The following is a 54,980-nucleotide window of genomic DNA, read 5'->3' as shown; positions in this document are numbered from 1 at the left end:
CCGTCGGCAGCTGCTGGAACACGAGCGCCCGGTTCGAGGCGTATCCGGTGCGATCTCCGGCCCAGAACGGGCTGGAGGCGGACAGCGCCTGCAGGTGCGGCAGGTAGGCGGAGAGGGCGTTGACGATGGGCATGACCTTGTCGACGTCGTCGACGCCGATGTGCACGTGGATGCCCCAGATCATCATGTTCCGGCCCCACCACTGCGTGCGCTCGATGAGCGTGTGGTACCGCGTCTTGTCGGAGACCTGCTGGTCGAACCACTGCGCGAAGGGGTGGCTGCCGGCGCACAGCAGCTCGATGCCCGCCGGATCGGTGACGGTGCGCAGCGCCGCGATCGCGTCGGCGATGTCGTCGACCGCCGTCTCGACGGTGTCGCCGACGCCGCTGGTGACCTCGACCGTGTTGGTGAGCAGCTCGCCCGTCACGGTGAACCGCTCGGGCGCGGTCGTCTCCTCGAGCGCGGCGATCACCTCCGGGGCACGGGGCACGAGATCCCCGGTGGCACCGTCGGCGAGCATCAGCTCCCATTCGATTCCCACGGTCGAGCGGGAAGAGGTCGCGAAAGGCACGGTCACGCGGTCAGTCTGACACGACGCCGGCGCGCGTTCGCGGCGGGCGTCATCATCTGGCAAAATAGGCGGTTGGACCGCCGTCCGACCCTCTATCCGACGGCGTCCGCCCCCAGAGCTTCCGCCGGGTGTGCACCCCACGCTCCAGGCGACCGGTTCATCATCATTCACACGTTCAGGAGAATCGTGGCTGTCAAGATCCGTCTCAAGCGACTCGGCAAGATCCGTGCGCCCTACTACCGCATCGTCGTGGCCGACTCGCGCACCAAGCGCGATGGTCGTGTCATCGAGGAGATCGGCAAGTACCACCCCACCGAGCAGCCTTCGCTCATCGAGGTCGACTCGGAGCGCGCGCAGTACTGGCTCGGCGTCGGCGCCCAGCCGACCGAGCAGGTGCTCGTGCTGCTGAAGCTCACCGGCGACTGGGGTCGCTTCAAGGGCGACAAGAACGCCGTCTCGACCGTCCAGGTCGCCGAGGCCAAGCAGGCGTTCGAGGCCGACACCGACAAGAAGTCGGTCGTCAAGCCCAAGGCCGAGAAGAAGGCAGAGCCCGAGGCCGCGGCGCCCGAGGCCGAGGCGGCCGACGAGGCCGTCGAGAGCACCGAGGCGTAGTCGGTGCTGGCCGCTGCGCTCGAGCACGTCGTCAAGGGGATCGTCGATCACCCGGAAGACGTGCGCATCGCCTCCTCCACGTCGCCGCGCGGCGACGTGCTCGAGGTGCACGTGCACCCGGATGACCGGGGGCGCGTGATCGGACGTGGCGGCCGCACCGCCAAGGCCCTGCGGACCGTCGTGGGGGCGCTCGCCGCCCCCGGACGCGTCCGCGTCGACGTCGCAGACGACTGATGTCCGACGTCCCCACCTCCCCGCAGGGAGCGGGCGCCGCGCGCGCCCCCCGGCCCGGCAAGACGCAGCTGCGCGTCGGCCGGCTCGTCAAGGCCCACGGGCTCAAGGGCGCCCTCAAGCTCGAGCTGTACACGGACGACCCCGATGGCCGTTTCGTGCCCGGGGCGGTGTTCACGCTGCAGGTCCCCGACTCGTCGCCGTGGTTCGGCAAGACCGTCACCGTGCGCGAGTTCAAGTGGATGAACTCTCACCCCGTCGTCTTCCTGGAGGGCGTCGACGACCGCTCCGGCGCCGAGGGGCTCGTGCGTGCGATCCTGTGGATCGACGAGGACACCGATGCGCCCGCCGAGGACGACGCGTGGTACGACCACCAGCTGGTGGGACTCGACGTGGTCCGTGACGGCGTGAGCGTGGGCCGCGTCATCCGGGTCGAGCACCTGCCCGCCCAGGATCTGCTGATCGTCGCGCACGGCGATCGGGAGGTCCTCGTGCCGTTCGTGAAGGCGATCGTGCCCGAGGTGGATGTCGTCGCCGGCCGAGTGACCGTGACCCCGCCCACGGGCCTGTTCGAGGAGATCCCGGCCGACCCGGACGAGCCCGAGCCGCCGCGCGACGTCGAGGACTGACCGGTGCGCGTCGACGTCGTCACGATCTTCCCCGGCTTCTTCGACGTCCTCGAGGTGTCGCTCCTCGGCAGGGCCCGCGAGCGCGGTCTGCTGGAGGTGCACGTCCACGACCTGCGCGAGTTCACCTCGGACCGCCACCGGACGGTCGATGACACCCCCTACGGCGGGGGAGCGGGCATGGTCATGAAGCCCGAGCCCTGGGGGCTGGCGCTGGACGCCCTCGCGGCACAGGCGCCCACGCCCCCCACGATCGTCTTCCCCTCGCCGGCGGGCGAGCTGTTCTCGCAGGCCACCGCGCAGGAGTGGTCCGAGCGTGAGCACCTGATCATCGGGTGCGGCCGCTACGAGGGCATCGACGAGCGGGTCTTCGCCTACGCCGCGACGCTCGGCGAGGTGCGGCTCGTGAGCCTCGGCGACTACGTCCTCAACGGCGGCGAGGTCGCGGCCATGGCGATGATCGAGGCCGTCGGGCGCCTCGTGCCCGGTGTCGTGGGAAACCCCGCCTCCCTCGTCGAGGAGTCCCACTCCGACGGTCTGCTGGAGTACCCCTCATACACGAAGCCCGCCTCCTGGCGCGGGCTCGACGTGCCCGATGTGCTGCTGAGCGGACATCACGGCAGGGTCGCCGAGTGGCGACATGAGCAGCAGCTCGAGCGCACGCGCACGCGTCGCCCCGACCTCCTGCCCTGACGCCCCGCCCTCGGGCTCGCGCCTCAGTCGACGCCGAGGAACGAGCGGTCGGTCAGCACGACGGGCCCGTCGGCGGTGACCGCGATCGTGTGCTCGCTGTGCGCGCCGCGGGAGCCGTCGGCGCTGCGCAGGGTCCAGCCGTCGGGGTCCGTGATCAGCTCGTCCGTCGTGGCGAGCAGCCACGGCTCGATCGCCACGACCAGCCCGGGCCGCAGCGGATACCCGCGGCCCGGCTTGCCGTCGTTGGGGACGTGTGGGTCGCCGTGCATCTCGCGGCCGACGCCGTGCCCGCCGAAGTCGGTGTTGATCGAGTAGCCCTCGGCGTGCGCCACGTCGGCGATCGTGGCCGAGAGGTCGCCGACGCGGTGATCCACGGTCGCCGCCGAGATCGCGGCATCCAGCGCGCGCCGGGTCGTGTCGATGAGGCGGAGGTCCTCGTCGCGCGGCGTTCCCACCACGAACGACACGGCCGAGTCCGCGACCCAGCCGTCGACGGATGCCGCGAAGTCGAGCGTGACCAGGTCGCCGTCGCGCAGCGTGTAGTCGAAGGGGAGCCCGTGCAGCACGGCGTCGTTGACGGAGGTGCACAGCACCTTGCCGAAGGGCATCGCGCCGAAGGAGGGGTGGTAGTCGATGTAGCAGGAGGTCGCGCCGGCCTTGCGGATCATCTCGTGCGCGCGACGGTCGAGCGAGAGCAGGTTGGATCCGACCCGGGTCTCGTCGCGAAGCGTCGCGAGGACCTCCGCGACGAACCGGCCCGCGGGCCGCATCTGCTCGATCTCGGCCGGGGTGCGCAGCTCGATCATGGTGCTCCTTCTTTTCTCCTCCATTGTGCCGCCCCGGCTGTGGGGATGCGGTGAGAACGCGCGCGGTCCGCCCCGTGACCGCCGCTCGCGCGTACCATCTGAGGCATGTGGATCCGGAAGGCGTTCTTCCGCTGGCTCATCCCCGCGGCGTTCCTGCTTCCGCTCTGGCTCTTCGTCGGCTGGGGCCTGTTCAGCGCGGGCGGCTGGGCCTTCGTCTGGATGTTCTTCCTCGCGATCCCCTCCGTGTTCCTCGGCCAGCTGGCGCTGGCGCTCCTGGTCCGCGCTCGCGCCAGCGTCCGCGCCGAGCGCGCCGTCTCCTGGTGGGATGTCGCCGGCTTCGGCGTCTGGAACGCGCTCACGATCGCGCTCGGCTTCTACGGGCAGACGTGGTGGGCGCCGATGTTCGTGCTCACGGTCATCGTCGGTGTCGGCCTCTTCTGGCTGACGCTCTGGCAGCTGTGGCGCGAGGCGCGCCCCTCCGCCGTGCTGCTGCGGGCGACCGACGGCACGGCCTACATCCCGCCGCGCGCCGAGGCGCCCCCGCGCACCGGGCCCGAGGTCATCGTGGTGAAGGAGAGCCCGCGTCCGTAGTTTGGTCGCGCGGCCCGGGCGTGGCAGAATAGTTGTTTGTGCCCCGGCCCGGCTCTGCCACAGGGGAGCCCGTCGCCCGCCAATCGCGGTCGGCCACCGGCACATCACATCCCCATACCTATATCCGCCGTCCGACCTGTGGCGGCGGCAGAGAGACAAGACCATGCAGATCCTCGACGCCCTCGATGCGGCCTCGCTCCGCTCGGACATCCCCGACTTCGCCCCCGGCGACACCGTCAAGGTGCACGTGAACATCACCGAGGGCAACCGCTCGCGTATCCAGGTCTTCCAGGGCGTGGTCATCGGCCGTTCGGGCGATGGCGTCCGCGAGACCTTCACGGTCCGCAAGATCAGCTTCCAGGTCGGCGTCGAGCGCACCTTCCCGGTCCACTCGCCGGTGATCGACCACATCGAGGTCGTCACCCGCGGCGACGTGCGCCGCGCCAAGCTGTACTACCTGCGCAACCTTCGCGGCAAGAAGGCCAAGATCAAGGAGAAGCGCGACAACTGATCTCGCGCGAAGGGCCCCGGGAGACCGGGGCCCTTTCCGTTGCGCCGTGCACGAGAGCGCCCGTCGGGTGTGCGACGCTAGGTGATGCGGCCGCAGGAGCCGCACGAAGGACGTCACATGAGCACCGACGAGACGGCACCCGCGCCCTCCCGATCCCGTAACCGATCGCGTGGAACGCTCCGTTTCCTCCGCGACGTCGCGATCATCATCGTCATCGCGCTCGTCGTCTCGTTCGCCGTCAAGACCTTCCTCGTCCGCTCGTTCTACATCCCGTCGGCGTCGATGGAGACCACGCTGATGGTGCAGGACCGCATCCTCGTCGACGAGATCACGCCGCGCTTCGGCGGCTATTCGCGCGGCGACGTGGTCGTGTTCCGCGACCCGGGGGGCTGGCTCGACCCGAAGCCGGCGACCGCGCCGCAGAATCCGCTCGCGGCCGCCGGGGACTGGCTGCTCTCGCTCGTGGGACTCAGCGCCTCGGACAGCGACGACCACCTCATCAAGCGCATCATCGGTCTTCCGGGCGACCACGTCGTGTGCTGCAATCAGCTCGGTCAGATCACGGTCAACGGCACGGCGATCGACGAGACCTCGTACATCAACGTCTCCGCGGGAGAGCCGGCATCCGCGCTCGCCTTCGACGTGACGGTGCCGGCGAACTCGCTGTGGGTGCTGGGCGACAACCGGAACCGTTCCAAGGACTCCCGCTACAACCAGGACCAGCCGGGCAAGGGCTTCGTCCCGATGGACAACGTCGTGGGCCGTGCCTTCGTCATCACCTGGCCCTTCAGCAGGTTCGGACCGATCGACTTCCACCACGCCGTGTTCGCCGGCGTGCCGAGCCCCGCCGGCGGGTCCGGATGACGGTGGCCGTCCCCACGCTCGGCCTCGAGCGGCGGCTGCTGCGGGAGCACCCGCTCGTGGTGGCCTGCGACGAGGTCGGTCGCGGCGCGCTCGCCGGCCCCGTCGCGGTCGGCGCAGCAGCCGTGGGCGTGCGACACGCACGGCGACGGATGCCGGACGGCCTGCGCGACTCCAAGCTGATCCCCGAGTCGCGACGCGCGGCCGTGGCCGAGCGCGCCGCCGCCTGGGTGGAGGCGAGCGCGGTCGGCTGGGCGAGCTCGCAGGAGGTCGACGAGGTCGGGATCATCCGTGCGCTCGGGATCGCGGCGCACCGGGCGATCGCGGGCCTCGGGCTGGACCTGGCGGACGCCGTCCTGATCCTCGACGGGAACCACGACTACATCAGCCTCGCCGGCCCTGCTCCGTGCGCGGTCACCACGGTCGTGAAGGCCGACCGCGACTGCGCGAGCGCGGCGGCGGCCTCGGTCGTCGCGAAGGTGGCGCGCGACGGCCACATGGTCGCGCTGCACGAGACCGCGCCCGCATACGGATGGCTGCGCAACAAGGGATACGCGAGCCTCGAGCACCGCGCCGCGATCCGCGAGCACGGGCTGAGCGTCCACCACCGCACGAGCTGGGCGATCTCCGATGCCCCGACGCTGTTCTAGGCTGGACACACCATGGATGACGACGTCTTCGAGGACTACGACCGCGAGCTGGAGCTCGCGCTCTACAAGGAGTACCGCGACGTCGTGTCGCAGTTCCAGTACGTGATCGAGACGGAGCGCAGGTTCTATCTCGCGAACGAGGTGAACGTCGTGCGCCGCGACACGGAGCACGACTTCTACTTCGAGATCTCGATGACGGATGTGTGGGTGTGGGACATCTACCGCGCCGACCGCTTCGTGAAGTCCGTGCGGGTGCTGACCTTCAAGGACGTGAACGTCGAGGAGCTGACACGGCGCGACTTCCAGCTTCCCGAGGAGCTCTCGCTCGACAGCTGAGCGCGTCATCCTCTCCTCCCCAGGCGGCGCGGCGATGCCGCTCCTCCACGGATCCTGCGGGAGGACCTCCGCGGGGCGCTGCCGGCGGCCAGCCTGGTCCGCATGGCGGAGAAAGACGAACTGGGACGCCGCGGCGAACAGGCGGCAGCCGACTACCTGATCGGATGCGGGTGGCGCATCCTGCAGCGGAACTGGCGGTGTCCCGCGGGCGAGCTCGACATCGTGGCGCATGACGGCACGGAGATCGTCGTCGTCGAGGTGAAGACGCGTCGCAGCGACCTGTTCGGCCATCCCTTCGAGGCGGTGGACGCGCGCAAGCGTGCGCGTCTGTGGCGACTCGCGCTCGCCTGGTGCACGGCACATCCCGTCCTGGCGCGCGGCACCCGGATCCGGGTCGACGCGATCGCCCTGCTCGGCACGGGCCCGTTCCGCATCGAGCACCTGCGAGACCTCCGGTGAGCGTCGTGCGCACGTGGGCGGTCGCTCTCGTCGGTCTGGAGGGCACACCCGTCGAGGTCGAGGCCGACCTCAGCAAGCAGACGCCGGAGTTCCGCATCATCGGGTTGGGCGACAGGGCGCTCGGCGAGGCGGTCCAGCGGGTCACCAACGCCTGCGCCAACTCGGGGCTGGAGCTCTCCCGGCGGCGTCTCACGGTCAACCTGTCGCCGGCGAGCCTGCCCAAGCACGGCTCCGGCTTCGACCTCGCGATCGCGGTCGCGGCCATCGCGGAGGAGTTCCGCCTCGAGGAGCGCTCTCTGGCACGCACGGTCCATCTGGCGGAGCTGGGTCTGGACGGGCGCCTGCGGCCGGTGTCCGGTGTCCTGCCGGCGGTCGCCGCGGCGGCGCGCGCGGGCTTCTCGCGCATCGTCGTGCCGCACGCCGCTGCCGCCGAGGCCGGGCTCGTTCCCGGCATCGAGGTCGTCGGAGCCGTGTCGCTCGCCGAGGTGGCGCGGCTCCACGGCGCCGAGGTCGCGGTGCCGGACTGCGCGCCGGTCGCGGTGCCCGTGCCCGACGTGTCCGAGCCGGAGGTCCCCGACCTGGCCGATGTGGTGGGGCAACCCGACGCCGTCGCCGCCCTCGTGACGGCCGCGGCGGGCGGGCATCATCTGCTCCTCAGCGGACCGCCCGGGGCGGGCAAGACCATGCTGGCGCAGCGACTGCCCGGAATCCTGCCGCCGCTGGACGAGCAGGCGGCGCTCGTCGCGGCGTGCGTACGGTCGTTGTCCGGGACCCCGGTGACGACGCTCTCCCGGGTGCCTCCGCTCGAGGCTCCGCACCACAGTGCGACGATGGCCGCGCTCGTCGGGGGCGGCTCGCGCGTGATCCGGCCGGGCGCCATCGCGCGCGCCAGCGAGGGCGTCCTCTTCCTCGACGAGGCCGGCGAGTTCGCCGCGAGCGTGCTCGACGCGCTGCGGCAGCCGCTGGAGCGCGGATGGATCGACATCCATCGTTCCGGCGTCTCCGCACGCTATCCCGCGCGCTTCCAGCTGGTGCTCGCGACGAACCCGTGTCCGTGTGGCAACTACGGCGTGAGAGGCGCCTCGTGCGAATGCCCGCCCATGGCGATCCGCCGTTACCTGGGGCGGCTCTCGGGTCCCCTGCGCGACCGCATCGACATCGAGCTGCAGGTGCGTCCGGTCTCGCGTGCGGGAGGACACGACCCCGCCGAGCGGATGTCGTCGGCCGCCGCCCGTGCGCAGGTCGGTGCCGCACGCGATCGAGCGGCGGAGCGCCTGCGGGGGACGCCGTGGCAGCGCAACGCCGAGGTCCCCGGCTCGTGGCTCCGAGACGGGCCGCATGCGCCGCCGCTGCCGGTGCGACGGCCGTTGGACGCGGCGCTGGAGCGCGGAGCGCTGACGCTGCGGGGCTACGACCGGGTCCTGCGGCTGGCGTGGACGCTCGCCGATCTGGCTCGGCATGATCGGCTCGAGGCATCGGACATCGGGCGGGCACTGTTCCTGAAGAAGGGGATCGCCCCGTGACGGCCCCGCCGCTCGACGCGCTGCTCACCGCGGCGGGGGAGGCCTCCGCGGTCGCGGGGGCGCCGGACGACCCCGCGACGCCCGAGCGGGCGGCCCGGGCGCTGTGGGCGACCCTCGCCGAGCCGGGCGACGGCGTGGCGGGTGCGCTCGTCGCCGCGTTGGGCGCCGCCGAGTCCTACCGTCGGGTCTTCGTGGCCCAGGACGGCCGCGCGGCCTCGGATGCCGGGATCGCGCCGGCCGAGCTGCGCGCGGGCACGGCGCGATGGATCCCGAGGCTGGGGGAGCACGCCCTCGCGCGGACGCTCGTGGGCGCATCCCGCTGCCACGCGCGACTGCTGACGCCCGACTCCGAGCACTGGCCGGCGGGCGCCGACGACCTGGGCGCCCATGCGCCCCTGTGCGTGTGGGTACGCGGCCGTGTGCCGCGGTTCGACGCCGCGCAGGGAGCCGTCGCGGTCGTCGGGGCGCGCGCGGCCACCGCCTACGGCGAGCACGTGGCGGGCGAGCTCGCCGCGGGCATCGCCGAAAGCGGAGCGCTCGTCGTCTCCGGCGGTGCGTACGGCATCGACGGTGCGGCGCACCGGGGCGCGCTCGCGGTGCGCGGGAGCACCGTGGCGGTGCTCGCCGGCGGCGCCGACACGCTCTACCCACGCGGTCACACCGACCTGCTCGAGCGCATCCTCCGCGACGGCGGCGCCCTCGTCTCCGAGGTCCCGTGCGGCACGGCTCCCACGCGCTGGCGTTTTCTCGCGCGCAACCGGCTGATCGCCGCGTTCTCCGCTGCCACCGTCGTCGTGGAGGCGGGGGCGCGCAGCGGCTCGCTGAACACCGCGGGGCATGCGGCGTCGATCGGTCGCCCACTGGGCGCCGTGCCAGGTCCGGTGACGAGTGCGGCGTCCATCGGCTGTCATCGGCTGCTGCGGGACTACGACGCGCGCTGCGTCACCTCGGCCGCCGAGGCGTTGGAGCTGATCGGCCGCGGCGAGCCGGAACCGCTCGACCTGGGCGAGTGGACCGGCGACCGCACGCGGCTGCGTGACGCCCTGAGCCGCACGACGTTCCGTGAGCCGGGTCAGGTGGCCGCACGCAGCGGCATGGCGATCTCGGAGGTCGAGGCGCTGCTGGGGGCATTGCTCCTCGAGGGCGCCGTCGAGCACGGCGCCGCGGGGTGGCGACTCCGAAGCGGGTGAGCGCGCCCTGAGCGCAGCGTGCCGGGATGGGGGCATCCTGGGTGCATGCGACTGTCCGAGGCGATCGAACCCTGGTGCGAGCACCTCGCCCGGGTACGGCGTCTCTCGCCCGCCACGGTTCGCGCCTATCGCGGTGATCTGCGCGACCTCGCCGCGACGATCGGTGAGGACGCCGACCTCGTGCGGGTGGATCTCGAGGAGCTCCGGCAATGGCTGTGGCAGGCCACCGGGCGCGGCGACAGCCGCGCGACGCTCGCCCGGCGCACGGCCGCCGTGCGCGGCTTCTTCGCCTGGGCGACCGAGTCCGGACTCGTGGACGTCGATCCGTCCCTGCGACTCGTGAGCGCCAAGCGAGGGCGGAGCCTCCCCGTCGTCGGAACCGTCGACGCCGTCGCAGGAGTGCTCGAGAAGGCCGCCGAGCGCGGGGAGGGGGGCGACCCCGTCGCGCTGCGGGACGGAGCGCTGCTGGAGCTGCTCTACGGGTCCGCCCTCCGCGTCTCCGAGCTCTGCGGCATCCGTGGGGATGATCTCGACGAGGAACGCCGTACGGTCCGGGTCGTCGGAAAGGGCGACAAGGAACGCGTCGTGCCCTTCGGCGGGTCCGCCGCGCGGGCGCTCGCCGAGTACCTCGCGCGCGGCCGGCCGGCGCTGGCGAGCCGCGCTTCGCAGCATGGCCGTCCGCCCGCGGACCGCGTCTTCCTGGGCGCGCGGGGCGGCGCGCTCGGACCGCGCGCGGTCTACGACGTGGTCAACCGCGCGCTCGGGCCGGCGCTCGGCGCCCCCGCCGTGGGGCCGCACGTCCTGCGCCACTCCGCCGCGACCCACCTGCTCGACGGCGGCGCGGACCTGCGAGCGGTGCAGGAGATCCTGGGCCATGCGAGCCTCGGCACGACCCAGATCTACACGCACGTCTCCAGCGAGCGGCTCGCCGCCGTGTACCGCCAGGCCCACCCGCGCGCCTGACCGCGCGTGCTGCGGGGCAGAGCGCGCGGTGGGGGTGGCGACGCACGGGGATGCGCCGGGGAGACGAGGGACGTACCGTGGGGACGTGGAACCTCGCTCCCTCGTCCGACGTGCAGGGCTGGTCGCCGTCGCCGCGCTCGCCGCCGCGGCGCTCGCCGCGTGCACGCCGCTGGTGAGCCCGCGTCCGACCGTGCTCCCCACCCGCGGGGCCACCAGCGTTCCCTCGCCCACGCCGACGCCCACCGCGAGCGGCCAGGTGCTCCCCACCCCGTCGCCGAGTGCGACGGACTCCCGCGACTGCGGGGGAGCGCCCGTGACCGTCTCCGACACCGCCGGGGCAACCGTGCTCACCGGCGACTGCCCCACGGTCACGATCGCCGGAGCCGGGATCGAGGTCGACCTCACCGCGGCGCGTGCCGGAACCGTCGCGATCAACGGCGACAGAAACCGCGTCGAGGCCGCGAGCGTGGCGGCGCTCACGATCGGCGGACAGAGCAACGAGGCGGATGTCGCGACCCTCGGCGCGATCACGATCAACGGCGACCGCAACCAGGTCGACGCATCGGGCGCGGCAGGTGCGGTCACGGTCTCGGGCAACGACAACCGCGTCACGGCCGCCTCGCTCGGCGCCGTGTCGGACGCCGGTTCGCGCAACACCGTCGCGACCCGCTGACCGCCTCAGCAGCAGGGCAGGAGCACGGCGCGCGGAACACCGCCCAGCAGCAGCAGCGGATTCACGTACTCGCCGTCCCGGCGCGCGCCCAGGTGCAGGACGCCCGGTGCTCCGTGCCCGCTCGCCGTGATCTCCCCCACCTGCTGGCCGCGAAGCACGGCCGTCCCCGGCCGCATCGCGGTCGCCACGGGCTCGAACGAGCTCACCCACCCGTCCCCGTGGTCGATGGTCAGCACCGGGCGCCCGGCGACATCGCCCGCGAAGGCCACCACCCCGTCGGCCGGCGCCCGCACGACATCATCCGTACCGGTCAGGTCGATGCCGCGGTGGCCCGCGCCGTAGGGATGCGGCGGTCGCACGTAGCCGCGGACGATCCGTGGTGCCCGGAGCGGCCAGTCCCAGGCGGGGGAGGCGCCGTCGGCCGCGGCCGACGCATCCGCCGCCCCCGCGCCCGGCGCGACGGCGAGCGGAGCGAGCAGCGCGAGCACCCCCAGCAGGGCGAGGACGGCGGCACGCGACATGCGCCGATCCTCCGCCGCCGACCGCCCCCGAGGGGACGCCGCCGCTCGTTCTGTGGAGAGGCCGCTCCGCCCGCCCGGGTGGGGAGGAGCGCCTGCGCTGCTGCTAGACTGAGAGCCGCATCCCGCATGTCGGGATGACTACGCGTGCCCACAGCACGATCCCCGACCTCGTTCGTGGCTCTCGTGCGGCATCCCACCCACCGGTCTCCTCTCACAGGGAGCGGGTGTGTGCCGGGCACCAGGCTCGCCGGCGTCCTGCCGCGCGGAGAAAACCCAGAGAACAGGAGAACGGCCATGGCCGTCGTCACCATTCGCCAGCTGCTCGACAGCGGCGTGCACTTCGGACACCAGACCCGCCGGTGGAACCCGAAGGTCAAGCGCTTCATCCTCACGGAGCGCAGCGGCATCCACATCATCGACCTCCAGCAGTCGCTGTCGTACATCGACAAGGCCTACGAGTTCGTCAAGGAGACCGTCGCGCACGGCGGCACCATCCTCTTCGTGGGCACCAAGAAGCAGGCGCAGGAGGTGCTCGCCGAGCAGGCCACCCGCGTCGGCCAGCCCTACGTGAACCAGCGCTGGCTCGGTGGCCTCCTCACCAACTTCCAGACCGTCTCCAAGCGCCTCGCGCGGATGAAGGAGCTCGAGGAGCTCGACTACGAGAACCCGGCTGAGAGCGGCTTCACCAAGAAGGAGCTCCTGCTCAAGAAGCGCGAGCTCGACAAGCTGCACAAGTCGCTGGGCGGCATCCGCAACCTCACCAAGACGCCGTCGGCGATCTGGGTCGTCGACGCGAAGCGCGAGCACCTCGCCGTCAACGAGGCCGCCAAGCTCGGCATCCCCGTCATCGGCATCCTCGACACGAACGCCGACCCGGACGAGTTCCAGTACCCGATCCCCGGCAACGACGACGCGATCCGCTCGGTCGGCCTGCTGACCCGCATCATCGCGGACGCCGCCGCCGAGGGCCTCATCCAGCGCCACCAGCCGGCTGACGACGCCGAGCCCGCCGAGCCCCTGGCCGAGTGGGAGCGCGAGCTGCTCGAGCAGGGCACGCCGGTCGTCACCGAGCCGGCAGAGGTCGCCGTCGAGGCGACCGAGTCGGCCGCGGACGAGGCAGGCGCCGCTGCCCACGACGAGGCCATCGCGGATGCCGCCGGCACGACGACCGACGAGGTCGCCGAGGCCGAGGCCGCCGACAAGTAATCCCCACACAAGGAGCCGCCACACATGGCAAACTTCACGATCGCTGACATCAAGGCCCTGCGCGAGCAGCTGGGCACCGGCATGGTCGACACCAAGAAGGCACTCGAGGAGGCCGACGGCGACGTCGAGAAGGCCGTCGAGATCCTGCGCCTGAAGGGTGCGAAGGGCAACGCCAAGCGCGCGGACCGTTCCACGAGCGAGGGCCTGGTCGTCGCGCGTGAGAAGGATGGCGCCGTGACACTCGTCGAGCTCGCCTGCGAGACCGACTTCGTCGCGAAGAACGACCGCTTCATCGCCCTGGCCGACAAGGTCGCCGACGCGGCCGCGGCCGCGGGCGCCGACTCGGTGGAGGCCGCGCTGGCCGCTCCCGCCGGCGACCAGACCGTCGAGCAGCTGATCTCCGACGAGGCGGCCATCATCGGCGAGAAGGTCGAGCTGCGGCGCGTGCGCACCCTCACGGGCGACGCCTTCGAGGTCTACCTGCACAAGACCAGCAAGGACCTGCCCCCGCAGATCGGCGTCGTGGTCGCGTACTCCGGCTCGGACGCCGAGACGGCGCGCTCGATCGCTCAGCACATCTCGTTCGCCAACCCGTCCTACCTCTCCCGTGCCGACGTGCCGGAGGAGGATGTCGAGAAGGAGCGCGAGATCGTCACCGAGATCTCCCGCAACGAGGGCAAGCCCGAGGCCGCTCTGCCGAAGATCGTCGAAGGGCGCGTCAACGCGTACTTCAAGCAGGTCGCCCTCCTCGACCAGGACTACGCGAAGGACAACAAGCTGTCCGTCGCGAAGGTCGCGCAGGACGCCGGCATCACGATCACCGACTTCGCTCGGTTCAAGGTCGGCGCGTAGTCGATTCGAAAGGCCCGCATCGAGTTTCGGTGCGGGCCTTTCTCATGCCGTAGGTTGAGTTCGAACGCGAGAGGAAACCACGTGATGGACGAGTCCACCGGGCGACGCCGGGTGCTGTTGAAGCTGTCGGGAGAGGCGTTCGGAGGTGGCTCGCTCGGGGTCAACCCCGATGTCGTGAGTCAGATCGCGCGCGAGATCGCGGAAGCAGCCGACGACGTCGAGATCTCCGTCGTCGTCGGCGGCGGCAACTTCTTCCGCGGCGCGGAGCTCAGCCAGCGCGGCATGGATCGCGGGCGCGCCGACTACATGGGGATGCTGGGCACCGTCATGAACGCTCTCGCGCTGCAGGACTTCCTGGAGCAGGCGGGCGCCGCGACCCGGGTGCAGTCGGCGATCGCGATGACCCAGGTCGCCGAGCCGTACATCCCGCGTCGCGCGCAGCGCCACATGGCCAAGGGGCGTGTCGTGATCTTCGGCGCGGGTGCGGGCCTGCCCTACTTCTCGACCGACACGGTCGCAGCCCAGCGTGCGCTCGAGATCGGCGCGGACGAGGTCCTGGTCGCCAAGAACGGAGTCGACGGCGTCTACACGGCCGACCCGAAGAAGGACCCGACGGCGACGAAGATCGACCGCATCACCTACAACGACGCCCTCGTGCGCGGCCTCAAGGTCGTCGACTCGACCGCGTTCAGCCTCTGCATGGACAACCGGATCGACATGCGCGTGTTCGGCATGGAGCCGGCAGGCAATGTGACCCGGGCGTTGCGCGGCGAGCTCATCGGGACGCTCGTCACGGCCTGAGCCGTTTCATCCGGCGGACACCGCCGACTAGACTGGAATTCTGCCGCAAGCAAGGAGACTGACTGTGATCGCCGACGTTCTGAGCGAGACCGAGGCCCGTATGGATCGGGCCGTCGAGGCCGCCAAGGAGGACTTCTCCACGGTGCGCACGGGGCGTGCGAACCCGCAGATGTTCCAGAAGATCCTGGTCGAGTACTACGGCACGCCCACGCCCCTCGCCCAGCTCGCCTCGCTCACGAACGTCGAGGCCCGCACGATCGTCATCTCGCCCTACGACAAGTCGGCGCTGAAGGCGATCGAGGATGCGATCCGCAACACCCCGAACCTCGGCGCCAACCCGACCAATGACGGCAACATCGTCCGCGTCACGATGCCCGAGCTCACGGAAGAGCGCCGCAAGGAGTACGTCAAGCTCGCGCGCAGCAAGGGAGAGGACGCGAAGGTCCACGTCCGCGGCATCCGCCGCAAGGCGAAGGACGACCTGGACGCCTTGAAGTCCGAGATCGGCGAGGACGAGCTCGTCCGCGCCGAGAAGGAGCTCGACGCCCTCACGCGCGCGCACGTCGACGCCATCGACGAGGCACTCAAGCGCAAAGAGGCAGAACTCCTCGAGGTCTGATCCGATGAGCGACGCCTCCCCGGGGTCCGCGCCCGACGAGCCCGCTGAGGGCGAGGGGCGCGGTTCGGGCACGGACGCGGCGCAATCGTCGATCCAGTCGCAGATGCGCGCGGCGAGGACCGAGTTCGAGTCGCAGGTCGCGCACGCGCGGGCGGAGTTCGAAGAGGCGAACGAGCGCATCAAGCAGCGAACGGGACGCGATCTGATCCTCGCTGTCCTCATCGGCCTCGCGATCGGCGCGGTGGTCTTCGTCTCGCTCGTGTTCTTCACCTGGCCCTTCGTGATCTTCGGCTCCGCCGCGGCCCTGCTCGGCGTGTTCGAGTTCACGCGCGCGCTGCAGGGCGCCGGGCGCCGTGTGGACGTCGTGCCGCAGTTGATCGCCGCCCTCGCGGTCCTGCTGCCCGCCTTCTTCCTCGACCTGTGGCTGCACTGGGTCGCGCTGTTCGTCGCGATCGCGTTCGTCGTGGTCTGGCGTCTGATCTCCCAGATGGTCGCCAGGGACGGGCGACGGTACGACGACGTGATCGACGACGTGCTCGCGGGGGGCTTCGTCGTCGTCTACGTCCCCTTCCTCGCCTCCCTCGCACTCGTGCTCTTGCGGCAGGATCACGGCGCCTGGTGGGTCATGGCGTTCCTCATCATCGCGATCGCCTCGGACACCGGTGCCTACGCCACCGGGCTCATGTTCGGCCGGCACCCCATGGCGCCGCGGATCAGCCCGAAGAAGACCTGGGAAGGCTTCGCGGGCGCCGCGGTCGCCGCCGTGATCGCCGGCATCCTGCTGGCGTGGCTCATGCTCGAGCTGCCCTGGTGGGCGGGCATCGTGCTCGGCGTGGTGATCCTCGGCACGGCGACGGCGGGCGATCTCGGCGAGTCGATGGTCAAACGCGATCTCGGCATCAAGGACATGAGCTCCTGGCTGCCCGGCCACGGCGGCGTGCTCGATCGACTCGACTCGATCCTGCCCTCGGCGGTCGCCGCGCTCGCGCTCTACTACCTCCTGACCCCTCTGGTGGTGGCATCATGACGACGGTGGATCACGATTCAGCGGCCATGGCGACACGCGAGCGGCCGGGCGCGGCGGCGAGGGCGGCGGCCTTCCCCCTCGAGACGCGCGGCCGCGGCTACGAGCGCGCCGCGGTGGATGCCTTCCTGCTTCGCGCCCGCGCGGCGTTCGAGGAGGACCCCGATGCCGAGCCGATGACCGCCCAGTCGGTCCGCGACGCGTCCTTCCCGCTGACCCGCCACGGTTATGTGATCGCGGCGGTGGATGCCGCTCTCGGCCGCATCGAGGACGCGTTCGCGGCCCGTGAGCGGGCCGATGCGGTGGCCACCGTGGGAGCGCGCGCGTGGGTCGCCCAGCAGCGCGCGCTCGCGCAGGAGGTGCTCAACCGGCTCACGCGTCCGCGCCGGCGGCGCTTCGATCGGGTGGGCGTGCTCCGTCACGGGTACCGGATCGACGAGGTCGACCTGGTCGCGGACAAGCTCACGGCGTATCTCGCCGAGGGCGAGAAGGTGACGCCGGAGCAGGTGCGCTCGGTCGCGTTCCGGATGCAGCGCGGCGGGTATCGCGAGAACCAGGTCGACGCCGTCCTCGACGCGGTCCTGGAGATCATGCTCGCGGTCGGCTGAGAGCCGGCGAGCCGTGGGTGACAGCGTCGGGTGCGGACGGGTATCATCGGGGACACCGTGACTTCCGCCGACGACCCGACTCCCGACGTCCCGCTGACCCGACGTGCCGCCCGCCTGGCGCAGCAGCGTCAGCCGCATCGCACGCGACACGTGCGATGGTCGCGTCGTCGCAGTGTGGCGGGCATCTTCGCGGGTGTCGCCGCCGTCGGTCTCGCGGCCGCCTACATCGGACCGGCGGGACTCGCGATGGCCTACACGCCGCCGGCCGACGAGACCACGGTGTACACCGGCATGGTCGCCAACGCGCAGTCGCTCTCGGTGGCGGGTGACGCATCCGCGGTCGTCGATCTCGGCCGCGGCAACTACGAGACGTACGAGAAGCCCAAGCCCCCGCCGGTCATCGCCGCGAGCACGGCGTCGAGCAGCAGCTCGGGCGGCTCGTCCGGGCCCCTGCTCTACACCGGCGGCGGCAGCTCCGCCGAGTGGATGTCGGCCGCCGGGATCGCGCAGAGCGACTGGGGCTACGTCGACTACATCGTCAGCCACGAGAGCGGCTGGAACCCGAACGCGACCAACCGGTCCTCGGGTGCCTGCGGGCTCGTGCAGGCGCTGCCCTGCAGCAAGGTGCCCGGCAACGGCTACGACCCGGTCGACAACCTGCGGTGGGGAACGGGCTACGCCGTCGGGCGTTACGGCAGCTGGGAAGGCGCCTACGCCTTCTGGGTCAGCAACAACTGGTGGTAAGCGCGCAGCATGCCTCGTTCGCGTCGACGGCGTCCTGAGCGGTCGGCCTCGGACGACTCGTTCCGGCGGCTGGTGGCGGGCTGGCGGCGCACCGAGAGCCGTCGCGGCGTCGAGTGGATCGTGCAGCCCGTCCCGGCGGACCGCTCGGAGAAGACCTACGTCTGTCCCGGCTGCGGGCGCGGCATCCCTCCGGGGGAGGCGCACCTGGTGATCTGGCGGGCCGACGGCGTTCTCGGTGACGCCGCCGACCTCGCCGCGCGGCGGCATTGGCATACACACTGCTGGAGGATGTACTGACATGGAGATCCGCGGAGCCACCGTCCTTCCCGGGCGCCGGGAGGAGATCGAACTCCACACGAGCGATGGCCTGACCCTGGTCGGCGAGCTCGCGCTGCCGCTCGAGAGGCCGCCCGTCGCCACGCTGGTGACGCTGCACCCGCTGCCGACGCACGGCGGCTTCATGGACTCGCACATCCTTCGCAAGGCGGCCGCCCGGCTGCCGGCTCTCGCCGACCTCGCCGTGCTGCGCTTCAACACGCGCGGCACCACCAGCCCCCGCGGCACGAGCCAGGGCGCGTTCGGCGACGGGGTCGACGAGCGCGCGGATGTCGCGGCGGCGATGGAGCTCGTGCGCGAGCGCGGGCTGCCGCATCCGTGGCTGCTGGGCTGGTCCTTCGGCACCGAGCTCGCGCTGCGCTACGGGCGTGAGCATGCCGTCGAGGGGGCGATCCTGCTCTCGCCGCCCCTCCACCGCGCGTCGGAGACGGATGTCGCCGCGTGGGCGGGGGATCCGCGTCGGCTGGTCGTCCTCGTCCCCGAGTTCGACGACTACCTGCGCCCCGCGGAGGCCGCGGAACGCTTCGCCTCGGTGCCGGAGGCCTCACTCATCCCGGTCGAGGGCGGCAGACACCTGTGGGTGGGGGAGTCCCAGACCCGCCGGGTGCTCGACGAGATCGTCCGCGTCGTCAACCCGGCGGCGTTCCCGTTGCCGACCGAGTGGGACGGCTGAGCCGGCTCAGCGCTCGTTCTGACGCGGGATGACGACCTGGCGGTAGAGGATCAGGATGCTCGCGGCCACCGGGATCGCGACGAGCGCCCCGAGCAGGCCGAGCAGCGAGCCGCCCGCGAGCGCGGCGATGACGACGACCGCTCCCGGCACCGAGACCGCGCGGTTCATGATCCGCGGTGAGACCACGTACGCCTCGATCTGCATGTACACCAGGTAGTAGATCGCCGCGATGAGCGCCATGGTCGGGGAGCCCAGGCCGGGGATGAGGCACGTCAGCACGATGATCGTCGAGCCGGTCAAGGTCCCGACGAGGGGGATGAGGGAGAAGAAGAACGCCACGACCGCGAGCACCGCCGGGAAGGGGGCATCGATGATCGTCAGGAAGATCGCGCTCAGGATGCCGTTGATGACGCCCAGCGCCGCCTGCCCCATGACGTAGTACCCGACCGAGTCGGTGATCTGCTCCGACAGATCGATGAAGCGGGCCCGGCGGGAGGCGGGGACGAGGCTGTAGACGGCGGACTTCAGCGACGGCGTGGAAGCGGTGAAGTAGATCGTGAGGATGAGCACGATGAACGCGCCCCCGAACGCGCCGAACAGCCCGATCCCGACGTTGATGACTCCGCCCGTGATCGTGCCCCAGTTCTGCAGCAGCCAGTCCTGGACGCCCTGGATCGCGTTCTGGATCGTATCGAGCGAGAGCCCCGGAAGGGCGTTGTGCACGAGCGTCGGCAGCTGCTCGAAGAACGAGGAGAACGAGTAGCTCTGGAAGAACGCGCTGATCTGGCCGACGAGCTGGCTGATCTGCGCCGCGATGATCGGCACGACGGTGAGCACGATGCCGGCGAACACGGCCAGGACGCCGAGGATCGTGATCAGCACGGCCGCCCAGCGGGGAAGGCGCCGCCGTTCGAGCCACGCCACGAGCGGCTCGAGCCCCAGCGAGAGGAACAGCGCCGTCCCGATGTAGAGCAGGATCGTCGACAGCGTCTGGACGCTGCCGATCACCAGGAGTCCGAGCCCGACGCCGAGCGTCGCCACGAACGCCACGCGGAACGGGTTGTGCAGCTTCATGCGTCCTCCTCGGGCGTGTCGTCGCCGCCCAGCATAGGCGCGGGACGAACCGCTGCCCGGCTGCGACGCTTCTCGGAGCACGTACAGGCGTCGTTCGCTAGTCTGGAACGTCGGACGGGCTCCACCCGGGAGTCCACGGGGAGGAAGCTCACGTGCGTTTTGTCTGGGCGGTGGCCGCCTTCGTCCTGGCGGCCCTGCTGATCGGCACCGGGATCGCGCAGCGTACGGTCTTCGCCGCCCCCAACACGCATTCCGTGGAGATGTCGGCCGCGTCGGTCGACGCGAGCGCGCCGTACCTGGTCGTCGACAGCAGTGCGCTGAACCTCGAGGCGGGGACGCAGACGCTCTCGGTCGACGGCTCGGGGAAGGTGTTCGTCGCCTACGGGCGCACCCCCGACGTGGAGGCGTGGCTGTCCGATCAGTCCTACGCGCTGGCCAAGGCCGACGGCTCCGGAGGCGTCGCGGTCACGGCCGTCGCGCCGGAGGAGGATGCGGCGGCCACGACCGATCCGACGCAGTCCGGCGCCGCGACGGCGGACGCGACGGCGGTGCACACGCCGGCAGGCTCCGACCTCTGGCTCGGCGAGTACTCCGCCGACACCGCGCTGACGCAACGACTGCAGATCCCGGCCGGGATGAGCGTGCTCGTCGCCTCGGACGGCACGGCTCCCGCGCCCGCGACCGTCTCGATCACCTGGCCGGTCGCCGCGACGACCCCCTGGGCGGGACCGCTGATCGTGCTGGGCGGTCTCTTCCTGATCGCCGGCATCGTGCTGTACGTCCTCGGCATCCGTCATGCCCGTCGTTCCCGCGGCCCGCGCCGCAAGGGACCCCCGCCGCTGCCGGTGACGGAGCCGATCGACATCGCCGTGGAGGGCACCGACAAGGGCGTGATCAGCTCCACGCCTCCGCGCCGGTCGCTGGGGCGGTCGCGGGTTCGCCGCGATCCCGCTGATCCTGGCCGCTCCGCTCGTGTTCGCGGGATGCTCGCCCGAGGCATGGCCCGAGTTCGTCGGCACCCCCGCGGCCACCCCGACGCCGACCGTGGTGGATGCCGAGGGCCAGCAGCGTCCGGCCGTGACCGACGCGCAGGCCGGGCAGATCGTGCAGCGCATCGCGCAGACGGTGGCCCAGGCCGACGCGAGCACGGACGCCAACCTCGCCGCCACGCGTCTCGACGGCGCGGCCCTCGCGGCCCGCACGACCGACTACACGCTGCGCAAGCAGATCCCGGACTACAAGGCGCTGCCGGCCATCCCGTCGGACTCGCTGCAGATCATCCTGCCGCAGGCCTACGACGAGTGGCCGCGGACGGTCATGGTCGTCGCCGATCAGAGCACGACGTCCACGATCATGATGCTCACGCAGAAGGACCCGTGGTCGAACTACAAGCTCGTCTACACCGGAGACCTCGGCGGATCGACCCAGCTGCCCGATCTCGCCCCCTGGTACATCGGCGCCTCTCAGGTCCCGCCGGACTCGACCTTCCTCACGATCCCGCCGGAGAAGCTCGCGGCGGCGTATGCGGACGTGCTGACCAACGGCGCGAACAGCGCCTCCGCGACGCTCTTCGACGAGAGCGCCGACGCGTTCAGCAAGAACGTCGCGGCCGACCGCCAGAAGCGTCTCGACGAGTTCAACTCGACCGCGACCAAGACCGGGACGCTCGAGTTCGGCGCGGCCGCGGGCTCGCAGACGCCGCTCGCGCTGGCGACCCTCGAGAGCGGTGCGATCGTGGCGGTGACGATCGATGAGACCGACACCGTCAAGCCGAGCCAGGCCGACGTCCTGATCAAGCTCGAGAACAACCCGACCGTGAAGGCGCTCACCGGCGTGTCCGAGTCCCAGACCGGTGTGACCACGACCTTCCAGGATCAGCTGTTCTTCTACGTCCCGGCGCAGGGCTCCTCCGAGCAGATCCGTGTGCTGGGGTACTCCTCGAACATCCTCGACGCGAAGGTGCTCCCGTGACCGATCCTCTGACCTCCCGTTCGGTGCTCCGCGGCGCCGTCGACCTCTCCGGGCTGCGCAATCGGCCCGCTCCGACCGCCGAGGGCGCGTCCCCGGCGCCCACGGGCTCCGGTTCCGGCGGTCTCGTGGTCGACGTGACGGACGCGACGTTCCCGCAGGTGCTGGAGCTCTCGCGCACCGTCCCGGTCGTCGTCGACCTCTGGGCCGAGTGGTGCGGACCGTGCAAGCAGCTGAGCCCCGTGCTCGAGAAGGTCGTGCGCGAGCTGGCCGGCCGGGTGCTGCTCGCGAAGGTCGACGTCGATGCGAACCCCCAGCTCCAGCAGGCCTTCCGGGCCCAGTCGATCCCGATGGTCGTCGCGCTCGTGGCCGGGCAGCCGGTGCCGCTGTTCACGGGCGCCGTGCCCGAGCAGCAGGTGCGCGAGGTGTTCGCCCAGCTGTTGCAGCTCGCGGCGCAGAACGGCGTCACCGGAACCCTCCCTTCGGGTGAGGACGCGACATCCGACGAGGGGGAGGAGCCCGCTCTCCCGCCGCTGCACGCCGAGGCCTTCGCGGCGATCGAGGAGGGCGACTACGCCCGGGCGATCTCGGCGTACGAGCGTGCGCTCGCGGAGAACCCGCACGACGACGACGCCCGTGCCGGCCTCGGACAGGTCACGCTGCTCGCGCGTGTGCAGAGTCTGGACCCGCAGGCCGCGCGTGCCGCCGCCGCGGCCGACCCGCTCGATGTGGCGGCGCAGTTCGACGTCGCCGACCTCGACCTGGCCGGCGGCCATGTCGACGACGCGTTCGGGCGTCTGCTCGAGCTGTTCCAGGCGCTGCCGGGAGACGCTCGCGGGCCGGTGCGCGAGCGTCTGCTCGAGCTGTTCGCGCTCGTGGGCGACGCCGATCCGCGCGTCGGCGCGGCGCGGCGCCGTCTCACGTCCCTCCTCTTCTGACCGCGAGACCAGTCCGCGGCGCCGAGACCGGCGATTAAACCGGCGGTCTCGGCGCGCGGGACTGGTCTCGCGGAAGAGGGGGTCAGTCGGCGGGGCGGTGGTGGAGCCACAGCGCGCCGAGCGGCGGCAGGGTCAGCACCGCGCGTCCCGCCTCATCCGTCTCGACGGCGCCCAGGTTTCCGACACCGGATCCGCCGTACTCGAGCGCATCCGTGTTGAGGATCTCCGTCCACCGGCCCGCCTCGGGCAGGTCGAGCGTGTAGCCGCCGACCGGGCTGCCGCTGAAGTTGCACACGACCGCGACCGTGTTCCCGTGATGGTCGCGGCGCACGAATGCCGACACATCGGGGTTCCAGCTCGGCCCGCCGATCCGGCTGAAGGCCGCGCCGTCGCTGTCGCGCGACCACAGCGCGGACTGCGCGCGGTAGGTGTGGTTCAGCGTCGCGACGAACCCGAGCAGCTGGGCGTGCGTGGGCTGGTCCAGCAGCCACCAGTCGAGCCCGCGCCCCTCGGACCACTCCGACATCTGCCCGAACTCCTGCCCCATGAACAGGAGCTGCTTGCCCGGGTGCCCCCACATGTACGCGAGGAACAGACGCATGTTCGCGAGCTTCTGCCAATGGTCTCCCGGCATCCGCCCGAACAGGCTGCCCTTCCCGTGCACGACCTCGTCGTGGCTGATGGGGAGCACGTAGTTCTCGCTGAAGGCGTAGACGAACGAGAACGACAGCTCGCCCTCGTGGTGCGCGCGATACATCGGATCGCGCGAGATGTAGACGAGCGAGTCGTTCATCCACCCCATGTTCCACTTGAAGCCGAAGCCCAGCCCGCCCGCGTTGGTGGGAGCGGTGACGCCGGGGAAGCTCGTCGACTCCTCCGCGATCATCGCGATGCCGGGATACCTCTTGTAGGCCGTGGCGTTCACCTCCTGGAGGAAGCGGATCGCGTCGAGGTTCTCGCGGCCGCCGTGCTCGTTCGGCAGCCAGTCGCCCGGCTCGCGGGAGTAGTCCAGGTACAGCATGGAGGCGACCGCGTCGACCCGGAGCCCGTCCACATGGAACTCCTCGAACCAGTACAGCGCGTTGGCGACGAGGAAGTTGCGCACCTCGCTGCGACCGTAGTCGAAGATCAGCGTGCCCCAGTCGCGGTGCTCGCCGCGCCGCGGATCCGGGTGCTCGTACAGCGGCTCGCCGTCGAATCGGGCCAACGCGAACGCATCCTTCGGGAAATGTCCGGGGACCCAGTCCATGATGACGCCGATGCCGGCCTGGTGGAGCCGGTCGATGAGGTAACGGAGGTCGTCGGGGGAGCCGAAGCGGCTCGTGGGCGCGTAGTACCCGGTGACCTGGTAGCCCCAGGAGCCGCCGAAGGGATGCTCGGCCAGCGGCAGGAACTCGATGTGCGTGAAGCCCTGCGACAGGATGTGCTCGATGAGCGCGTCCGCGGCCTCGCGGTACCCCAGTCCCGGACGCCACGAGCCCAGATGCACCTCGTACACCGACATCGGGCGGTCCAGCGGCGCCGTCGTGCTGCGCTCGTCGATCCACGCACCGTCGGACCACACGTGCTCCGACTCGGTCACGACGGATGCGGTGGCCGGCGGCACCTCCGCCTGCCGCGCCATCGGGTCGGCCTTCATGATCCATTCGCCGCCGCGCGTGAGCAGCTCGAACTTGTAGGAGGCCCCGGCGCCGATGGCCGGAACGAACAGCTCCCACACGCCGCTCGCGCCCAGGGAGCGCAGCGCATGGCCGGCGCCGTCCCACGCGTTGAAGTCGCCCACGACCCGCACCGCCTGCGCGTTCGGCGCCCAGACGGCGAACGCGACGCCGCGCACGCCGTCGTGCTCGCGCACGTGCGCGCCGAGCACCCGCCAGAGCTCCTCGTGCCGTCCCTCGCGGATGAGGTGCAGGTCGAGATCGCCGAGCACGGGCGTGTACCGGTAGGGATCGTCGGCGACCCAGTCCGGCGCGTCCTCGTAGCGGGCGTGGAGGCGATAGGCCTGCGGCTCGCCCTCGTAGGCCCCCTCCCACACGCCGTAGCGCACGTGGGCGAGCGGGACCTCGGTGCCGTCGGCGAGCTCGGCGGCGACGGATGCGGCCAACGGGCGCCGTGCCCGCACGGTCCAGCTCCCGTCGGTGTTCTCGTGCAGCCCCAGCACGTCGTGCGGGGCGAAGTAAGATCCCGAGGAGACGGCGTTCAGGACGTGATCGTCGACGGTGGTCATCGTGCCTCCTTCACATGCAGAATGTGGACCGGCTCGGCGAACGCGTCCAGGCGGACGTAGTCGTGGTCGCTCCAGGTCCAGTGAGCGCCCGTGACGAGGTCCTCCACCTCGAACGGTGTGCCCGGCTCGATGCCGAACGCCCGCGTGTCCAGGTGCACCGTCGTCTCCCGCGCCGAGTGCGGGTCGACGTTGGCGACCACGATCACGGTGTCCGCCTCGCCCGTGGGCGAGAGCGCGGCATCCAGGTGCTTGGAGTACACGAGGATGGCGTCGTCGTCGCTCCAGTGCGTCACGAGGTTGCGCAGCTGCCGGAGCGCGGGGTGCGCGCGGCGGATGTCGTTGAGCCGGCGCAGATACGGCGCCAGCGAGTCGCCGCTCGCCTCCGCGGCATCCCAGTCGCGCAGCTTGTACTCGTACTTCTCGTTGTCGATGTTCTCCTCGGAGCCCGGGCGCGCCACGTTCTCGTACAGCTCGTAGCCCGCGTACACGCCGTACAGAGGCGCCGCCGTCGCCGCGATCGCGGCCCGGATCTTGTACGCCGGGCGTCCGCCGAACTGCAGGTACTCGGTGAGGATGTCGGGCGTGTTGACGAACAGGTTCGGGCGCAGGAAGTCGGCCGTCTCGGTGGCCACCGCGGTCAGGAACTCCTCCAGCTCCGCCTTGGTGTTGCGCCAGGTGAAGTAGGTGTAGCTCTGCTGGAATCCGGCGGCCGCCAGCGCCTGCATGGGCGCGGGGCGCGTGAAGGCCTCCGCGAGGAAGACGATGTCCGGGCGTTCGGCGTTGACCGTCCGGATGAGCCACTCCCAGAACTGCAGGGGCTTGGTGTGGGGGTTGTCGACGCGGAAGATCCGCACGCCCTGAGCGATCCAGTGCCGCACGATGCGCAGCACCTCGGCACGGAGCCCCTCCGGGTCGTTGTCGAAGTTGATCGGGTAGATGTCCTGGTACTTCTTGGGCGGGTTCTCGGCGTACGCGATCGTGCCGTCCGGGAGCGTCGTGAACCACTCCGGGTGCTGCGTGACCCAGGGATGGTCGGGCGAGGCCTGGAGCGCGAGGTCGAGCGCGACCTCGAGTCCCGCGGCGTTCGCCGTGCGGACGAAGGCGCGGAAGTCGGCGAGCGTCCCGAGATCGGGGTGCACCGCGTCGTGCCCGCCCGCGGAAGAGCCGATCGCCCACGGCGAGCCGGGGTCGCCGCTTCCGGCCTCCAGCGTGTTGTTGGGTCCCTTGCGGTTGCGTTCGCCGATCGGGTGGATCGGCGGAAGGTAGAGGACGTCGAAGCCCATCCCCGCGACGCCCGGCAGCCGCTCGGCGGCGGTTCGGAAGGTGCCGCTCTTGATCCGGCCGTCCTTCAGCCGCCGCGCGCCCTCGGAGCGGGGGAAGAACTCGTACCACGCGCCGACGCCGGCGCGTTCGCGTTCGACGAGCAGCTCCCGTTCGGGCCCGAGCGTGGTCAGCTCCTGCACCGGTCGCGCGGCGAACACCGCTGCGATCACGGCGTCCTCGACGATGGCGAGCGCGAGGTCGTCTCCCACCTCGGGGTCGCGCAGCTCCCGCGCGCGCTCACGCAGCAGCCGGCGTTCGGGCGCGGGCCTCGAGCTCTCGGCGGCCGCGCGTGCGAACAGCAGGGCGCCGAGCTCGCGCATGAGCGGCGTGTCGACATCCGCCGCGATCTTCACCGTCGCGGCATGCCGCCACGTGGCGTAGGCGTCCGCGAAGGACTCGAACCGGTAGGTCCAGACGCCCTCGGCGAGCAGCGCCACCTCGGTGTGCCACCGGTCGAAGCCGTCCTCGTCGGGCGTGAGGCGGTGCAGCGACGACGTGCCGTCGGGGGCGGTGAGCCGCAGGTGCACGCCGATGCGGTCGTGCCCCTCGCGGAACGCGGTCACGCGGAACGGCACGACCTCGCCCGAGAACGCCGAGGGCCGGTACGGCCCCGCCTCGACGTGGGGACGCGACGCGCCCAGCGGGATGCGTCCGGCGACGGTGTCGTGCATCGCGGCGGCGTCCACGGCGGGACGGAGCGGGATCGCGGACGCACTGCGCCAGGGGGGTGAGGTCTCAGAAGCGGCTGCCACGCAATGAACCTACCCCGCCGCCGCGGATGCGGAACACCGGGTTGCGCAGGCTCACTCGGCGCGGAACAGGTGCATCGAGGTGGGGGGAGTGGGAACGATCTCACCCGGGACGAGGACCGGCTCCTCGGGGGAGGGCCGCTCCTCCGCGCTGCTCCACAGCGACACGTAGCGGGTCACCCCGTCCACCTCGGGCAGCGTCACCTCGATCGGGCTCTCGTTGCCGTGGACGATCAGCAGGATGCGGTTGAGCGACTCCGTCTCGGGCGTCGAGGTGGCCAGGTACTGCAGGGTCCGGTGCGAGGGATCGGTCCAGCGCTCGCCCGACATGGTCTCGCCGTGCTGGTCGTACCACTGCATGACGGAAGCGGACGGCGTCTCCTGCTCCAGCCGTGCGAAGCGGATGGGGCGCAGGGCGGGGTTGTCGTGTCGGAGGGCGATCAGTCGCCGCGTGTGAGCGAGCAGATCGTCCTGCCAGGGCTCCAGATCCCAGTCGAGCCAGGTGAGAGCCGAGTCGTGGCAGTAGGCGTTGTTGTTCCCGCGCTGCGTGCGCCCGATCTCGTCGCCGGCGGTGAGCATGGGGATGCCGGCGGAGAGCAGCAGGGTGCCGAGCAGGTTTCGGATGGCCTTGCGCCGCGTCGCGAGGATCTGCGCGTCGGTCGTCGGGCCTTCGGCGCCGTGGTTGAAGGAGCGGTTGGTGTCGGCGCCGTCGCGGTTCTGCTCGCCGTTGCCGAGGTTGTGCTTGACGTCGTACGAGACGAGGTCGGCGAGGGTGAAGCCGTCATGCGCCGTGACGAAGTTGATGCTCGCGAGCGGCCCGCGCTCGGCGCTGAACGTGTTCGAGGAGCCGGCGAGCCGGGTCGCGAAACCACCGACGCCGACGGGGGCGGTGGAGGCGCGTCGGGCGTAGTCCACATCGCTCAGCCAGAAGTTGCGGACCCGGTCGCGATAGCGGTCGTTCCACTCGTGCCAGCCGTCGCCGAAGTTGCCGGTCTGCCAGCCGCCCATCCCGACGTCCCACGGCTCGGCGATCTTCTTGACGTCCGCGAGGGCGGGATCCGTCGCGATGGCGCGGAGGAGGGGGTGATCGGGGGTGAACACGTGGTCGGCGTCCCGCCCGAGGGTCACGGCGAGGTCGAGCCGGAAGCCGTCCACCTGCACCTCGGTGGCCCAGTAGCGCATCGAGTCCAGCGCGAGCCGAGCCGCGGCGTCGACGGAGGTGTCGACCGAGTTGCCGCATCCGGTCACATCGATGTACGCGCCGTTCTCGTCCTGGCGGTAGTAGTGGCGGTTGTCGAGCCCGCGCAGGCTCGTGCGGGGGCCGCCGAGCCCTTCTTCCGCGGTGTGGTTGTAGACGACGTCGAGCACGACCTCGAGCCCCGCCTGATGCAGGAGCTTGACCATGCCCTTGACCTCGCGGAGCACGGCGGAGGGGCCCTCCCGGCGGGCCGCCTCGCTCGCGTACGCGGCGTGCGGGGCGAAGAAGCCCAGGGTGTTGTAGCCCCAGTAGTTGTCGAGCCCGAGCTGGAGCAGCCGCGGCTCGGACGCGAAGGCGTGGATCGGCAGCAGCTCGACGGTCGTGACCCCGAGGTTCAGCAGGTGCTCGATCATGGCGGGATGCGCGAGCCCCGCGTACGTCCCGTGCAGCGCCGGCGGCACCCCGGGGTGGCGCTTGGTGAGACCCTTCAGGTGGCCCTCGTAGATGACCGTGCGGTCCAGCGGGGATGCCGGGCTTGGTCACATCGCCCCAGTCGAAGCCGTCGTCGACGACGGCCGAGCGCCAGTCGCCGAAGCCGCCGCTGACGAGCCCGCGTGCGTAGGGGTCGAGCAGCAGGCTCTGCGGGTTGAACGTGTTGCCGCCCCCCGCGGGCCCCGATGCCCGGAGCGCGTACCGCGTGCCGACCGTGAGCAGCGGCGTGGTGACCTCCCACACCCCGCCCGGACCGCGTGTGAGCGGCGCGGTGTCGGTGACCCAGTCGAGGTCGCTCTCGTCGAAGACGACGAGCTCGATCGCCTCGGCGTTCTGGGACCAGACGCGCAGCGTGCCCGCGCCGTCGTGCAGGCGCACGCCGAGGTCGTCGAGCGCGGGGTCCAGGACCCCGGAGACGGATGCGGGCGGCGCGGTCGTGTTCGGGCTGACCATGCCGACTACCCTAGCCACGCTTTGTGACCCCCTCGTGACGGCACCGGGTGTCAGGATCGACGACACCTGGCGTCGGCCCGCGGATGTGTCGGGTCCCCGGGCGGACCGGAACGCCGCCGCGCGTGCGACAGTGGAGGGGTGACGGTGTACCTGGACCATGCGGCGACCTCGCCCCTGCGTCCGGAGGCGCGCGCGGCCTGGCTGGCGGCGGCCGAGATCGACGGCAACGCCTCGTCGATCCATGGCGCGGGCCAGGATGCGCGCCGGGTGCTCGAGGAGTCGCGGGAGCGGCTGGCCGTCGTGCTCGGCTGCGAGCCGATCGAGGTCGTGCTGACATCGGGGGGCACCGAGTCGATCAACCTCGCCCTCAAGGGGCTGTGGGAGGCCGGAGCGGCGGATCGGCGGGCCGTGGTGCTGCCGGACGGCGAGCACCACGCGACGCTCGAGGCCGTGCAGTGGCTCGGGCGCGCGGTCGGCGCCGAGATCCGGCACGTCGGACTGGATGCGGCCGGTGCCATCCCCGTCTCGCGGTTCGCCGCGAGCCTGCCGGGCGCGCGCGTGGCGACGGCGATGGTGGCCAACAACGAGGTCGGCACGATCAATGACGCGGCGGGGCTCGCGCGCGCGGCGTCGGAGGCGGGCGTGCCGTTGCACCTGGACGCGGTGGCCGCGTTCGGTCATCTGCCGCTCGCGTTCGCCGAGCTGCGGGGCGCCGCGCCCGCCGGCGCCGGCCTCGTGGCCCTCAGCGTCTCGGCGCACAAGATCGGCGGCCCGGTCGGCGTCGGCGCGCTCGTGGTCGCCCGCACGGCGGCGCTGGCGGCGCAGCTGCACGGCGGTGCGCCCCAGCGCGGGCTGCGCGCCGGCACGCAGGACGTCGCGGGGGCCGCGGCCTTCGCGGCGGCGGCGGAGGCTGCCGCCGCGGAGCTCGAGGGGGAGGCCGCACGGCTGACGGCGCTGCGCGACCGGCTGGCGGACGGCATCCTCGACCGTGTCCCGGCGAGCCGGGTGCTCGGCGATCGTGTGCGGCGCCTCCCCGGCAACGTCCATGCGCTGTTCGAGGGAGCGAGCGGCGAGACGCTGCTGTTCCTGCTCGACCGGGAGGGCGTGCGCGTCTCCACCGGATCCGCCTGCCAGGCGGGCGTGCCCGAGCCCTCGCACGTGGTCATGGCGCTCGGACTCGACGAGACGGCCGCGCGGTCGGTGCTGCGCTTCACGCTCGGCCGCACCACCACCGCGAGCGACGTGGACGAGGTGCTCCGCGTCCTCCCCGCCGCGGTCGAGCGCGCGCGCGCCGCCTCCGGCCACCGCTCGTAGACTGGAACGATGCGGATGCTGGCGGCGATGAGCGGCGGCGTCGACTCCGCCGTGGCCGCCGCACGCGCGGTCGAGGCGGGGCACGACGTCGTCGGCGTGCACCTCGCGCTCTCGCGCGCGGGCGGGACGCTCCGCGCCGGCAGCCGGGGATGCTGCACGATCGAGGACGCGATGGACGCTCGGCGTGCGGCGGACCGGCTCGGCATCCCCTTCTACGTCTGGGACTTCTCGGAGCGTTTCCGCGACGACGTGATCGAGGACTTCGTCGCGGAGTACCGCGCCGGCCGCACGCCCAACCCGTGCATGCGCTGCAACGAGAAGATCAAGTTCGCCGCCCTTCTCGAACGCGCCGTCGAGCTGGGCTTCGACGCCGTGTGCACAGGACACTACGCGAGCCTCGTCGACGGGCCCGAGGGGCGGGAGCTGCACCGTGCGAGCGACGCCGCGAAGGACCAGTCGTACGTGCTCGGGGTGCTCACGGCCGAACAGCTCGCCCACACCTACTTCCCCCTCGGCGCGACGCCGTCGAAGGCGCTCGTGCGCGCCGAGGCGGAGGCACGCGGCCTGAGCGTGGCGCACAAGCCGGACAGCCACGACATCTGCTTCATCCCGGACGGGGACACGCGCGGCTGGCTCGCCGAGCGCGTGGGATCGACGCCGGGCGAGATCGTCGACCGCACCGGGGCGGTCGTCGGCGCACACGAGGGCGCGCATGCCTACACGGTGGGGCAGCGCCGCGGGCTGCACCTGGGGGTTCCCGCTGCGGACGGCAAGCCCCGCTTCGTCCTGGAGGTGCGGCCCGTCTCGAACACGGTCGTGGTGGGGCCCAAGGAGGCGCTGGCGACGGCGGAGATCGCGGGCAGCCGCCACAGCTGGGCCGGCCGTGCGCCGGCGGCCGCATCCTTCGACTGCGCCGTGCAGATCCGTGCCCACGCCGATCCCGTGCCGGCGGCGGCGCGCGTCGAGGACGGCACCGTCACGGTGCGCCCCGAGGCGCCGCTGGACGGTGTCGCGCCCGGCCAGACGGCGGTCCTGTACGCCGGCACGCGCGTGCTGGGGCAGTTCACGATCGACCGCACGGTGTCGGCGGTACCGGCCTAGCCGCAGCCGGTGCGCCCGCGGTCGCAGAATCGCGTGGATGTCGCACGATCCCGGCGTGTTGCTGCGACATCCGTGCGTTCCTGCGACGCGCGCGCGGACCCGGTGTCCAGCCCCGGGCGGGTGTCCGCCGTGCTGCCTAGACTTGCCGGGTGGCGGATGAGCGGATCGACAACGACCTGACCCTCGACGACGCGCGGGGCGAGGCCCGGACGCTGACCGAGCGCATCCTCGGCGCCCGCGACGCCTACTACGGCGCCGACGCCGAGATCGTCGACGACGCGACCTATGACGCGTGGATGCGTCGGCTCGAGCAGATCGAGCACGCCTACCCGGAGCTGCAGGGGCAGGACTCGCCCACCCTCTCGGTCGGGGCCGCGGGGGCGACGGATCTGGTCACGATCGAGCACGCCGAGCGCATGCTGAGCCTGGACAACGTGTTCTCGCCCGAGGAGCTGCGCGACTGGTGCCACAAGACGCAGGACGCGGCGGGCCGGAGCGTCGCCTGGCTCACCGAGCTGAAGATCGACGGTCTGGCGATCAGCCTGCGCTATGAGAACGGCGTCCTCACCTCCGCCGCCACCCGCGGCGACGGGCGGGTGGGCGAGCTCGTCACCGAGAACGCCCTTCGGCTCGCCGACGTGCCCGAGCGTCTGAGCGGCCGGGACCACCCCGCCCTGGTCGAGGTGCGGGGCGAGGTGTTCATCCCGGTCGCCGCCTTCGAAGAGCTCAACGCGCTGCAGGCGCGGCTCCGCGAGCGCGCGGTCGCGGAGGCCCGCGAGCGTGCCGAGCGTCGGAACGGCGCCTTCGACGAGGAACGGGCGCGGGCGGCGGCACAGCGACGTTTCCCGGCCTTCGCGAACCCGCGCAACGCGGCCAGCGGCGGCCTCCGGCAGCAGCTCGACAAGAAGACCGGGCTCGAACGCGAGGCGGCACTGGCCCGCATCGGCGCGCTCCGGCTCTACGTCCACGGCATCGGCGCCTGGCAGGACCCGCCGGTGTCGGCCCAGAGCGAGGTGTACGAGCTCCTGCGCGGATGGGGACTCCCGGTGAGCCCGCACAACCGCGTCAACCCCGACACCGACGGGGTGCTCGAGTTCGTCGCCTACTTCGGTGAGCATCGGCACGACGTCGAGCACGAGCTCGACGGGATCGTCGTCAAGGTCGACGAGCTCGCGCTGCACGACGAGCTGGGAGCGACGAGCCGCGCTCCGCGCTGGGCGATCGCCTACAAGTACCCGCCCGAGCAGGTCAACACCCGGCTCCTGGACATCGTCGTGTCGGTCGGCCGCACCGGCCGCGCCACGCCCTTCGCCGTCATGGAGCCGGTGCGTGTGGCGGGCTCGGTCGTGCGCCAGGCCACGCTGCACAACCAGGACGTCGTGAAGGCCAAGGGCGTGCTGATCGGAGACGTGGTCGTGCTCCGCAAGGCGGGCGATGTGATCCCAGAGGTCCTGGGCCCGGTGGCCGAGCTCCGCGACGGCAGCGAGCGCGCCTTCGTCATGCCGTCCGACTGCCCCGAGTGCGGCACGCCCCTGGCTCCCGCGAAAGAGGGGGACATCGACCTGCGGTGCCCGAACGCCCGGTCGTGCCCGGCCCAGGTGCGCGGGCGCGTCGAGCACATCGGATCGCGCGGCGCGCTCGACATCGAGGCGCTGGGCGAGGTGACCGCGGCAGCGCTGACCCAGCCCGACGTCCCCGCGCGTCCGCCGCTCGACACCGAGGCGGGCCTGTTCGACCTCACGCTCGAGGAGCTCGTGCCGATCGAGGTCGTCGTGCGCGACGCCGAGACGGGCGAGAAGAAGGTCGACGAGACGACGGGCGAGTTCGTGCGCCGCGCCCCGTTCCAGAAGCTCGGCCCGGCGCAGTACCCGCCGGGCACGGAAGAGCTCGACGCCGCCGAGCGCCGGCGTCGTGGCATCCGCAAGGACTACCGCGAGACCCTGCCCTCCGAGCAGGCGGTCAAGCTGCTCGCCGAGCTCGAGAAGGCGAAGACGAAGGAGCTCTGGCGCCTGCTCGTCGCCCTCAACATCCGTCACGTCGGCCCCGTCGCCGCGCGGGCGCTCGCGCAGTGGTTCGGCTCGCTGGACGCGATCCGTGGCGCGACGCGCGAGGAGCTCGCCGCGGTCGAGGGCGTGGGCGGGATCATCGCCGACGCCGTGCTCGACTGGTTCGAGATCGACTGGCACCGCGACATCGTCGAGCGCTGGGCTGCGGCAGGGGTGCGATGGCAGACTCCCGGGCACCCGGGGCCCGGCGCGGCGACCGCCGACGGCGGCGTGCTCGAGGGCGTCACGGTCGTCGCCACGGGGTCGCTCGAGGGGTACACGCGCGAGGGCGCCCAGGAGGCGATCATCGCCGCCGGCGGCAAGGCCGCGTCCAGCGTGTCGAAGAAGACCGACTTCGTGGCGGCGGGGCCGGGCGCCGGCTCCAAGCTCGCGAAGGCCGAGGAACTCGGGCTCCGCATCATCGACGCCGCCCAGTTCCGGATCCTCGTGGAGCAGGGGCCCGCGGCACTCGACCCCGGCGAGCCCGACGCGGACTGAGCGACGCGTAAGCTCGAACGTCATGGCCATCGGAGCGACGATCTACACCTTCGACGTGCAGTTGGCGGATGTCGACCGCGGTGTCTACGACAGCGCCTCGCTCCGCCTCGCGCGTCACCCCTCCGAGACGGACGCGTTCATGGTCACGCGTCTGCTCGCCTACTGCCTCGAGTTCGAGGAGGGGATCGCCTTCGGCGGCGGGATCTCCTCGACCGAGGAGCCCGCGGTCCTCGTCCGGGATGCGACGGGACGCCTGACCGCGTGGATCGAGGTCGGCGCGCCCGACGCCGAACGCCTGCATCTCGGCAGCAAGGCCGCCGACCGCACCCGCGTCTACACGCACCGCGATCCGGCGAAGGTCGCCGCCGCATGGGCGGGCAGACGCATCCATAGGGCGGACGAGATCGTGCTCCGCAGCTTCGATCCCGGCTTCGTCGATGCCGCCGTGGCGACCCTCGGCCGCCGCAACGACGTCGTGCTGACCGTGACCGACTGCCAGGTCTACCTCGAGCTCAACGGGCAGGCGCTCAGCTCCGGCCTGCACGAGCAGACGGCGGGCTGAGCGGCTCAGCCCTTGTGGCGCGGCTTGCGGAAGGGCTTGTCGCCGCGGTCCTCCCGCGGAGCGCGGTCGTCGCGGTCGGTGCGGGGCCGGCGCTCGAACCGGTCGCCGTCCCGACCGCCGCTCCGCCGCCCCGCCGGGCCCCGGTCCGGGGCGATCTCGATCAACCGGCCTGAGATGCGGGTGTCGCGGAGCCGGTCGAGCACCGACGGGTCCAGGTTCGCCGGCAGCTCGACGATCGAGAAGTCCGGGCGGATGTTGATGGCTCCGAAGTCGTCGCGTCCGAGGCCGCCCTCGTTCGCGAGCGCGCCGACGATCTGTCGCGGCTCGACCCGGTGGCGACGGCCGACCTCGATGCGATAGGGCACGTAGTCCCCGCGGCCGCGACGCTCGCCGCGCGGCTCGCGGGCGGTCCGCTCGCGAGCCGGCCGGTTGTCGGCCTGCACCGCCTTGGCGAGCGGGTCGTCGGCGGGGTCGAGCAGGAGCGGGGTCTCGCCCTGGGCCACGATCGCCAGGGCGGCGGCGACATCCCCCTCGGGGACGTCGTGATGGCGCACGTAGTGCGCGATCACGTCGCGGAACGCCTCGACCCGTGCGGTGTCGGCGAGCGCTGCGGTGATCGCGTCGTCGAACCGGGCCAGCCGCGTCGTGTTGACGTCCTCCGTCGTGGGCAGCTGCATCTGGGTCGGCTGCTGCCGTGTCGCGCGCTCGATGTGGGTCAGCAGGTAGCGCTCGCGGGGCGTGATGAAGCTGATCGCATCGCCGGTGCGGCCGGCACGGCCCGTGCGGCCGATCCGGTGCACGTACGACTCGGTGTCGGTGGGGATGTCGAAGTTGACGACATGGCTGATGCGTTCGACGTCGAGGCCGCGGGCGGCGACATCCGTGGCGACGAGGATGTCGAGCTTGCCGTCCTTCAGCTGGTTCACGCTCCGTTCGCGCTGCACCTGCGGCACGTCGCCGTTGATGGCGGCCGCGGAGTAGCCGCGCGCACGGAGCTTCTCGGCCAGCGTCTCGGTCTCGTTCTTCGTGCGGACGAAGACGATCATGCCGTCGAAGTTCTCGACCTCGAGGATGCGGGTGAGCGCATCGACCTTCTGCGCGTAGGAGACGACGAGGTACCGCTGCGTGATGTTGGTGTTCGTCGCTGTGGTGGAGGCGATCGTGATCTCCTCCGGGTCGCGCAGGTACTGCTGCGCGAGCCGCCGGATCTGCGGCGGCATCGTGGCGGAGAAGAGGGCGACCTGCTTCTCCTCGGGCGTCTGGGCGAGGATCTGCTCGACATCCTCTGCGAAGCCCATCTTGAGCATCTCGTCGGCCTCGTCGAGGACGAGGTAGCGCAGCTCCGACAGGTCGAGGGTGCCCTTGGCGAGGTGGTCCATGATGCGTCCGGGCGTGCCGACCACGACGTGCACGCCGCGGCGCAGCGCCGACAGCTGCACGCCGTAGCCCTGCCCGCCGTAGACGGGGAGGACGTGGACGCCCTTCATCCGCGAGGCATACGACTCGAACGCCTCGCACACCTGGAGGGCCAGCTCGCGGGTCGGGGCGAGCACGAGCGCCTGCGGCGTCTTCTGCGCCAGGTCCAGGCGTTCGAGCACGGGCAGCGCGAACGCCGCCGTCTTGCCGGTCCCGGTCTGCGCCATGCCGACGACGTCGCGGCCGGACAGCAGCGTCGGGATCGTCTCGGCCTGGATGGCGGAGGGGGTCTCGTAGCCGAGGTCCTTGATGGCCTTCAGGACCGGTCCGGTGATCCCGAGATCCTCGAATCCGGGGGTCGCGGGCGATTCCTCGGGGGCGTCGGAGAGAGCGATGTCGTCAGGGGTCACTTCCCAACGTTAGCGCGCGTGGGCGGGATCCGCGGCGAAAAGCCCGCTCACGCGCCGGAGTCGCTTGCCAGGAGCTGCTCGCGCACCTGCCGGCGCAGCACCTTGCCGATGAGCGAGCGGGGAAGCTCGTCGACGATCTCGACGCGTCGCGGCACCTTGTAGGCGGTCAGCGTCGAGCGGGCGAAGTCGCGCACGGACTCCGGATCGACCGTCGCGCCCTCGCGTGCGACGACGGCGGCCACGACGTCCTCGCCGGAGTGCGCGCTCGGCATCGCGACGACGGCGACGTCCTCGATGTCCGCATGCTGGCGGAGCGCGTTCTCGACCTCGGTCGGGGAGACGTTGAACCCGCCCGTGATGATGAGCTCCTTGATGCGGTCGACGATCCGCACGAAGCCCGCGTCGTCGATCGTGACGATGTCGCCCGTGCGGAACCAGCCGTCGACGAACACGTCCGCCGTCTCCTCGGGCCGGCCGTAGTAGCGGGAGAACACCTGGGGTCCGCGGACGAGCAGCTCTCCGGGCTCGCCCGCCGGCACATCGCGTCGTGGGTCGTCGGGATCGACGACGCGGCATTCGGTCCCCGGAAGCGGCAGCCCCACGGTGCCGGGCACGCGGTTCTCCGCCACCGGGTTCGCCATGAGGACGGGCGAGCACTCGCTGAGCCCGTAGCCTTCGACGAGGTATCCGCCCGACGCCTCCTCGAAGGGCACGACGAGACCGTGGTCCAGCGCCATCGCGCCGGAGATCGCGATCCGCGTGCCCGCAAGCGGGATGCCGGTCTCCCGCGAGCGGTCGAGGAGGCGCTGCGCGATCGGCGGCACGAGCGGGAGGAAGGTCGCGGGGTGCCTGCGGGTGACGGCGAGCACGAGATCGGGGTCGAACTTCGGGAACAGCACGAGCCGTGCGCCCATCGACATGGCGAAGGTCAGGCAGAGTGTGAGCCCGTAGGCATGGAACATCGGCAGCACGGCGTACACGACGCATCCCTCGCCCCGCGTGATCGTGGGCACCCAGGCGCGCGCCTGAGCCGCGTTCGCGAGCAGGTTGCGGTGCGAGAGCTCGGCGCCCTTGGGGGAGCCGGTCGTGCCGCTCGTGTACTGGATGACGGCCAGGCTGTCGGTGGCGGGGCGCAGATGCGCCGCCGGCAGCGGGGCGTGCCGGAGGAGGCTCTTCCACTCGATCGCCCCGGACACGGGGCTGCGCAGGGCGTCGCACGAGGTCCGCGCCTTCGCGACCGGCAGGCGCAGCGCCAGGCGCATCCGCAGCGGCATCGCCTCGACGACGTCGACCGCGATCAGGGTCGTGACCGCGAGATCGGCGGGGAATGCCTGGACGGTGGCTACGACCTTGCTCCAGACGATCGCGGTCGTCGCCCCGTGGTCCTGGAACTGCGTGCGCAGCTCGCGTGGCGTGTAGAGCGGATTGTGCTCGACGACGACCGCCCCGAGCCGCAGCACGGCGTAGAAGGCGACGATGTGCTGCGGGCAGTTGGGGAGGACGATCGCGACGCGGTCGCCGGCTCGCACGCCGCGCTCGTGCAGAGCGGCGGCCACCCGGTCGACCTGCTCCTGCAGAGAGCGATAGCTCGTCTCGCGGCCGAAGAACTCGAGCGCGGGGGCATCGGGATCCTCGTGGACGGAGGCGGCGAGGATGTCGGTGAGGCACCCGGTGACGGGGTCGAGATCCGACGGCACCCCCTCGGCGTAGCTGCGGATCCAGGGGCGAGGAGGATCGTACGTCGTCACGGGCCCAGCCTAGGCGGCGAGCCGTCGGCAGCGGGGCGCCGGCGCGGAGAACCCTAGACTTGACGGGTGTCTGAATTCACCCCCGAACTCGTGCGCCATCTCGGTGTGCTCGCTCGCATCCAGCTGAGCGACGCCGAAGTGGAGCGGCTCACCGGCCAGCTCGACGCGATCGTCGACAACATCGCCAAGGTGTCGGAGGTCGCCACCCCCGACGTCCCGGCGACCAGCCACCCCATCCCGATGCAGAACGTGTTCCGCGAGGACGTCGTGGGGGAGACGCTGACCGCCGCCCAGGCGCTGCAGAACGCGCCCGACAGCGACGGCACCCGCTTCCGCGTGACCGCGATCCTGGGGGAGGAGCAGTGAGCGAGCTGATCACGATGACGGCGGCCGACCTCGCCGCCCGCATCGGCGCGGGAGACGTCTCGAGCGTCGAGGCGACCCGTGCGCACCTCGATCGGATCGAGGCGGTGGACGGCGACATCCACGCCTTCCTGCACGTGAGCGAGAACGCGCTGGCGGTCGCGGCCGACATCGACGCGCGTCGATCCGCGGGCGAGCGGCTCGGCGAGCTGGCCGGCGTCCCGCTGGCGATCAAGGACGTGCTCGTCACGACCGACATGCCCTCCACGAGCGGGTCGAAGATCCTCGAGGGGTACATGTCGCCCTTCGACGCGACCGTGGTCGCCAAGGCACGTCGCGCGGGGCTCGTCCCGCTCGGCAAGACCAACATGGACGAGTTCGCGATGGGGTCCTCGACCGAGCACTCCGCATACGGCCCGACCCGCAACCCGTGGGACCTCGAGCGCATCCCCGGCGGCTCGGGCGGTGGCTCGGCCGCCGCCGTCGCTGCTTTCGAAGCGCCCCTCGCGCTGGGGTCCGACACCGGCGGCTCGATCCGTCAGCCCGCGCACGTCACCGGGACGGTGGGCGTGAAGCCGACCTACGGCGCCGTCAGCCGCTACGGCTCTATCGCGCTCGCCTCGAGCCTGGACCAGGTCGGCCCCGTCTCGCGCACCGTGCTCGATGCGGCGCTGCTGCACGACGTGATCGGCGGCCACGACGCGAACGACTCGACCTCGCTCCCGGACGCGTGGCCCTCCTTCGCCGCCGCCGCCCGTGAGGGCGCCACCGGCGAGGTGCTGAAGGGCCTGCGCGTCGGGGTGATCTCGCAGCTCCCCGACAGCGGATTCCAGCCCGGCGTGTCCGCATCCTTCCGTGCGGCGCTGGCCACGCTCGAGGCGCAGGGCGCGGAGATCGTGGACATCGACGCCCCGCACTTCGAGTACGGCGTCGCCGCGTACTACCTCATCCTCCCCGCCGAGGCGTCCAGCAACCTGGCCCGGTTCGACTCCGTGCGCTTCGGGATGCGGGTCGAGGTGCCGGGCGGCACGGTCGAGGACGTGATGTCCGCGACCCGCGACGCCGGCTTCGGCGACGAGGTCAAGCGGCGCATCATCCTCGGCACCTATGCCCTGTCCGCCGGCTACTACGACGCCTACTACGGCTCGGCGCAGAAGGTGCGCACCCTCATCCAGCGCGACTTCGCCGCCGCGTTCGACCGGGTCGACGTGATCGCCACGCCGACCTCGCCCACGACCGCGTTCCGTCTCGGCGAGCAGCTCGACGACCCGTTGCAGATGTACCTCAACGACGTCACGACGATCCCGGCGAACCTCGCGGGCGTCCCCGGCATCTCCATCCCCTCGGGGCTGAGCGAGCAGGACGGCCTGCCCGTCGGCATCCAGTTCCTCGCACCGGCCCGCGAGGACGCCCGGCTGTACCGGGTGGGAGCGGCGCTCGAGGCGCTGCTGGTCGATTCGTGGGGAGCGCCGCTGCTGTCGCGCGCCCCGAAGCTGGGAGGGGACCGCTGATGGCCAAGGACGCGCTGCTGAGCTTCGAGGAGGCGCTGGAGCTGTTCGAGCCGGTGCTCGGCTTCGAGGTGCACGTCGAGCTCAACACGAAGACCAAGATGTTCTCGGCCGCGCCGAACTCGTTCGGTCGCGAGCCCAACACCGACCTGGCACCGGTCGATCTGGGACTGCCCGGCTCGCTGCCCGTCGTCAACGGGCAGGCCGTGCGGTACTCGATCAGCCTCGGCCTCGCGCTCGGCTGCTCGATCGCGGGCTCCAGCCGGTTCGCGCGGAAGAACTACTTCTACCCCGACCTGGGCAAGAACTATCAGATCTCGCAGTACGACGAGCCCATCGCCTTCGACGGACAGGTGGACGTCGAGCTCGCCGACGGCACGATCGTGACGGTGCCGATCGAGCGCGCCCACATGGAGGAGGACGCCGGCAAGCTCACCCACGTCGGCTCGACCGGCCGCATCCAGGGGGCGTCCTCGTCGCTCGTCGACTACAACCGCGCGGGGGTCCCGCTGGTCGAGATCGTCACGCGCCCGATCTTCGGCGCCGAGCATCGGGCACCGGAGATCGCGAAGGCGTACGTCCAGACGATCCGCGACATCGTGCTGGCGCTCGGGATCTCGGACGCCCGGATGGAGCGGGGAAACCTCCGCTGCGATGCGAACGTGTCGCTCCGGCCGCGCGGTCAGGAGAAGCTCGGGACCCGCACCGAGACGAAGAACGTCAACTCGATGCGCTCGGTCGAGCGCGCCGTGCGCTACGAGATCCAGCGTCAGGCGGCGATCCTCAAGGCCGGCGGCGCCATCACGCAGGAGACGCGGCACTGGCACGAGGACACCGGGACGACCTCGCCCGGTCGTCCCAAGTCGGACGCCGACGACTACCGGTACTTCCCCGAGCCCGACCTGCTGCCGGTCGTCCCCGACCCGGCCCTGATCGACCAGCTCCGCGCGGCGCTGCCGGAGCCTCCGGCTGCGCGTCGACGGCGTCTCAAGGCCGAGTGGGGCTTCACCGACCTCGAGTTCCAGGACGTCGCCAACGGCGGCATCCTCGCCGAGGTCGAGGCCACGATCGCCGCCGGCGCCTCGCCCGCCGCCGCGCGCAAGTGGTGGACGGGCGAGATCGCCCGTATCGCGAACGCGCAGGAGCGCGAGGCCGCGGAGCTCGTGACGCCCGCGGACGTCGCCGCGCTCCAGGCGCTCGTGGACGCGGGGACGCTCACCGACAAGCTGGCGCGTCAGGTGCTCGAGGGCGTCATCGCCGGCGAGGGGACGCCGCAGGAGGTCGTGGATGCCCGTGGTCTCGCGGTCGTCTCGGACGATGGCGCGTTGATCGCGGCGATCGACGAGGCGCTCGCGGCGCAGCCGGACGTGCTCGCGAAGATCCGGGACGGCAAGGTTCAGGCCGCGGGCGCCGTGATCGGCGCGGTGATGAAGGCGATGAAGGGTCAGGCCGACGCCGCGCGCGTGCGGGAGCTGATCCTCGAGCGCGCCGCCGCGTCCTGATCCGCCCGGCGGTTATCAGGAGGGGATGGGGATGAGTCAGGAGTGGCCCGAGCGGGTGCGGCGAGTGGCGCAGCGGCTCGTCGAGGCGGGGATCGAGCCGCGCATCACCGTGCTGCCCAGCGGCGCGCACACGGCGGCCGCCGCCGCGGCGGCGGTGGGGGTGGATGTCGGGGCCATCGCGAACAGCCTCGTCTTCTGGTGCGACGGCGAACCGCTTCTCGTCATGACCAGCGGTGCGCACCGGGTCGACACCGAGGCGCTCGCGGCGCGGCTCGGGCGCGGCCCCATCCGGCGTGCGACCCCGGAGCAGGTGCGCGAGGCGACGGGCCAGGTGATCGGCGGGGTCGCCCCCACGGGGCATCCCGCGCCCCTCACGACGATCGTCGACCGCGACCTCCAGCGGCACCCCGTGCTCTGGGCCGCCGCGGGCACGGCCGAGAGCGTGTTCCCGCTCTCCTTCGACGAGCTCGTGCGCCTCACGGCCGGCGCCGTCCACCCCGTCGACTGACCGCGAGACGGGTCTCGCGGTCAGTCGGGCGGACGGGATGTCGGAGGCCCGGGGGAGAATGAAGGGGTGGGACGCACGGACGGTCGAAGCCGCCTCGTGTCGCCGGACGATGCCGACGACACCGGGGCCGGCATCCTGCACGTCGACATGGATGCGTTCTACGCCTCGGTCGAGGTGCTCGACGACCCGTCCCTCGCCGGCAAGCCGCTCATCGTCGGCGCCCCGGAAGGGCGCAGTGTCGTCTCGAGCGCGTCGTACGAAGCCCGCCGGTTCGGCGTGCGTTCGGCCATGCCGGTGTCGCAGGCGCTGCGGCTGTGCCCGTCCGCCATCGTCGTGCGCCCGCACTTCGATCGCTACGTCGCGCTCTCTCGCGAGGTGATGGGGGTCTTCCACGAGATCACGCCGCTCGTCGAGCCGCTGTCGATCGACGAGGCGTTCCTCGACGTGCGCGGCGCGCGCCGCCTCTGGGGATCCCCGGGCCAGATCGCGCGCATGCTCCGCGAGCGGGTGCGCGACGCGACGGGGCTGACATGCAGCGTCGGGGCGGCCGCCACCAAGCACGTCGCGAAGATGGCCTCGACCCTCAGCAAGCCGAACGGCCTGCTGATCGTCGCCGAGGCAGACACGGAGGCCTTCCTCGCGCCGCGATCGGTGCGCACGCTGTGGGGTGTGGGGCCCAAGTCCGCCGAGTCGCTCGAGTCACGCGGGATCCGCACGATCGCGGATGTGCGGGCCACGCCTCGCGCGACGCTCGACCGTGCTCTCGGCGCCTCGATGGGGGAGCGCATCTGGCACCTCGCCCGCGGACTCGACCCCCGCGAGGTCGTCACGGAGCGCACCGAGAAGAGCATCGGGCACGAGGAGACGTTCCACGACGACATCGACGACGTGGATGCGCTGCGCGTCGAGCTGCGTCGCCTCGCCGACCGCGTCGGCGCCCGCCTTCGTGCGCACGACGCCGAGGCGCGGGTGGTCGCGATCAAGATCCGTTTCGCCGATTTCCGCACCGTGAGCCGCAGTGTGACGCTCACGGAGCCGAGCTCGGTCGGCCAGCGCATCGGTGATGCCGCGATCGAGCTCTTCGACGCGATCGACCGCTCTCTCGCGATCCGTCTGGTCGGCGTGCGGGCGGAGTCGCTGCGGCCGGCGGCCGGCGTCGCCACGCTGTGGGACGACGACGCGGAGTGGCGCCGCATCGAAGAGGCGCTCGACGGGGCGACACAGCGCTTCGGCCGCGGGGCGGTCACCCGCGCGGCGCTGCTGGGCGGGGTCCGTTCGGGCGGATCGCTGCCCTCGCACCCCCGTCCCGAGATACACGACCACTGAACGGCGTCAACCGGTGTCGCCGGAGCACCCGCGCAGGTAGCGTGGGGTCATGCCCAACTTCGTGCTCGATCTCGGCAAGCAGGTCACGACCTACGGTGTGACGACGGTCTACGGCGAACAACAGGATGTCGACGGGATCCGCGTCATCCCCGTCGCCTTGGCGTGGAGCGGTTTCGGTGGCGCGAGCGATGACTCGGGCTCCGTCGGCGGCGGCGGGGGCGGCTACGCCATCCCGGTCGGCGCGTACGTTCGTCGCGGCGACGACCTGCGGTTCGAGCCGAACGTCGTCTCGTTGCTCGCGGTCGGCATCCCGTTCCTGTGGGTCGCCGGTCGCGCGCTCAGTCGCGTCATCCGTGCCCTCAAGAAGTAGCGAACCGGGCGAGCTCGGCCCCCTGCTGCGATCCGTCCTCGCGGCCGTCGCCCGCAGCGGCGAGGCCGCGCCCCTCGTCGTGATCGACGGGCGCAGCGGTGCCGGAAAGTCGACGTTCGCCCGGATGCTGCAGCAGCACCTCCCGGGTGAGGTCGATCTCCTGCCGCTCGACGCGTTCTACCCGGGCTGGGACGGGCTCACGGCCGCGTCCGAGATGCTGGCCGACGAGGTCATCGCGCCCCGAGCCGCGGGGGAGCCGGGACGCTGGCGTCGCTGGGACTGGGACCGCGGGGTCGCGGCCGAGGAACACCTCGTCGCACCCGGGCGGACGCTCGTGGTGGAAGGATCGGGCTCGCTCACGCCCCGCGTCGCCGCGTACGCCACGGTCTCGGTCTGGATGGACGGCCCCGCCCCGCAGCGCCGTGCGCGCGCGCTGGCGCGCGATGGCGAGACATACGCCCCGCACTGGGAACGGTGGGCGGCGCAGGAGGAGCAGCACGTCGCGCGGAACCGGCCGGCGGATCTCGCCGACGTCGTCTACGATCCCTCGACGGCCTGCACGAGCGCGTCGAGTCGGTAGCCGAGCCACTCGTAGACGCCGTACCGGGGGTCGTCCTCGTCGCCGTCGCCCTCGGACTCGATGCCGAGCCGGGACGCGAGCACGAGCCGGACGGCACCGAGCGTCCGCAGCCACGCGCCGGTGCGCTCGTCGTCGAGGACGATCGTGAGCTCGGCGACGGCGTCCGCGGTCGTGAGCTCCGCCGGGTCGCCGTCCTCGCCCGCGACGGCGAGATCGGCCAGCACGACTCCGGCGTCGTCGGAGCGGCGGCGCAGCAGCTCGGCGGAGGTGAGTGCACGGAACTCGCGTCCTGCGTCGGGATCGTCGGGGTAGGCGTCGGGCGTGAGTCGTGCGACGGCGGGGTCGTCGCGCACGCCCTCGTCGAGCAGCTCGATGAACTGTGCGACGAGCTGGCGCACGTGGAGCGCCTCGATCCGGGTGATCTGCATGACGACGGTGGTCACTCTGGTGCCTTCCGGACGGTGGCCCACAGGCCGTAGTCGTGCATGGCCTGCGCGTGCAGCTCCATCTGCTCGCGGGCGCCTTCGGCGACCACGGCGTGTCCCTCTTCGTGCACGGCGAGCATCAGCCGGGTCGCGACGTCCTTGGAGAACCCGAAGTAGCTGCGGAACACGTGAACGACGTAGCTCATCAGGTTCACCGGGTCGTTCCAGACGACCGTCTGCCAGGGGATGTCGCGGACCGGTGCCTCGGTCAGCCCGACGTCCTCGCGGGTGTCGGCGAGCGCGCTCATGCCCACCCCAGCTGGTGCAGGCGCTCGTCGTCGAGGCCGTAGAAGTGCGCGATCTCGTGCACGAGGGTCGTGTGCACCTCCTCGCGCAGGGCGTTCTCGTCGTCGCAGGCGTGCAGGTGCGGCTCGCGATACACGATGATCCGGTCGGGGAGCTCGCCCATCCCGTACCGGTCGCGTTCCGTGAGGGCCCACCCGTCGTAGAGGCCGAAGAGGTCGAGGCTGCCGTCCTCAGGACGGTCCTCGACCACGAACACGACGTTGTCGAGACCATCGACCATCTCATCGGGGAGCGCGTCGAGCTCGTCGAGGACGAGTCTCTCGAAGGCGTCGGCATCCATGTCGATCATGTCGGCCCCCGGCCGGAAGAAGTGGGGTGGCTAACGGGGCTTGAACCCGCGACCCCCGCGACCACAACGCGGTGCTCTACCAACTGAGCTATAGCCACCATGTGCCCGTGAAGGCAACCAGGATATTCTGTCACACACTCGGGGCGAACGACGACACGACCGACGCTGCAGCCGCTTTCGCGTCGTCGCTCGACGGACCCGGCTCGGGAACGAACACGGCCTGGCGGTAGTAGGCCAGCTCACGGATCGACTCCCGGATGTCGGCGAGGGCCCGGTGGCCGCCGTGCTTGGCGGGCGCGTTGTGGAACACCCGCGGGTACCAGCGCTTGGAGAGCTCCTTGATGCTGGACACGTCGACGCTGCGGTAGTGAAGCCAGCGGTCGAGTCGCGGCATGTAGCGGGCCAGGAACATCCGGTCGGTTCCGATCGTGTTGCCGGCGAGAGGGGCGCGGCCTTCGACGGGGGCGAAGCGCTGGATGTACTCGAGGGCCTGGAACTCGGCCTCGGCGACGGAGACCCCGTTCGGGATCTCGTCGAGGAGGCCGGAGGACCGGTGCATGTCGGTCACGAAGTCGTTCATGTGCGCGAGCGCGGAGTCGTCGGGCTTGATGACGAGCTGGAAGCCCTCGTCGAGGACGTTCAAGTCGAAGTCCGTCACGACGATCGCGATCTCGACCAGCTGATCGACCTCGAGGTCGAGACCCGTCATCTCGCAGTCGATCCAGACCAGCCTGTCGCCATCCGTGACACTCATGACGTCATCCTACTGGGGGCCGCAGACACGGGCCCCGGCGCGGCAGCCCCCCCGGAGGGATTCGAACCCCCGGCCTGGCGGGTAGAAACCGCTCGCTCTGTCCACTGAGCTACGGGGGGAGGGTGCCCACACAGAGTACCGGAGCCGCGGCGGAAGGGATGGTGCGGCTGGGGTGGTTGCCGTAGCGTCGCAGTATCTAAGGGAGGTCGACGATGAGCACGACACAAGCACTCTGGGTCGCCTACGGCAGCGGCGGTGTGATCGGCACGATCCGCAAACAGGACGAGGTGTACCTCGTGACCATGGCCGGGGCGGACGACGTCCTGGGTTCGTACCCCACGATGGAGATCGCGAAGAACGCGCTGCACGCGCAGCAGGCCCCGGGCGCCGACTGGCCGGAGTTCCGCCAGCACTGACAGACGCGCACCCTCTCCTCCACAGGCGTGTGCGCGAGTCACCTTCTCCACGGATCGGGAGACGGCGGCTCCGGCGCGCCCTCGCCGACGGATGCTGGCTGCAGCCGCGGTGCTCGAATCGGGCACCGGGCACCGCGGCATCCATCGTCCAGAGGAGGAGAGATCAATGAGCGAGACCATCACGATCGTCGGGAACGTCGCCGCCGCGCCGGAACGCCGTGACATCGGCAACGGCGTCGAGGTGACGAAGTTCCGCGTCGGATGCACGCAGCGACGCTTCGACGCGCAGCAGGGCAAGTGGGTCGACGGACACACGAACTGGTACAGCGTGAGCGCCTTCCGCGCGCTCGGCACGCACGCGTTCGCGTCGCTCCGTCGGGGGGAGCGGGTCATCGTGACCGGAAAGCTGCGGATCCGGACATGGGAGAACGACTCCGGGCGCGGGACCTCGGTCGAGGTGGATGCCGATGCCATCGGCCACGATCTGCTGTGGGGCACGAGCCTGTTCCAGGAGGCTCCGCGCTCCGCTCCCGCGTCGACGCCGACGTCGGAGGCGGCCTCCGGGACGGCGGGCGACTGGGGCGCGCCGGCGGCGGTCCCGGATCCCTGGGTCGCCGCGCGACCGGTCGAGCCGGCCGCGGAGCCGGTGCCGGCCGGCGCACCCCCGGAGGACACGCCGTTCTGAGGCTCTCGGGGGCGCCGCGTACACTCGAGGGGTGACGTCCCCCCGCTTCCGCTCCGTCGTCTCCGCCGGGGCGGTCGCCCTGACCATCGTGATCGCGGGATGCAGCTCCCCGCAGCCGGTGGTGCCGACGGAGACGCCGACCCTCTCCGACACCCCGACCCCCGCAGCGACCGTCCCGGCGGCTCCCGCGCTCGTGCCCGAGGGCAGCGCCGCGCAGAACCTGCCGTACTTCACCCAGATCGTGCAGCAGGTCTGGGCGGGACCCGATCAGGTCCACGGCCGCGCTTACATCGATGCGCTGGTCGCCGCCGGGTTCCCGAAGCAGTCGATGCAGGTCACTCCGGACGAGTCGACCGTGGGAAACCCCGCGGAGAGCATCCAGTTCTCCGTGCTCTGGCGTGATGGCCAGTGCCTGATCGGCCAGGTCGGGCCGGCCACGGGATCCGCGGTCGCCGTCGTCGAGCCCGCTGTGCTCGGCGGAAGCGCCTGCCTCCTCGGCACGACCCGCCCCATCGACTGGTGACGGCGGGCGGGAGCCTGCCCGCCGTCTAGACTGGCCTGGTTATGGCTGAGTACATCTACTCCATGGTCCGTGCCCGCAAAGCGGTGGGCGAGAAGCTGATCCTCGACGACGTCACGATGGCGTTCCTGCCGGGCGCGAAGATCGGCATGGTCGGTCCCAACGGGGCCGGGAAGTCGACGATCCTGAAGATCATGGCGGGCCTGGACCAGCCCTCCAACGGTGAGGCCAAGCTCTCGCCCGGATACACCGTCGGCATCCTCATGCAGGAGCCGGAGCTCGACGAGACCAAGACGGTCCTGGAGAACATCCAGGAGGGCGTCGCGATCAAGCCCAAGCTCGACCGGTTCAACGAGATCTCCGCGCTCATGGCCGACCCCGACGCCGACTTCGACGCGCTGCTGGCCGAGATGGGCGTGCTGCAGGAGGAGATCGACGCCGCCGACGGCTGGGACCTCGACTCGCAGCTGGAGCAGGCGATGGATGCGTTGCGCACCCCCGCCGGCGACGAGCCCGTCACGAAGCTCTCCGGCGGCGAGCGCCGCCGCGTCGCGCTCGCCCGCCTGCTGCTGCAGAAGCCCGATCTGCTGCTGTTGGACGAGCCCACCAACCACCTCGACGCCGAGAGCGTGCTCTGGCTCGAGCAGCACCTGCAGTCCTACAAGGGCGCGGTGATCGCGATCACGCACGATCGGTACTTCCTCGACAACGTCGCCGAGTGGATCGCCGAGGTCGACCGTGGTCGGCTCATCGGCTACGAGGGCAACTACTCGACCTACCTCGAGAAGAAGGCCGAGCGTCTCGATGTCCAGGGCAAGAAGGACGCCAAGCTGGCCAAGCGGCTGAAGGACGAGCTCGAGTGGGTGCGATCGAGCGCCAAGGGCCGGCAGACGAAGTCGAAGGCGCGTCTGGCTCGCTACGAGGAGATGGCCGCGGAGGCGGAGCGCACGCGCAAGCTCGACTTCGAGGAGATCCAGATCCCGCCGGGGCCGCGCCTGGGCAGCGTCGTGATCGAGGCGAAGAAGCTCCGGAAGGCGTTCGGCGATCGGTCTCTCATCGACGGCCTGAGCTTCAGCCTCCCGCCGAACGGCATCGTGGGGGTCATCGGCCCCAACGGCGTCGGAAAGACGACGTTGTTCAAGACGATCGTCGGGCTGGAGCCGCTCGACGGCGGCGAGCTCAAGATCGGCGAGACGGTCAAGATCAGCTATGTCGATCAGAGCCGCGCCAACATCGACCCGAACAAGACGCTGTGGGAGGTCGTGTCGGAGGGACTCGACATCATCACGGTCGGCAAGACGGAGATCCCCTCGCGCGCCTACGTCTCCAAGTTCGGCTTCAAGGGGCCGGACCAGCAGAAGAAGGCGGGTGTGCTCTCCGGCGGCGAGCGGAACCGGCTGAACCTCGCCCTCACGCTCAAGGAGGGCGGCAACCTGCTGCTGCTCGACGAGCCGACCAACGACCTGGATGTCGAGACGCTGCAGTCGCTCGAGAACGCGCTGCTCGAGTTCCCCGGCTGCGCCGTCGTGATCACGCACGACCGGTGGTTCCTCGACCGCATCGCCACCCACATCCTGGCCTATGAGGGCACCGACGAGCACCCCGACGCCTGGTACTGGTTCGAGGGCAACTTCGAGGCGTACGAGGCGAACAAGATCGAGCGTCTCGGTCCCGACGCGGCGAACCCGCACCGCTCGACGCACCGCAAGCTCACGCGTGACTGACGCCGTGCGCCTCCACATCCCGATCGACCTCCGGTGGGGGGATCTGGACGCGTTCAACCACGTCAACAACACCTCGATGCTGAAGCTGCTCGAGGAGTGCCGGGTGCGCGCGTTCTGGGCGCCCGAGAGCGGTGAGCCGAGATACCCCACGGCGGTCGTGCCTGCGGGGACGGAGCTGCTGACCCTCATCGCCCGACAGGAGATCGAGTACCTCCGACCGGTCCCGTACCAGAGCGATCCGCTCGACGTGCAGCTGTGGTTCGGCCGGCTGGGCGGCTCCAGCGGCGAGGTCTGCTACGAGGTCTACAGCCCGCGCGCAGCCGGTGAGCAGGTGCTGTACGCCCGGTCGTCCGCGGTGATCGTCTTCGTGGATGCCGCCAGCGGCCGCCCCGTGCGACTGACGCCCGAGATGCGCGCGGCGTGGGAGCCCTACCTGGGCGAGCCGATCCGCTACTCGCGTCGCTGATCCGTCGGCACGCGCACCATGATCTCCTGGGCGACGGAGGCCACCAGCTCCCCGTCCCGCGTGTAGAGACGGCCCGTGGACAGACCGCGTGCGCCGCGTGCGGTGGGCGAGGTCTGGGCGTACAGAAGCCATTCGTCGGCGCGTGCGGGCCGGTGCCACCACATGGCGTGATCCAGGCTCGCGACGTTGACGTCGCCCGCCGACCAGGTCAGGCCGTGGGCACGCAGCACGGACTCCTGGATCGACATGTCCGACATGTAGGCGAGTGCCGCGCGGTGCAGGAGCGGGTCGTCCGGCAGGCGACGGCGGACCCGGATCCACACGTTCTGAGAGGGGCTCGAAGCGACCCGGTCTCCGGCCCACAGCGAGCCCTCCACGTGACGGGCCTGCAGCGGAAGCCCGACGACCGTCTGCGGGTTGAGCGGGTGGAGCGAGTCGAGCTCCGGGTCCGAGAGCTCCTCCGGCCCGGGGACGTCCGGCATCGGCTCGGCGTGATCGAGGCCGTCCTCCTCGATCTGGAACGATGCGATCATCGAGAAGATCGGCACACCCTGCTGGAAGGCCTGGGTCCGACGCGCCGTGAACGACCGCCCGTCGCGGAGCCGGTCGACCGCGAAGGTGATGCCGTGCGCGGTGTCGCCCGGGCGCAGGAAGTAGCCGTGCATCGAGTGGATCGGGCGGTCCGGATCGACCGTGCGTGAGGCGGCGAGCACGGACTGGGCCAGCACCTGACCGCCGAACACGCGACCGCGGGGCATGGGGTGCGAGACACCGGTGAAGATGTCCTCGGTCGTGCGCGCCTCGGTGGAGTTGAGCGAGAGGACCGACAGCAGCGCGTCGGCGGGGTCGGCGTCCGGGTAGGGGGCGGGTTCCACGGCATCCTCCGGTCGTCTCGACATCGACGATTGATAGCTTAGTTCGATGCCCTTCCGTCTCCTGTTCCCGGATGCCGACGCCGCGGCCGATGCGCTGACCTTCGCGGGGCGCGCGGGGACCCTCGGCACGGACACCGCCGTGCGGCTGCAGGCGCGTGCGGGCGTGCTCGTCATGACCACCGCGGCGCTCGCACCGCGGACGCTGCTGGACGACGTTCCGACCGTGCTCGCGATGCGGGTGGTGCCCGTCGATCCGGAGCTGGAGTGCGATCTCGCGGTGGCGGCGCCGGGCCTCGTGGCGACATCGGCCGCGGGAGAGCTGGCGCTCCCGGAGACCTCGGTGACGGCGACCTGGGCGGGCATCTCACCGCCGCGGAGCGGCTGGGAGCCCGGCGGCGAGATCGCCGCATCCGTGCTCTCCGCCCGCGCGCAATGGGGCATGACCGCGGTGGCGCACGAGCTGCCGGTCGATCCGGGGGAGGATCTGGTGCGCACCGTGCGGGCGCACGTCTGGGGCGCCCCCGACGATCAGCTGCTCGACCTCCCGCGGGCGGTCGCCTTCGCCGCCGTCACGATGGGGTTCGTGCACGGCGAGGAGCAAGCGTCGCTGCGGACGGCGCCGGGGTGGTCCCGACTCACGCTGCGCCGCGGGCACGTGCTGGTGCGGCGCGCCGTGCGTGCGGGGCTGACCCCCGTGCGCGCGACCGGCGCGGCCTGATCCGTCGCCATCCGCGCCGTCCGCATCAGGACACATGGCCGCAGCAGGAGAGCGTGTGCCTCGGGCACCCTGCGGCGGCGAGATGTCCTGATCCGTCGAGGGAGCGGGGCCGGCCGGGCGGTCAGACCGACCGGGCGGCGGCGCGCCCGGCGGCCCGCCCCGAGAACAGGCACCCGCCGAGGAAGGTGCCCTCGAGCGCCCGGTACCCGTGCACGCCGCCGCCGCCGAAGCCGCTCGCCTCGCCCGCGGCGTAGAGACCCGGCAGGGGCGTGCCGTCGGCGCGGAGCGCCCGCGCCTGCAGGTCGGTCTCGATGCCCCCGAGCGACTTGCGGGTCAGCACGTGCAGCTTGACCGCGATGAGCGGGCCCGCCGCGGGATCCAGGATGCGGTGGGGAGCGGCCGTGCGCACGAGCCGGTCGCCTCGGAACGCCCGTGCAGAGCGCAGCATCGCGATCTGCGCGTCCTTGGTGAAGTCGTTGTCCATCTCCCGGTCGCGCGCCTCGATCTCGGCCCGCGCCCGTGCGGCCTCGAGCGCCTCGCCCCCGGGGAGCGCCCGCATCCCCTCGAGGAGGTCGTCGAGCGAGTCGCGCACGACGAAGTCCGCGCCGCGGTCGAGGAAGGCCCGCACGGGCCCCGCCGCTCCCTTCCCCAGCCGCGAGCGCACGAGCAGCGGGATGTCCTTGCCCGTCAGGTCGGGGTTCTGCTCGCTGCCCGAGAGCGTGAACTCCTTCTCGACGATGCGCTGCGACAGCACGAACCAGGAGTGGTCGTGGCCCGTGCTCCGAAGGTGGGCGAGGGTGCCGAGCGTGTCGAACCCGGGGAACAGCGGCACGGGCAGCCGAGCGCCGGTCGCGTCGAGCCAGATCGATGACGGGCCGGGGAGGATGCGGATGCCGTGGCCCGGCCAGATCGGATCCCAGTTCTGGATGCCCTCGACGTAATGCCACATCCGGTCACGGTTGATGAGCCGCGCACCGCCGCGCTCGGCCGTCTCCAGCATCGCGCCGTCGACGTAGGCGGGCACGCCCGTGACCATCGTCTCGGGCGGGGTGCCGAGGCGCTGCGGCCAGTGCGCGCGGACGAGGTCGTGGTTTCCGCCGATGCCGCCGCTGGCGACGATCGTCGCGCCGGCCTCGATCGTGAAGGAGCCGACGATCTCGCGGCCGCTCGCCTCGCCGCGCCCTGCGCCGGTCGGAGCGAGCATCTCGCCCGTCGCACCGGTCACCGCGCCGTCGTGCCGGGTCAGCTCGCGCACGCGATGGCGCGACAGGATCGTGATCCTCCCCTCGCTCTCGGCCTCCTCGACCTCGGCCTGGAACGGCGCGACGACGCCCGGTCCCGTGCCCCAGGTGACGTGGAAGCGGGGGACCGAGTTGCCGGGACCGGTCGCCAGATAGCCGCCGCGCTCGGCCCATCCCACGATGGGGAAGAAGCGGACGCCCTTCTGCACCAGCCACGCACGTTTCTCGTGGTGAGCGAAGTCGAGGTAGGCCTCCGCCCACCGCCGAGGCCAGGCGTCCTCCTCCCGATCGAAACCGGCCGTGGCGAACCAGTCCTGCCGCGCGAGCTCGGCGCTGTCGCGGATCCCGAGGCGGCGCTGTTCCGGCGAGTCGACGAGGAACAGGCCGCCGAAGGACCACCAGGCCTGACCGCCCAGGTTCGCGCGCGCCTCCTGGTCCACGAGGATGACGCGTCGGCCCGCGCGGGCGGCTTCGGCGGCCGCGACGAGCCCCGCCAGCCCCCACCCGATCACGAGCACGTCTGCGGCGTGGCGGGTCTCGGTCATGGCGACTCCTTCGTCGGTGGCTGTCAGCGCTCTCCCGCGGGAGGCTCCGTGGTGCGCAGCGGCAACGTGCCGCCGTCGCGTCCTGCCGCGGCCGGTCCGATGCCGCTGGGCTCGAACGTGTTCACCATGGCATACGCCGCGCGGTGCAGGTAGTCCCAGAGCGTCTCCTCGTGCAGGGGAGGAAGCCCGAGCGCGTCGACGGCGGCGCGCATGTGCGCCAGCCACCGGTCGCGCGCCTCCGGGTTGACGGCGAAGGGCGCGTGACGCATCCGGAGCCGCGGGTGGCCCCGTCGCTGGCTGTAGGTCGAGGGGCCGCCCCAGTACTGCTCCAGGAACAGCAGGAGGCGCTCCTTGGCGGGGCCGAGGTCCTCCTCGGGGTACATGGGACGCAGCAGCTCGTCCTCTGCCACGCCGTCGTAGAAGACGTCGACCAGTCGGACGAAGACCTCGTGACCGCCGATCTCGTCGTAGAAGCTCAGGGGCGTGTCGGTCATATCTCCGGATCCGTGGGGGTCTCGGGCGGGGTCGCGGGCTTGCCGCCGCGCTTGTGCCGCCACACCGGGCGTGCGTCGTCCTTGGCGATCGGGGTCGGGCGGGTCTTCGGCGGGCGGGCGCCGCGGATGCTCATGGCTCCGTCCATGCCGGTCAGGGTGATGGAGTTCAGCTGCGGCAGCTTCACGCCCATCTCGTCGATCGCGCGCTTGAGCCGCATCCGCAGCTCGCGCGCCACATCGTCCTTCGCGTTCGAGCGGGTCTTCAGGACCAGCCGGATGACGAGCGCGTCGCCCGAGATGGACTCGAGGCCCCAGATCTCCGGCTGCTCGATGATGCGCGCGCGCCACTTGGGGTCCTTCGCCAGCGCCTTGGCGGCATCCAGCATGGCCTTCTCGACGGCGTCGAGGTCGGCGTCGGCGGGAACCGCGAGGTCGATGATGACGCGCGACCAGCCCTGCGACATGTTGCCGATGCGGGTGACCTCGCCGTTGCGCACGTACCACAGGGTGCCGTTGACGTCGCGCACGTGCGTGATGCGGACGCTCACGTACTCGACCACGCCCGTGGCGAGGCCGAGATCGACGACGTCGCCGATGCCGACCTGGTCCTCCGCGACGAGGAAGATGCCGTTCAGGACGTCCTTCACGATGTTCTGCGCGCCGAAGCCGAGGCCCGCGCCCACGGCGGCGGTCAGCAGAGTCAGCGAGCCGAGCACGCTCGGGGCGAGCGTGTTGATCACGAGCACGATCCCGATGATCACGACGGCCACGTTGACGATGTTCTGCAGGATCGTGCCGAGCGTGCGCGTGCGCTGCACGATGCGCACCTGCGCGAGCGGGGAGACCTCGATCGAGCGGGTGTCGTCGACGTTCGCCTTGTTCTTGGCGCCGTTGACGATGCGGTTCACGATGCGGCGGATGGCGAGGCGCAGCACGATCGCGATCACGACGCACACGGCGATGATGATCGCGACGCCGATCAGCTTGAGGCCGATGTCGCCGCCGATCTGGAGGATCTGAGCCCAGAGGGTCGGGGACTCGGCGGAGTCGGAGAGGTGGATGCCCATCGTGTCCGATCCTAACGAGGCCTGCGTGGGTGCCGGCTGGGC

The 54,980-nt window shown here is 71.5% G+C and carries 59 protein-coding genes, 2 tRNA genes and 1 pseudogene (1 of these 62 only partly in view); 42 read left to right on the top strand and 20 right to left on the bottom strand.

Going from position 1 to position 54,980, the window contains the following annotated elements; all coding sequences use genetic code 11:
- On the bottom strand, nt 1-577 hold the beginning of the coding sequence (locus QE381_RS04760) for a glutamate--cysteine ligase (protein WP_307215946.1). Its footprint begins 578 nt before the window's first position; only the first 577 of its 1,155 coding nucleotides appear in the window; it begins with the start codon at nt 575-577; its stop codon lies off the left edge, out of view.
- A 180-nt stretch (nt 578-757) separates the two neighbouring features.
- Between QE381_RS04760 and rpsP the strand changes: the two genes are divergently transcribed.
- Genes rpsP through trmD form a run of 4 tightly spaced genes read left to right on the top strand, consistent with a single transcriptional unit; the run spans nt 758 to nt 2,733 of the window.
- Nucleotides 758-1,183 (top strand): 30S ribosomal protein S16, encoded by a 426-nt coding sequence (gene rpsP / locus QE381_RS04755; protein WP_307215944.1) that lies wholly within the window; start codon nt 758-760, stop codon nt 1,181-1,183.
- Between the two features lie 3 nt (nt 1,184-1,186).
- On the top strand, nt 1,187-1,417 hold the full coding sequence (locus tag QE381_RS04750; protein ID WP_307215943.1) for an RNA-binding protein: 231 nt from the start codon (nt 1,187-1,189) through the stop codon (nt 1,415-1,417).
- Entirely contained in the window at nt 1,417-2,043 is a 627-nt protein-coding gene (gene rimM / locus QE381_RS04745) for a ribosome maturation factor RimM (protein WP_307215941.1), read from the top strand. The genes QE381_RS04750 and rimM overlap by 1 nt, the downstream gene beginning before the upstream one ends.
- Nucleotides 2,044-2,046: 3 nt before the next feature.
- The gene (trmD, locus tag QE381_RS04740; protein WP_307215939.1) at nt 2,047-2,733 is read left to right on the top strand and encodes a tRNA (guanosine(37)-N1)-methyltransferase TrmD; all 687 of its coding nucleotides are present in this window, start codon (nt 2,047-2,049) and stop codon (nt 2,731-2,733) included.
- 23 nt (nt 2,734-2,756) lie between these two features.
- Here the strand turns inward: trmD and map are convergent, their stop codons facing one another.
- Entirely contained in the window at nt 2,757-3,539 is a 783-nt protein-coding gene (map, locus tag QE381_RS04735) for a type I methionyl aminopeptidase (RefSeq protein ID WP_307215937.1), read from the bottom strand.
- 105 nt (nt 3,540-3,644) lie between these two features.
- Here map and QE381_RS04730 point away from each other — a divergent pair, with 105 nt between their 5' ends.
- From QE381_RS04730 to QE381_RS04685, 10 genes are all read left to right on the top strand, one after another.
- Nucleotides 3,645-4,130, top strand: coding sequence for an MFS transporter permease (locus tag QE381_RS04730; RefSeq protein WP_307215935.1), 486 nt, complete (start codon nt 3,645-3,647; stop codon nt 4,128-4,130).
- Between the two features lie 163 nt (nt 4,131-4,293).
- Nucleotides 4,294-4,641, top strand: a complete 348-nt coding sequence (gene rplS / locus QE381_RS04725) for a 50S ribosomal protein L19 (protein WP_307215933.1) — start codon at nt 4,294-4,296, stop codon at nt 4,639-4,641.
- 117 nt (nt 4,642-4,758) lie between these two features.
- Complete coding sequence (lepB, locus tag QE381_RS04720; RefSeq protein ID WP_307215930.1) at nt 4,759-5,505, top strand: signal peptidase I; 747 nt, start codon at nt 4,759-4,761, stop codon at nt 5,503-5,505.
- Nucleotides 5,502-6,152: a ribonuclease HII gene (locus tag QE381_RS04715; RefSeq protein WP_307215928.1), complete on the top strand. Its 651-nt coding sequence runs from the start codon at nt 5,502-5,504 to the stop codon at nt 6,150-6,152. The genes lepB and QE381_RS04715 overlap by 4 nt, the downstream gene beginning before the upstream one ends.
- A gap of 12 nt (nt 6,153-6,164) precedes the next feature.
- On the top strand, nt 6,165-6,488 hold the full coding sequence (locus tag QE381_RS04710; protein ID WP_307215927.1) for a DUF2469 family protein: 324 nt from the start codon (nt 6,165-6,167) through the stop codon (nt 6,486-6,488).
- A 102-nt stretch (nt 6,489-6,590) separates the two neighbouring features.
- Nucleotides 6,591-6,947: a YraN family protein gene (locus QE381_RS04705; RefSeq protein WP_307215926.1), complete on the top strand. Its 357-nt coding sequence runs from the start codon at nt 6,591-6,593 to the stop codon at nt 6,945-6,947.
- Nucleotides 6,944-8,470, top strand: coding sequence for a YifB family Mg chelatase-like AAA ATPase (locus QE381_RS04700; protein WP_307215924.1), 1,527 nt, complete (start codon nt 6,944-6,946; stop codon nt 8,468-8,470). Before QE381_RS04705 ends, QE381_RS04700 begins: the two co-directional genes overlap by 4 nt.
- The gene (dprA, locus tag QE381_RS04695) at nt 8,467-9,660 is read left to right on the top strand and encodes a DNA-processing protein DprA (RefSeq protein ID WP_307215923.1); all 1,194 of its coding nucleotides are present in this window, start codon (nt 8,467-8,469) and stop codon (nt 9,658-9,660) included. The genes QE381_RS04700 and dprA overlap by 4 nt, the downstream gene beginning before the upstream one ends.
- Before the next feature lie 45 nt (nt 9,661-9,705).
- Nucleotides 9,706-10,623, top strand: a complete 918-nt coding sequence (locus tag QE381_RS04690) for a tyrosine recombinase XerC (protein ID WP_307215922.1) — start codon at nt 9,706-9,708, stop codon at nt 10,621-10,623.
- 85 nt (nt 10,624-10,708) lie between these two features.
- Entirely contained in the window at nt 10,709-11,296 is a 588-nt protein-coding gene (locus QE381_RS04685) for a DUF3060 domain-containing protein (protein ID WP_307215920.1), read from the top strand.
- Nucleotides 11,297-11,301: 5 nt separating this feature from the next.
- On the opposite strand, the gene QE381_RS04680 is transcribed toward QE381_RS04685, so the two are convergent.
- Nucleotides 11,302-11,817 carry a murein hydrolase activator EnvC gene (locus QE381_RS04680; RefSeq protein ID WP_307215918.1) on the bottom strand — a complete coding sequence of 172 codons (516 nt, stop codon included), beginning with the start codon at nt 11,815-11,817 and terminating at the stop codon, nt 11,302-11,304.
- Nucleotides 11,818-12,111: 294 nt separating this feature from the next.
- Between QE381_RS04680 and rpsB the strand changes: the two genes are divergently transcribed.
- The 9 genes from rpsB (at nt 12,112) to QE381_RS04635 (ending at nt 18,680) form a co-directional block, all read left to right on the top strand.
- A complete protein-coding gene (rpsB, locus tag QE381_RS04675; protein ID WP_307215916.1) occupies nt 12,112-13,023 on the top strand; it encodes a 30S ribosomal protein S2 in 912 nt (303 codons plus the stop codon).
- Nucleotides 13,024-13,047: 24 nt separating this feature from the next.
- Nucleotides 13,048-13,875, top strand: a complete 828-nt coding sequence (tsf, locus tag QE381_RS04670) for a translation elongation factor Ts (RefSeq protein WP_307215914.1) — start codon at nt 13,048-13,050, stop codon at nt 13,873-13,875.
- Nucleotides 13,876-13,959: 84 nt separating this feature from the next.
- Nucleotides 13,960-14,676 carry a UMP kinase gene (gene pyrH, locus QE381_RS04665; protein WP_307215913.1) on the top strand — a complete coding sequence of 239 codons (717 nt, stop codon included), beginning with the start codon at nt 13,960-13,962 and terminating at the stop codon, nt 14,674-14,676.
- A 64-nt stretch (nt 14,677-14,740) separates the two neighbouring features.
- Nucleotides 14,741-15,295 carry a ribosome recycling factor gene (gene frr / locus QE381_RS04660; RefSeq protein WP_307215912.1) on the top strand — a complete coding sequence of 185 codons (555 nt, stop codon included), beginning with the start codon at nt 14,741-14,743 and terminating at the stop codon, nt 15,293-15,295.
- Between the two features lie 4 nt (nt 15,296-15,299).
- On the top strand, nt 15,300-16,322 hold the full coding sequence (locus tag QE381_RS04655) for a phosphatidate cytidylyltransferase (protein WP_307215911.1): 1,023 nt from the start codon (nt 15,300-15,302) through the stop codon (nt 16,320-16,322).
- Nucleotides 16,323-16,348: 26 nt separating this feature from the next.
- Complete coding sequence (locus QE381_RS04650) at nt 16,349-16,927, top strand: DivIVA domain-containing protein (RefSeq protein ID WP_307215909.1); 579 nt, start codon at nt 16,349-16,351, stop codon at nt 16,925-16,927.
- A 57-nt stretch (nt 16,928-16,984) separates the two neighbouring features.
- On the top strand, nt 16,985-17,671 hold the full coding sequence (locus QE381_RS04645) for a transglycosylase SLT domain-containing protein (protein ID WP_307215907.1): 687 nt from the start codon (nt 16,985-16,987) through the stop codon (nt 17,669-17,671).
- Between the two features lie 9 nt (nt 17,672-17,680).
- Complete coding sequence (locus QE381_RS04640; RefSeq protein WP_307215905.1) at nt 17,681-17,968, top strand: hypothetical protein; 288 nt, start codon at nt 17,681-17,683, stop codon at nt 17,966-17,968.
- A 1-nt stretch (nt 17,969) separates the two neighbouring features.
- Entirely contained in the window at nt 17,970-18,680 is a 711-nt protein-coding gene (locus QE381_RS04635) for an alpha/beta hydrolase (protein ID WP_307215903.1), read from the top strand.
- Nucleotides 18,681-18,686: 6 nt separating this feature from the next.
- On the opposite strand, the gene QE381_RS04630 is transcribed toward QE381_RS04635, so the two are convergent.
- Both QE381_RS04630 and QE381_RS04625 read right to left on the bottom strand, forming a co-directional pair.
- Nucleotides 18,687-19,754 (bottom strand): AI-2E family transporter, encoded by a 1,068-nt coding sequence (locus QE381_RS04630; protein WP_307215901.1) that lies wholly within the window; start codon nt 19,752-19,754, stop codon nt 18,687-18,689.
- 424 nt (nt 19,755-20,178) lie between these two features.
- On the bottom strand, nt 20,179-20,523 hold the full coding sequence (locus tag QE381_RS04625) for a hypothetical protein (RefSeq protein WP_307215899.1): 345 nt from the start codon (nt 20,521-20,523) through the stop codon (nt 20,179-20,181).
- 203 nt (nt 20,524-20,726) lie between these two features.
- Here QE381_RS04625 and QE381_RS04620 point away from each other — a divergent pair, with 203 nt between their 5' ends.
- Nucleotides 20,727-21,725, top strand: coding sequence for a hypothetical protein (locus tag QE381_RS04620; protein ID WP_307215897.1), 999 nt, complete (start codon nt 20,727-20,729; stop codon nt 21,723-21,725).
- Nucleotides 21,722-22,660 carry a tetratricopeptide repeat protein gene (locus QE381_RS04615; RefSeq protein WP_307215895.1) on the top strand — a complete coding sequence of 313 codons (939 nt, stop codon included), beginning with the start codon at nt 21,722-21,724 and terminating at the stop codon, nt 22,658-22,660. Before QE381_RS04620 ends, QE381_RS04615 begins: the two co-directional genes overlap by 4 nt.
- An 82-nt stretch (nt 22,661-22,742) precedes the next feature.
- Here QE381_RS04615 and glgB read toward each other — a convergent pair whose 3' ends face one another.
- The 3 genes and pseudogenes from glgB to glgX all read right to left on the bottom strand — a co-directional run bounded on the left by glgB (nt 22,743) and on the right by glgX (nt 29,102).
- Complete coding sequence (glgB, locus tag QE381_RS04610; RefSeq protein WP_307215893.1) at nt 22,743-24,887, bottom strand: 1,4-alpha-glucan branching protein GlgB; 2,145 nt, start codon at nt 24,885-24,887, stop codon at nt 22,743-22,745.
- Entirely contained in the window at nt 24,884-26,881 is a 1,998-nt protein-coding gene (locus QE381_RS04605; protein ID WP_307220402.1) for an alpha-1,4-glucan--maltose-1-phosphate maltosyltransferase, read from the bottom strand. The genes glgB and QE381_RS04605 overlap by 4 nt, the downstream gene beginning before the upstream one ends.
- 132 nt (nt 26,882-27,013) lie before the next feature.
- Nucleotides 27,014-29,102, bottom strand: a pseudogene (gene glgX / locus QE381_RS04600) (glycogen debranching protein GlgX).
- A 138-nt stretch (nt 29,103-29,240) separates the two neighbouring features.
- Here glgX and QE381_RS04595 point away from each other — a divergent pair.
- From QE381_RS04595 to QE381_RS04580, 4 genes are all read left to right on the top strand, one after another.
- The gene (locus QE381_RS04595; RefSeq protein WP_307215892.1) at nt 29,241-30,416 is read left to right on the top strand and encodes a cysteine desulfurase family protein; all 1,176 of its coding nucleotides are present in this window, start codon (nt 29,241-29,243) and stop codon (nt 30,414-30,416) included.
- 9 nt (nt 30,417-30,425) lie between these two features.
- On the top strand, nt 30,426-31,517 hold the full coding sequence (gene mnmA / locus QE381_RS04590) for a tRNA 2-thiouridine(34) synthase MnmA (protein WP_307215890.1): 1,092 nt from the start codon (nt 30,426-30,428) through the stop codon (nt 31,515-31,517).
- Nucleotides 31,518-31,813: 296 nt separating this feature from the next.
- The gene (gene ligA, locus QE381_RS04585) at nt 31,814-34,060 is read left to right on the top strand and encodes an NAD-dependent DNA ligase LigA (RefSeq protein WP_373426983.1); all 2,247 of its coding nucleotides are present in this window, start codon (nt 31,814-31,816) and stop codon (nt 34,058-34,060) included.
- Nucleotides 34,061-34,082: 22 nt separating this feature from the next.
- Nucleotides 34,083-34,622 (top strand): YaeQ family protein, encoded by a 540-nt coding sequence (locus QE381_RS04580; RefSeq protein ID WP_307215886.1) that lies wholly within the window; start codon nt 34,083-34,085, stop codon nt 34,620-34,622.
- Nucleotides 34,623-34,627: 5 nt separating this feature from the next.
- Here the strand turns inward: QE381_RS04580 and QE381_RS04575 are convergent, their stop codons facing one another.
- The gene (locus QE381_RS04575) at nt 34,628-36,448 is read right to left on the bottom strand and encodes a DEAD/DEAH box helicase (RefSeq protein ID WP_373426912.1); all 1,821 of its coding nucleotides are present in this window, start codon (nt 36,446-36,448) and stop codon (nt 34,628-34,630) included.
- Between the two features lie 47 nt (nt 36,449-36,495).
- Nucleotides 36,496-38,196, bottom strand: a complete 1,701-nt coding sequence (locus QE381_RS04570) for a long-chain-fatty-acid--CoA ligase (protein WP_307215883.1) — start codon at nt 38,194-38,196, stop codon at nt 36,496-36,498.
- Between the two features lie 66 nt (nt 38,197-38,262).
- On the opposite strand from QE381_RS04570, the gene gatC reads away from it, so the two are divergent.
- The 7 genes from gatC to QE381_RS04535 all read left to right on the top strand — a co-directional run bounded on the left by gatC (nt 38,263) and on the right by QE381_RS04535 (nt 44,353).
- On the top strand, nt 38,263-38,562 hold the full coding sequence (gene gatC, locus QE381_RS04565) for an Asp-tRNA(Asn)/Glu-tRNA(Gln) amidotransferase subunit GatC (RefSeq protein ID WP_307215881.1): 300 nt from the start codon (nt 38,263-38,265) through the stop codon (nt 38,560-38,562).
- Nucleotides 38,563-38,576: 14 nt separating this feature from the next.
- Nucleotides 38,577-40,070: an Asp-tRNA(Asn)/Glu-tRNA(Gln) amidotransferase subunit GatA gene (gatA, locus tag QE381_RS04560; protein WP_373426982.1), complete on the top strand. Its 1,494-nt coding sequence runs from the start codon at nt 38,577-38,579 to the stop codon at nt 40,068-40,070.
- On the top strand, nt 40,070-41,569 hold the full coding sequence (gatB, locus tag QE381_RS04555) for an Asp-tRNA(Asn)/Glu-tRNA(Gln) amidotransferase subunit GatB (protein ID WP_307215876.1): 1,500 nt from the start codon (nt 40,070-40,072) through the stop codon (nt 41,567-41,569). The genes gatA and gatB overlap by 1 nt, the downstream gene beginning before the upstream one ends.
- 31 nt (nt 41,570-41,600) lie before the next feature.
- Nucleotides 41,601-42,077, top strand: a complete 477-nt coding sequence (locus tag QE381_RS04550; RefSeq protein ID WP_307215874.1) for a YbaK/EbsC family protein — start codon at nt 41,601-41,603, stop codon at nt 42,075-42,077.
- 66 nt (nt 42,078-42,143) lie between these two features.
- Entirely contained in the window at nt 42,144-43,403 is a 1,260-nt protein-coding gene (locus QE381_RS04545; RefSeq protein ID WP_307215872.1) for a DNA polymerase IV, read from the top strand.
- Between the two features lie 49 nt (nt 43,404-43,452).
- The gene (locus QE381_RS04540) at nt 43,453-43,773 is read left to right on the top strand and encodes a hypothetical protein (RefSeq protein WP_307215871.1); all 321 of its coding nucleotides are present in this window, start codon (nt 43,453-43,455) and stop codon (nt 43,771-43,773) included.
- Complete coding sequence (locus QE381_RS04535; protein WP_307215869.1) at nt 43,757-44,353, top strand: hypothetical protein; 597 nt, start codon at nt 43,757-43,759, stop codon at nt 44,351-44,353. Before QE381_RS04540 ends, QE381_RS04535 begins: the two co-directional genes overlap by 17 nt.
- Here QE381_RS04535 and QE381_RS04530 read toward each other — a convergent pair.
- From QE381_RS04530 to QE381_RS04505, 6 genes are all read right to left on the bottom strand, one after another.
- The gene (locus QE381_RS04530; protein WP_307215867.1) at nt 44,311-44,796 is read right to left on the bottom strand and encodes a DUF2017 family protein; all 486 of its coding nucleotides are present in this window, start codon (nt 44,794-44,796) and stop codon (nt 44,311-44,313) included. The genes QE381_RS04535 and QE381_RS04530 overlap by 43 nt on opposite strands.
- Complete coding sequence (gene clpS / locus QE381_RS04525; RefSeq protein ID WP_307215865.1) at nt 44,793-45,086, bottom strand: ATP-dependent Clp protease adapter ClpS; 294 nt, start codon at nt 45,084-45,086, stop codon at nt 44,793-44,795. Before clpS ends, QE381_RS04530 begins: the two co-directional genes overlap by 4 nt.
- Complete coding sequence (locus QE381_RS04520; RefSeq protein WP_307215863.1) at nt 45,083-45,433, bottom strand: metallopeptidase family protein; 351 nt, start codon at nt 45,431-45,433, stop codon at nt 45,083-45,085. Before QE381_RS04520 ends, clpS begins: the two co-directional genes overlap by 4 nt.
- Before the next feature lie 22 nt (nt 45,434-45,455).
- Nucleotides 45,456-45,531 (bottom strand) — tRNA-His (locus tag QE381_RS04515).
- Between the two features lie 32 nt (nt 45,532-45,563).
- Nucleotides 45,564-46,187 carry an oligoribonuclease gene (gene orn, locus QE381_RS04510; RefSeq protein WP_307215861.1) on the bottom strand — a complete coding sequence of 208 codons (624 nt, stop codon included), beginning with the start codon at nt 46,185-46,187 and terminating at the stop codon, nt 45,564-45,566.
- A gap of 46 nt (nt 46,188-46,233) precedes the next feature.
- Nucleotides 46,234-46,306 (bottom strand) — tRNA-Arg (locus QE381_RS04505).
- A 93-nt stretch (nt 46,307-46,399) separates the two neighbouring features.
- On the opposite strand from QE381_RS04505, the gene QE381_RS04500 reads away from it, so the two are divergent.
- The 5 genes from QE381_RS04500 (at nt 46,400) to QE381_RS04480 (ending at nt 49,998) form a co-directional block, all read left to right on the top strand.
- Nucleotides 46,400-46,603, top strand: coding sequence for a methyltransferase (locus QE381_RS04500; protein WP_307215859.1), 204 nt, complete (start codon nt 46,400-46,402; stop codon nt 46,601-46,603).
- Between the two features lie 166 nt (nt 46,604-46,769).
- Nucleotides 46,770-47,288 carry a single-stranded DNA-binding protein gene (gene ssb / locus QE381_RS04495; protein WP_307215858.1) on the top strand — a complete coding sequence of 173 codons (519 nt, stop codon included), beginning with the start codon at nt 46,770-46,772 and terminating at the stop codon, nt 47,286-47,288.
- A 31-nt stretch (nt 47,289-47,319) separates the two neighbouring features.
- Complete coding sequence (locus tag QE381_RS04490; RefSeq protein ID WP_307215856.1) at nt 47,320-47,811, top strand: hypothetical protein; 492 nt, start codon at nt 47,320-47,322, stop codon at nt 47,809-47,811.
- Between the two features lie 41 nt (nt 47,812-47,852).
- Complete coding sequence (gene ettA, locus QE381_RS04485; RefSeq protein ID WP_307215854.1) at nt 47,853-49,532, top strand: energy-dependent translational throttle protein EttA; 1,680 nt, start codon at nt 47,853-47,855, stop codon at nt 49,530-49,532.
- On the top strand, nt 49,525-49,998 hold the full coding sequence (locus QE381_RS04480) for a thioesterase family protein (protein ID WP_307215853.1): 474 nt from the start codon (nt 49,525-49,527) through the stop codon (nt 49,996-49,998). The genes ettA and QE381_RS04480 overlap by 8 nt, the downstream gene beginning before the upstream one ends.
- On the opposite strand, the gene QE381_RS04475 is transcribed toward QE381_RS04480, so the two are convergent.
- Nucleotides 49,983-50,897: an acyl-CoA thioesterase II gene (locus tag QE381_RS04475; protein ID WP_307215852.1), complete on the bottom strand. Its 915-nt coding sequence runs from the start codon at nt 50,895-50,897 to the stop codon at nt 49,983-49,985. The two genes, QE381_RS04480 and QE381_RS04475, sit on opposite strands and share 16 nt — an antisense overlap.
- A 22-nt stretch (nt 50,898-50,919) precedes the next feature.
- Between QE381_RS04475 and QE381_RS04470 the strand changes: the two genes are divergently transcribed.
- A complete protein-coding gene (locus QE381_RS04470) occupies nt 50,920-51,591 on the top strand; it encodes a hypothetical protein (RefSeq protein ID WP_307215850.1) in 672 nt (223 codons plus the stop codon).
- A 121-nt stretch (nt 51,592-51,712) separates the two neighbouring features.
- Here QE381_RS04470 and QE381_RS04465 read toward each other — a convergent pair whose 3' ends face one another.
- From QE381_RS04465 to QE381_RS04455, 3 genes are read right to left on the bottom strand one after another with little or no spacing between them, the layout of a single operon-like run.
- On the bottom strand, nt 51,713-53,377 hold the full coding sequence (locus tag QE381_RS04465; protein WP_307215848.1) for an FAD-binding dehydrogenase: 1,665 nt from the start codon (nt 53,375-53,377) through the stop codon (nt 51,713-51,715).
- Nucleotides 53,378-53,400: 23 nt separating this feature from the next.
- A complete protein-coding gene (locus QE381_RS04460; RefSeq protein WP_307215846.1) occupies nt 53,401-53,871 on the bottom strand; it encodes a globin in 471 nt (156 codons plus the stop codon).
- On the bottom strand, nt 53,868-54,938 hold the full coding sequence (locus QE381_RS04455) for a mechanosensitive ion channel family protein (RefSeq protein ID WP_307215844.1): 1,071 nt from the start codon (nt 54,936-54,938) through the stop codon (nt 53,868-53,870). The genes QE381_RS04460 and QE381_RS04455 overlap by 4 nt, the downstream gene beginning before the upstream one ends.
- Nucleotides 54,939-54,980 lie beyond the last annotated feature (42 nt).

The sequence above is a fragment of the Microbacterium sp. SORGH_AS_0888 genome (genome assembly GCF_030818905.1).
Classification (GTDB): Bacteria; Actinomycetota; Actinomycetes; order Actinomycetales; family Microbacteriaceae; genus Microbacterium.
Note: the sequence above shows the minus strand (reverse complement) of the source record. Positions and strands in the feature narration are given on the sequence as shown.

Coding starts and splice junctions, on each gene's coding strand:
- QE381_RS04705 (WP_307215926.1), top strand. CDS start 6,591: ATGGCGGAGAAAGACGAACTGGGACGCCGCGGCGAACAGGCGGCAGCC.
- pyrH (WP_307215913.1), top strand. CDS start 13,960: ATGGACGAGTCCACCGGGCGACGCCGGGTGCTGTTGAAGCTGTCGGGA.
- QE381_RS04550 (WP_307215874.1), top strand. CDS start 41,601: ATGAGTCAGGAGTGGCCCGAGCGGGTGCGGCGAGTGGCGCAGCGGCTC.
- ligA (WP_373426983.1), top strand. CDS start 31,814: ATGCGTCGGCTCGAGCAGATCGAGCACGCCTACCCGGAGCTGCAGGGG.
- QE381_RS04640 (WP_307215905.1), top strand. CDS start 17,681: ATGCCTCGTTCGCGTCGACGGCGTCCTGAGCGGTCGGCCTCGGACGAC.
- QE381_RS04680 (WP_307215918.1), bottom strand. CDS start 11,817: ATGTCGCGTGCCGCCGTCCTCGCCCTGCTGGGGGTGCTCGCGCTGCTC.
- gatA (WP_373426982.1), top strand. CDS start 38,577: ATGACGGCGGCCGACCTCGCCGCCCGCATCGGCGCGGGAGACGTCTCG.
- QE381_RS04465 (WP_307215848.1), bottom strand. CDS start 53,377: ATGACCGAGACCCGCCACGCCGCAGACGTGCTCGTGATCGGGTGGGGG.
- lepB (WP_307215930.1), top strand. CDS start 4,759: ATGAGCACCGACGAGACGGCACCCGCGCCCTCCCGATCCCGTAACCGA.
- QE381_RS04470 (WP_307215850.1), top strand. CDS start 50,920: ATGCCCTTCCGTCTCCTGTTCCCGGATGCCGACGCCGCGGCCGATGCG.
- clpS (WP_307215865.1), bottom strand. CDS start 45,086: ATGAGCGCGCTCGCCGACACCCGCGAGGACGTCGGGCTGACCGAGGCA.
- ettA (WP_307215854.1), top strand. CDS start 47,853: ATGGCTGAGTACATCTACTCCATGGTCCGTGCCCGCAAAGCGGTGGGC.
- mnmA (WP_307215890.1), top strand. CDS start 30,426: ATGCGGATGCTGGCGGCGATGAGCGGCGGCGTCGACTCCGCCGTGGCC.
- QE381_RS04635 (WP_307215903.1), top strand. CDS start 17,970: ATGGAGATCCGCGGAGCCACCGTCCTTCCCGGGCGCCGGGAGGAGATC.
- QE381_RS04475 (WP_307215852.1), bottom strand. CDS start 50,897: ATGTCGAGACGACCGGAGGATGCCGTGGAACCCGCCCCCTACCCGGAC.
- rimM (WP_307215941.1), top strand. CDS start 1,417: ATGTCCGACGTCCCCACCTCCCCGCAGGGAGCGGGCGCCGCGCGCGCC.
- QE381_RS04520 (WP_307215863.1), bottom strand. CDS start 45,433: ATGATCGACATGGATGCCGACGCCTTCGAGAGACTCGTCCTCGACGAG.
- QE381_RS04715 (WP_307215928.1), top strand. CDS start 5,502: ATGACGGTGGCCGTCCCCACGCTCGGCCTCGAGCGGCGGCTGCTGCGG.
- map (WP_307215937.1), bottom strand. CDS start 3,539: ATGATCGAGCTGCGCACCCCGGCCGAGATCGAGCAGATGCGGCCCGCG.
- tsf (WP_307215914.1), top strand. CDS start 13,048: ATGGCAAACTTCACGATCGCTGACATCAAGGCCCTGCGCGAGCAGCTG.
- QE381_RS04630 (WP_307215901.1), bottom strand. CDS start 19,754: ATGAAGCTGCACAACCCGTTCCGCGTGGCGTTCGTGGCGACGCTCGGC.
- QE381_RS04605 (WP_307220402.1), bottom strand. CDS start 26,881: ATGCACGACACCGTCGCCGGACGCATCCCGCTGGGCGCGTCGCGTCCC.
- rpsB (WP_307215916.1), top strand. CDS start 12,112: ATGGCCGTCGTCACCATTCGCCAGCTGCTCGACAGCGGCGTGCACTTC.
- QE381_RS04540 (WP_307215871.1), top strand. CDS start 43,453: ATGCCCAACTTCGTGCTCGATCTCGGCAAGCAGGTCACGACCTACGGT.
- gatB (WP_307215876.1), top strand. CDS start 40,070: ATGGCCAAGGACGCGCTGCTGAGCTTCGAGGAGGCGCTGGAGCTGTTC.
- QE381_RS04650 (WP_307215909.1), top strand. CDS start 16,349: ATGGCGACACGCGAGCGGCCGGGCGCGGCGGCGAGGGCGGCGGCCTTC.
- rplS (WP_307215933.1), top strand. CDS start 4,294: ATGCAGATCCTCGACGCCCTCGATGCGGCCTCGCTCCGCTCGGACATC.
- QE381_RS04460 (WP_307215846.1), bottom strand. CDS start 53,871: ATGACCGACACGCCCCTGAGCTTCTACGACGAGATCGGCGGTCACGAG.
- QE381_RS04455 (WP_307215844.1), bottom strand. CDS start 54,938: ATGGGCATCCACCTCTCCGACTCCGCCGAGTCCCCGACCCTCTGGGCT.
- QE381_RS04730 (WP_307215935.1), top strand. CDS start 3,645: ATGTGGATCCGGAAGGCGTTCTTCCGCTGGCTCATCCCCGCGGCGTTC.
- ssb (WP_307215858.1), top strand. CDS start 46,770: ATGAGCGAGACCATCACGATCGTCGGGAACGTCGCCGCCGCGCCGGAA.
- QE381_RS04690 (WP_307215922.1), top strand. CDS start 9,706: ATGCGACTGTCCGAGGCGATCGAACCCTGGTGCGAGCACCTCGCCCGG.
- QE381_RS04710 (WP_307215927.1), top strand. CDS start 6,165: ATGGATGACGACGTCTTCGAGGACTACGACCGCGAGCTGGAGCTCGCG.
- orn (WP_307215861.1), bottom strand. CDS start 46,187: ATGAGTGTCACGGATGGCGACAGGCTGGTCTGGATCGACTGCGAGATG.
- QE381_RS04500 (WP_307215859.1), top strand. CDS start 46,400: ATGAGCACGACACAAGCACTCTGGGTCGCCTACGGCAGCGGCGGTGTG.
- QE381_RS04655 (WP_307215911.1), top strand. CDS start 15,300: ATGAGCGACGCCTCCCCGGGGTCCGCGCCCGACGAGCCCGCTGAGGGC.
- glgB (WP_307215893.1), bottom strand. CDS start 24,887: ATGACCACCGTCGACGATCACGTCCTGAACGCCGTCTCCTCGGGATCT.
- QE381_RS04625 (WP_307215899.1), bottom strand. CDS start 20,523: ATGCCGGCGATCAGGAAGAGACCGCCCAGCACGATCAGCGGTCCCGCC.
- QE381_RS04580 (WP_307215886.1), top strand. CDS start 34,083: ATGGCCATCGGAGCGACGATCTACACCTTCGACGTGCAGTTGGCGGAT.